The organism is Sporosarcina sp. So3-204, from assembly GCF_058068165.1.
This window is the reverse complement of sequence record NZ_CM176485.1, coordinates 1,268,774-1,326,444: the sequence shown is the minus strand read 5'-3', so window position 1 is coordinate 1,326,444 and position 57,671 is coordinate 1,268,774. Positions and strand designations below refer to the sequence as shown.

Below are 57,671 nucleotides of genomic sequence, written 5' to 3'. Positions count from 1 at the left end.
TAGCAGTTCTCATACAATCTTTGTCTGCAAAGTTAGGTATTGCATCAGGGAAAAACTTACCTGAAGTGGCTCGTGAAAAATTCCCGAAAAAAGTTTCTGTATTTTTGTGGATACAAAGTGAACTTGTCATTATTGCAACAGATCTAGCGGAATTCATCGGTGCAGCGCTTGGTCTATACTTACTTTTCAATATTCCCATGTTACCCGCTGCTCTTATTACAGCGGTTGGTTCCTTCGTCATTTTGGAATTACAGCGACGTGGATATCGGACATTTGAAGCCGTAATAGCAGGCATGGTCTTTATCGTAGTCTTTGCTTTTGCGTTTCAAACCTTTTTGGCCAAGCCGGATATGGGGCAAGTGTTGGGTGGTATGTTCACACCTAAATTTGATGGTGTTGACAGCATTCTTTTAGCCGCTGGAATCCTCGGTGCAACAGTTATGCCACACGCAATTTACTTGCACTCTTCCCTTACGCAAAATCGTATAGTCGGCAAAAATGAAGAAGAAAAAAGAAAAATTTTCAAATTTGAGTTTATAGATATTGTTATCGCTATGATTATTGCTGGTGCAATAAATATGAGTATGCTAATTATTGCAGCAGCTTTATTTTTTAAACAAGGTTTAGTTGTCGAAGATTTGGAAGTCGCTTTTCAACAACTTAGTCAATCCATTGGCCCGATGGCTGCAATTTCTTTCGGTCTTGGTTTATTAATCGCGGGTTTGGCAAGTTCGTCTGTTGGGACGATGTCGGGCGATGTAGTCATGCAAGGGTTTATTAAAAAACGAATTAATTTATACGTCCGGCGTGCTATTACAATGATTCCACCACTTGTGATCATTATTTTGGGAGTCAATCCAACCAATGCACTCGTTATGAGTCAAGTAGTCCTTTCATTTGGTATTGCTTTTGCACTCATTCCTCTTATTATGTTTACTGCGGATCCTAAAATCATGAAAAGTCTTGTGAACCGCAAAATAACGACTTTTGTTGCTTGGATAGTAGCGCTAATAGTTGTCTTTTTAAATTTATTCTTGCTTTACGCAACTTTTTTTTAATTATTTAATAATCAAATTACTAAGTATAAATCACTCTAAGTTCCACATAGTAAGGTTGATTAAAAAGTTTTATACAACTGGAAAGCGATGTGAATTTCTTGGAAATAAATGAAGGAGAAATAGCCAGTTTTTTTGATGAGGTAATTTTGGATTATAAAGAAGGCAGTAACAGAATGAGGGAACGCTTGCCGAAAGTCGCCAAAGGTTACTTCGATTTTACTGAAGCGAGTTTTGAGGAAGGTACTATTAGCCAAAAGCACAAACAACTTATTGCAATTGGTATTAGTATATATGCGCGCGATGAATTTTGTATTATGTATCACACCAAAGCCGCTACAGAGCTCGGTATGACTGAGGATGAGTTGTTGGAAACGATTGCTATCAGTTCCGCGCTAGGTGGGGGGTCTGCATTCTCACAAGGCATCACATTAGCTTTAGATTCATTTGATTATTATAAAGAATATAAGGAGGATGAATAATGGCTAACATAAAGCCAAAACCAAATGATTCTGCAGACAACGAACAAATATTGAAGAAAACGATTAGCAATATGGAAGCAGCCGAAGAAGCCATGCAATATGCTGAAGGAAAAGAACTTCTTACAATTAAAGAAAAGAATAAACGACGTGAAGGTAGTATTGAGGATTTACGCGATGAAATTAGAGAGGAAAACAAATCAAAAATTAACGGATATATTTAATAATAACTATTTAAGCAACGCCCTGATAATACTTCCCAATTCCTCGATTTTTAGTCTTCAACTCCGATAAACACAAAAGAAACACCAACCTATTTGGTTGGTGTTTCTTTCGTGATTAGAACATTTTAGTTGTCCAGTTTTCACCATTCCATATATCTGTCACGACATCTTCATAAAAGTCAGGTTCATGCGAGATAAGCAGAACGCTTCCCTTATATTCCTTCAAAGCACGTTTCAATTCCTCTTTCGCCTCATAATCTAGGTGATTTGTAGGTTCATCAAGGACGAGCAAATTCGACTCTTGATTAATTAATTTACATAAACGCACTTTCGCACGTTCTCCACCACTCAATACCTTAACCTTGCTTTCGATATGTTTCGTTGTCAAACCACATCTAGCAAGTGCTGCACGTACTTCATATTGCGTAAAATGAGGAAACTCTTCCCAAACCTCTTCAAGACATGTTAGATTGTTTTCGGCCTTTATTTCTTGCTCAAAATAACCAATTGAAAGATGATCGCCAAGTTCGACTGAGCCATTAATCGACTTAATTTCACCAAGAATACTTTTAAGAAGTGTTGTTTTTCCAATACCATTCGCACCTGATAGGGCAACTTTTTGTCCACGTTCCATCGTTAAATCAAGCTCTTTTGACAATGGTTCATCATATCCAATTACGAGTTCTTTCGTTTGAAATAAAAATCTAGAAGGAGTTCGCGCCAGTTTAAATGAAAATTGAGGCTTCGGCTTTTCCGAATCTAATTCAATGATGTCCATCTTATCCAACTTCTTCTGACGAGACGATGCCATTCTGCTAGTCGCTGCATTTGCCTTGTTACGTGCGACGAAGTCCTTAAGATGTGAAATTTCTTTCTGTTGCTTCTTATACGCCGCCTCTACTTGCTGCTTCTTCATTTCATGAACGCGTAAAAACTCATCATAATCGCCGGGATATCGTGTTACTTGCTGATTTTCCATATGGTAAATTAAATGAATAACACTATTTAAAAACGGTATGTCATGCGAAATCAAAATGAACGCATTATCATAGTTCTGTAAATAATTTCGAAGCCAATCGATATGTTCTACATCCAAATAGTTTGTAGGCTCGTCTAGAAGTAGGATTTCAGGCTTCTCTAGTAATAATTTTCCAAGCAATACTTTTGTACGTTGTCCGCCACTTAAATCATGAACGTCTTGATCTAGACCAAATTCAACTAGCCCGAGTCCATTCGCAACTTCTTCCACTTTAGAATCAATAATATAAAAGTTATTATTTGTCAATTCTTCTTGCATTTCACCAGTTTTTTCAAGAAGTTTCTCTAGTTCATCAGCGTCAACTTCACCCATTTTGGCAAAGAGCATATTCAATTCTTCTTCAACATCATACAGGTACTGGAAAGCAGTACGTAGCACTTCCCTAATACTCATTCCTTTTTTCAGAATTACATGCTGATCCAAATAGCCAATACGCATACGCTTCGCCCAAATCACTGTTCCTGCATCAGGCTCAAGTTTGCCAGTGATGATATTCATAAACGTAGACTTTCCCTCACCGTTCGCACCAATCAAACCAATATGCTCCCCCGCCAATAAGCGAAAAGAGACATCTTCGAAAATCGCACGATCGCCAAATCCGTGACTTAAATTTGTTACTGTCAATAAACTCATATATTTTACACCTGCTTCATAAAGTATCCTTCTTCTTATCGACGCTATCTTCAACCAAGACATGACGAATATTTTCTATTATATACGGACTTTGGCTATCGGGATAGGGTTAACAATCTTTTTCTCGAATTGTCGCTATAACCGCTTCAAATGTTGTGAAAATCGGTTTGGGGAAATATATATTCGCAACATCACTTTATATCCTAATAAATAGGACCCTACAAGATTTTATTGTAAAATGATAATTGTAATACAATATTCAATTTGTTATGTTGTCAGTAAGCAGCAATCTGTAGATAAACGAAAGTTAGAAGAGGTGATGTTATGAACTCAAGAATTTACTTAAATAACGAGAAACTCATTTCGGGAATTACCCTTAAAGAAAAAACGGAATTCGAAAATAATAATATGGCGCTTCACTCTTGTAAAAACACTGCGCATATAGTGGCAAACCGAAAAAAATTAGCTATTTCCTTAAAGTGTGAGCTGAATAATTTCGTTTGCGCAAATCAAACACATAGTTCAAATTTTTACTTAGTTACATCTGATGACATTGGGCGCGGTGCCGATAATATGGATACAGCTATTATTGATACTGACGCCTTATATACGTATGAGTCAAATTTGGTATTATGTAGCTTCACTGCCGATTGTGTACCCGTTATTTTTTATCATGAAGTGAAAGGTTTAATTGGAGTGATTCATTCAGGCTGGCAAGGTACAATCAAAGAAATTACGCCAAAACTTTTTGAACATTTAAGAAAGGTTGACCAATGTAATCCAAAAGACTTTCATATACAGATCGGTGCAGCATTAAGTCAAGAAAAGTTTGAGGTTGATGAAGATGTTTATATGAAATTTAAAAATCTTGGCTACGCGGATGAATTTATTTATTATAATAAACAAACTAACAAGTATCATATCGACAACCAAAAAACTGTTAAGAAGCAATGTGAGTTAGCGGGCATTCCTACTGAACAAATTACAATTGATCCGACCTGTACTTTTATTAGCCCAGAAGGTTTTTCTTATCGTGAGGACAAGAAAAGCGGAAGGCATCTGAGTTTTATTATGAAAAAGTAATTAAATATACAAAACTGGTGGCAGTCCAACATGCACAATTGCATGTTCGATTGCCACCAGTGATTTAGACTATAGAGAAAAATGTGCTAGTGTTCCAAATCTTTACGTACTTGTAAAACGGTTCTTAGCATGGATATAGGTCACCGCAAGCGCACTTACAAGAACAGTACCTTTAATAATATCAAATGCATAATATGGTAAATTTAATATTGTTAACCCGTTCAATAAAATACCAATTACAGCTGCCCCGAAAAATGTACCTATCGCATTTGGTTTTCCTGCACCTAAGACAGAATATCCAACAAATACTGCAGCGACAGCCTCCATTAATAAAGGTGCTCCAGCATCAATCTGTCCCGAACCTACACGTGCTGTAAATAATATTCCCGCCATCGAAGCAAAAATTCCGGAAACGACATATGCAGCGAACTTTACCTTTTTCACATTAACGCCTGACAACGTCGCCGCTTCAGCATTTCCGCCCGTCATATAAAGTACTCGTCCCCAACGTGTATGATTTAAAACTAGAAATGCTAGAAATACCATAACTAGCATAATCCATACTGGTACAGGTAGTCCGAGCATTTTTCCTTGCCCGATCCAAAGGAAAGCTTGAGATAATTCACCAGGTGCATTGCCACCTGATACTAGAGGCATATTATTATAAATAGAATACCCCTCTGTATAGGTCCGGTGTAATCCTGCCACAATATACATCGTACTTAATGTTGCTAATAAGTCTGGAATCCCGATGACAACAATTAGTAGCGTATTGAATACCCCTACTAAAACACCAACTAAAATCGGCAAAATGATTACAAGCCATAAAGGCATATCATACCAAACCATTAGTGAGGCTGTGATAACTGTTGATAATGACATCGTAGAACCAACAGACAAATCAAAACCATTCACAACAAGTGTAAATGTGACCCCCAATGCAAGTAATGTAACGATGGCAATTGAACGTAATATATCTGAGAAGTTATTATATGTGAAAAACGCATCATTAATCAAACTAAAGAAAATAATAATTAGGATCATTAATGCGATTGTTCCATATTTAAATAGAAGATGAATCCCTTTATCTTTCATACTATTCTTCCTTTCCACCACTAGCGTATAACATAATCTTTTCTTGTGTTGCTTCTTCATGTGAAAATTCTTTCACAATTTGACCATTATACATAACTAGAATTCGATCTGAAATACCCATTATTTCATGGATTTCACAAGAAAAGTAAAGACAACCATTGCCTTTATCTGAAATCTCTCGAATTAATTTAAATATATCAACTTTCGCACCGATATCTACACCTTTTGTCGGTTCATCAAATAAGTAAAGTCTAGAATTTAACGACATCCATTTTCCAATCGCTACTTTTTGCTGATTCCCACCACTTAAATGTACAAGCGGCATGTCCACACTTCCTGCTTTAATTCGCAAACGACTAATAATATCTAAAGAAAAATCTTTTTCTGCTCGTTTGTTCATAAAAAAGCGTGGTGAAAATTTACGTAGATTAGGAAAAGTCGCATTTGTTTGTAAGGATTCATGTACAAAAAGCCCTTCTTTTCTACGCTCTTCAGGAATTAGCGCCATTCCTGCCTTTATTGCATCGGATGGGTGTTTTGCTCTGACCATTTTGTTATCTAATTGAATACTTCCCGTTTTATAACGCGTATACCCAAATAATGTTTTTGCAAGCTCGGTCTTTCCAGCGCCAACTAATCCAACAACACCAACAATTTCACCTTCTGAGACTGTAAAAGATAGATTATGTAATTTATGACCATCTGAAAGATCCTTTACTTCTAATAAAGTTGGACCAATTGTTTTTTCGTGATAACCAAGTTCAAGACTAAATGTTTCACCTAACATCGCCTCGATAATCTCGTTTTCAGTAACTTCAGATGTAGTGAATGTTTTAATTGTTGTTCCTTCTCTCATGACCGTAATACGATCACTAATTTCAAACACTTCAGGCAGTCGATGTGAAATATAAATACAACTAACATTTTTATTTTTCAAGTCATTAATTACAGAAAATAGTCTGTCTGATTCCTGAACAGATAAAGGCGCAGTTGGTTCATCGAAGATAATAAGTTTAGCTGAATGCACAAGTGCACGAGCGATAAGAATCAATTGCTTTTCAGCAAGTGATAGTTTAAATGCAGGTTGTTGAACAGCAATATTGTCGACTTGCAATTGTTGTAAAGCAAGGCGAGCTTGTTCATGAAGCTTAGATGTTGAAACAAATAAGTTTCCGCCTTTTGCAAATGAATCAAGCATGATATTTTCTGCAACGGATAGTTCGGGAACAATAGCCGTATCTACTTCTTGGTATACACAATAGATGCCTAGTTCTTTAGCTTGCTTTGGCGATGGAAATTTTACTATTTCATTATCGATTAAAATTTCACCGTCATCCTGTTGATATGCACCTGAAAGTATTTTCATCAATGTGCTTTTCCCTGCACCATTTGCACCTAATAATGCGTGGATTTCCCCTCTTTCAAGATGAAATTCTGCATTTGCCAGTGCTGGAACTTTCCCGAAGTTCTTATTAATACCAATCATCGAGAGTAATGTGTTCACGATGGAACCTCCCTATTTAATAATGAAGCTGTCCTTTTATAAAGGACAGCCAATGTTAATTATTTCAAGCTTTCTTCTAATTCTTTCAAAGAAGATGCGTAACCTTGATCACTTACTCCCCAACCATCGACGTATTCATGAAGTTCGTTTGTCGTAACTGTTTTTTCTGGTAATTTTGAAGCATCTATAAAGACTGGATTTAGAACAACATGTTCTTCTGGCTGTTCACCATTAATTTTTTGGTATGCATAACGCACTTGAATACGACCAATATCAGCTGGATCAATAGCAGCTGAAGCCGCCCATGGGCTATTTTCTTTTTGAATCATTTGTAAATCTTCGTCGCTCATATCAATACTATATACTTTAATATCTGTACGCCCTGCTTGTTCAATCGCACGTACAGCACCCTTTGCAAATTCATCCCATGCAGCCCAAACAGCTGTAATTTCGCCTTCGTTAGGGTATTGCTTTAGAATTGCTTCCATTTGGGCTTGTGTATCTAATGCTGTATTAGCAGTTGCCGCACCAAATGTCGCTACTTCTTTAATGCCAGGATTATCTTCTAAAAACTTAGCATATACAACTTGTCTTCTTTCCATCGGTGCAAATCCAGCTACCCAAATTTTCACGATATTCCCTTCACCGTTTGTATCTTCTTTCAATTTTTCAAGCGTCATTTCAGCCATTAATTCATCGCCTTGTTCCAAGACAACTACACCATCTACTTCAACCCCTGCATCAAATGCAACGACAGGAATTCCTTTTTCTATTGCTTTTTCAACACCTTGGTTCAATGCTTCCTTCGTTCCGTGGTCAATTAGAATGGCATCCATTCCTTGATTAATTGCTGCATCTAAATTAGATGCCATTTTAGAAAGGTCACCTTCTGAAGTAAATACAGTTACTGTACCACCAAATTTAGCGGCTTGTTCCTTAACACCTTCAATATACTGCGCTGAAAATGTACCAAGATTCTGTTGCATAATTAATGCGATTTTCTTATTTGCTAATGGGTTATCTGACTTTTCAGCCGCGTCATTCTTTTTTTCTGGCTCTTTAGAAACTTCACCTTTAGGCTGGCATCCAGCTAATAAAATACCGATTACTAGTAGTGCACTTAATAGCCAACGTGTTTGTTTTTTCATGATTGATACTCTCCTTTTATTTGCCTATGAAGCGCTGAATATTTTCTATATAGTTTGGTTCTATAATACCTTTTTCCGTAATGATTGCTGTTATGTATTTTGCTGGCGTTACATCGAATGCCGGATTATACACTTTCGTATTTAAGGGCGCAATCTGTTGTCCCGCAATAACTGTTATTTCATCGGGATTACGTTCTTCAATTACAATACTCTCGCCGTTATGAATCGTTAAATCGAAAGTTGATGAAGGTGCTGCCACATAAAATGGAATGTCAAATGTATGCGCTAAAATGGCTAAATTCATAGTCCCGATTTTATTTGCCGTATCCCCATTTGCAGCTATTCGATCTGCTCCAACGATGATTGCTTCAATATCTTTGGTATGAATTGTATGGGCCGCCATCGAATCGGTTATAAGTGTGACGTCCACACCTGATTGTTGTAGTTCCCAAACTGTCAATCGTGCGCCTTGAAATACAGGCCGGGTTTCACACGCGTATACTTCAAAGTGTTTTCCACGTTCACTTCCTAAATGAAACGGAGCGAGGGCGGTTCCATATTTCGCTGTAGCAATTGAGCCTGCGTTACAAATTGTCATAACCCTTTTTTTATCTTCAAGTAATGTAAGCGCATATTCGCCAATATTCCTGCAGAACTCTTCATCCTCAGCATGTATAATAACCGCTTCATTTATTAGCATTACTTTCGCTTCTTCGACATTTTTCGCACTTAGGACAAGTTTCAACAACCGCTTCAATGCCCACATCAAGTTGACTGCAGTTGGACGAGAACCTGCTAAGTAATCAAAATCCTTTTTTAATTGAAGCTGGAATTCCTCTATATTGGATGTTTGATAAGACCTTCCTGCTATTGCAAGGCCATAGGCTCCAGTAATGCCAATTGCAGGTGCTCCACGCACTTTCAAAGTTACGATTGCGTCATAGACATCTTTTATCGTTTCAAGCGTTAGATTTTCAATTTCTAATGGTAATTTTTGTTGATTTAAAATGACAATTTGATCATTTGTCCATTTAATGGATGTTGGTATTGTCATTTTATTTCCTCCCGAACTAAAGCAAGTACTGCTGAAATAGTTGGTAACGTTGATCTATTCAAAATCAGTTTTTCACCTATTCGCAATGCTTTTTTCTTTAATGAAATTCGTTTCTCTTCATCCTTAATGCCTTCCAAATCTTTCACAAGTGCCAATCCTATTGTTCTGCGGATTAATTCACAACCAGCAAATCCAAGCGTGTCGCTAAATATCTTCTCTAGGATATTTTTTTTATACCCATCAATTTTTGCAAACGAATCAACTGAATCCTTGTCCCAAAGTTCTGAGAATGTAGAAGTAAAGACATTCCAAGTTTCGTCAATCTGCTGGAGAACTATTTCTTGTTGACTGCCTTCTCTCGTAATAACCTGAAACACTAAATTTGCAATGAATTGACCAATGTCGAATCCGATAGGTCCGTAAAATGCAAACTCAGGATCAAAAACCTTTGTTTCCGTTTCACTTACAAAAATACTTCCAGTATGCAAATCACCGTGTAATAAAGCTTCTGCTTCAGTTAAAAAAATTTTTTTCAGCTTGGCAACTTCTAATTTCAGCAATGTATTTGCCCAAATTAATTCGACATCTGATTTCAATAAATCTTCTATGTTATTTGTTTCTGCATTGAAAAATGGATCTGTAAAAACGAGGTCTTCTGATATTTTGCACAGTTCTGGATTGGAAAATTCCTTAACTAACTTCTTCTTTTCAAAAGGATGCAAGGCAAAATCCGATGTATAGAATAGTGTCTTAGCAAGATACTCACCAATATCTGATGCAAGCAACGGATAATTATTACCTGCAATTAATCCTTCTCTCGCAACCGTTAAATGTGATAGATCTTCCATAATCGTTATTGCTAATTCAGTGTCAATTTCGTATACTTTTGGCACTAAAGCAGGTACAAACTCTCCGTGTTTTTTCAAAGCATTCGCTTCAATTTCTGCACGTTTCAAAGTTAGCGGCCAGCTCTCTCCAACTACTTTTGCATAAGGCAATGCTTGTTTAATAATTAAAGACTTTTTTGTAATAACATCTGTTAATAGAAAGACATAATTTAAGTTTCCATCGCCAATTTCCTTACATATCAAATCGGCATGCTCGGAATAAAAGCGATTGTTTTTTGCGATTTCAATCGCTGACTCTTTAGTTAATTCAACATATTTCTCATATATAGCTGTTGTCACATCACTCATCCTTTCTTTATCCAAAATAAAAAGCCCTATCCATAATGGAAAGAGGCTAAAGAATAAGAAATTCCTTGCCTCTCATCTTTCAGAATCCATACGTTTACACGTCATCATCTGATGGAATTAGCACCGTGCCCTACAGGAATAAAATTCCCAGGCGCCAAAGTAAAAGCGCCCCGTTTCACAACGGTATTAAGGTCGGTTGCTGGGCGTCATCGGGCCAATTTCCCTATGCCAGCTCTTGATAAGAGTTATACAATTCAAAAAGTTATGCTATTTAAATAATATTCTAGCACTTAATTGCAAGTCATGTCAATTCTATTTTTTCAGTTTTTGATAATATTGACAAATCTCTTTATGAGTGAAATAATCAGACTACGATTTTAATTGAATAGCTAATCTTATTTAGAGTTGGTGGAGGGACAAGCCCAATGATACCCGGCAACCGAACCTTCAAAGGAAACGGTGCTAATTCTTGCAGCTAAATTGCTGAACAATGAGAAGTCGTTCTTGAAACCTCTTCTAAATTAGAAAAGGTTTTTTATTTCGTAAAGGAGCTGAAATAAAATGAGTGGTCTAACAGCAAGTTATCAACTATACGGAAAGCAAGGTTCAATTGATAAGAGAGCAGAAAGCATTGCACTTGGTTTAACAATTGGATCATGGACAGATCTGCCATTACTTCAACAAGAACAATTAAAAAAACATAAAGGTATTGTTGCTTCTGTCACCGAGTTCCCAGAAACACCTCATCCACATAAACCCGGGTTAATTAAAGCAGAAGTAAAAATCACATATCCTGCTGCAAACTTTTCAGCAGATTTACCAGCAATACTGACAACCGTATTTGGTAAACTATCATTAGATGGCGAAGTTAAACTATTGGATTTAGAATTTGATGATTCACTTTTGCAACACTTTCCTGGTCCACGTTTTGGTATAGATGGGATTCGAGGTAAACTTAATGTACATAACCGACCATTAATTATGAGTATATTTAAAGGAGTCATTGGTAGGGATCTAGATTACCTTACTGAACAACTTAGACAGCAAGCACTTGGTGGTGTGGACCTTGTCAAAGATGATGAAATTCTTTTTGATAACCCGTTAACCCCTTTTGAAAAAAGAATTTCAATTGGAAAAAAAGTGCTGCAAGAAGTTTTTGAAGAAACGGGACAACGTACATTATATGCAGTTAATTTAACCGGACGAACGTCAGACCTAAAAGATAAAGCAAGAAAAGCAAGAGAACTAGGTGCGGATGCATTGTTATTTAATGTTCATGCTTACGGACTTGATGCCATGCAGGAATTAGCGGAAGATAACGAGATTCAATTACCACTTATGGCGCATCCTGCTTTCAGTGGTGCGTTTACATCTTCTCCATTTTATGGTGTTTCGAGCTCCCTTGCTCTTGGTAAACTTTCACGTTATGCAGGTGCGGATCTTTCTCTATTTCCATCACCTTATGGTAGCGTCGCTTTGGAAAAATCAGTTGCATTGTCAATAGGTCATGAATTGACGAATGAAAGCATCGTTAAACAAGCATTTCCTGTCCCTTCAGCCGGAATTCACCCAGGACTTGTCCCCTTACTAATAGAAGATTTTGGCGTGGATTGCGTGATTAATGCCGGGGGCGGTGTCCACGGACATCCAGCGGGGGCGGCAAGTGGCGTACAAGCTTTCCAACAAGCAGTCCAAGCTGTATTAAATGGAACCACATTAACTGAAGCTGCAAATGAACATCCAGCGTTAAAAACAGCACTTGAATTATGGGGGTAAAAAAATGAAACAGCCAGTTATATTTTGTGATTTTGACGGTACAATAACTGACCAAGATAATATTATTGCGATTATGAAAAAGTTCGCACCACCTGAATGGCTGCCGATTAAAGATGATATTTTGGCGCAAGAGGTATCGATTAAAGAGGGTGTAGGTAAAATGTTCTCTCTACTTCCGGTCTCTGCCAAAGATGAAATCACTTCTTTTGTCATAGATCAAGCTAAAATTCGTAAAGGTTTTGCTGAGTTTGTTGAATACACAAACACTAAAAAAATTCCGCTTTATATCGTAAGTGGTGGAATCGATTTCTTTGTAAATCCTCTATTGAAACCATACGGTCCTTTTTCGGATGTCTATTGTAACGAGGCTGATTTTTCCGGTAAGAATATCAATATTAATTTTCCACTCAGTTGTGATGACCAATGTTCAAACGACTGCGGTTGCTGTAAACCTTCAATTATTCGAAACTTGATAAAAGAAGAGCAGATAAGTATTGTAATCGGCGATTCTATCACTGATCTTCAAGCCGCTAAATTAGCTGATATTGTCATAGCAAGAGATTTCTTAATTGAAAAATGTGAGGAATTGAATCTTTCATACGAACCATTTGAAAGCTTTCATGATGTTATTCAGATTTTAGATAAAAAGTTAGGTGTTAGTGAATGAGCGGTTACACAAAACAATGGAATGAACTTGCCGATATAAAAGATGAATTAGCCGCACGCGATTGGTTTATGGGGACCAGTGGAAACCTCGCTATTAGAGTATCCAATGATCCTCTTCATTTCTTAGTTACAGCGAGTGGTAAAGATAAAAGAAAAAGAACTGATGAAGACTTTTTACTCGTTGACCATTTAGGTGCTGCTGTAGAAGAGACGCATTTAAAACCTTCTGCTGAAACATTACTTCATTGTGAAATTTACGGGAAGACATCTGCTACATGTAGTTTGCATATCCATACCGTAGCAAACAATGTCATTTCTGAACTTTACGCAGATGAAGGCGGAATTGATTTTCAAGGGCAAGAACTCATTAAAGCTTTTGGTCTATGGGAAGAAGATGCAGTACTTCGTATACCAATCATTCCTAACCATGCTGATATACCGCGTCTGGCGCATGAATTCGAACCATTTGTACAAGCAGATAGTGGCGCAGTGCTCATTCGTAATCACGGCATAACAGTATGGGGAAAAAGTGGTTTTGAAGCAAAAAAATTACTAGAAGCCGCAGAGTTTTTATTCCAATATCAATTAGCAATTAACCAATTCAAATTAAAGGAGTCGATTCTGTAATGGCGACAATTACAATCCAAGGTACAAATGAGGTCATCAAAGGACAAGAAGAAGTAAGCCAGTTTTTAACTAATCAAGAAGTCATTTATGAACATTGGGATATTAATCAACTTCCTGAAAACCTTCGTGAAAAATTCGATTTGTCAGATGAAGAAAAAGAAGAGATTTTACAAGCATTTAAAACTGATATTGACGACATTTCAGAACGTCGCGGCTATCAAGCGTCAGATATTATCTCTTTATCCGATTCAAACCCAAAATTAGATGAACTTCTGAAAAACTTTGAAAGAAAACATCATCATACAGACGATGAAGTACGCTTTATCGTTAGTGGACATGGCGTTTTCATCATTAAAGGAAAAGATGACCGCTTTTTCGAAGTCCATCTAGATCCTGGTGATTTGATATCAGTACCTGAATATATTCTTCACTATTTTACTTTGGCAGAAGATCGTAAAGTAGTTGCTGTTCGTATTTTCGTAACTGTAGAAGGCTGGGTTCCAGTCTTCCAAGACGAAACAGCACAATAAATTTTAAGATAAAAAAATGGTGCCAGTCCAACATGTAATGTTGAGCTGACACCATTTTTTTGACTATTTTTTATGTTCCACAAAAAGTTTGATAAGGTGTAGTTGACTGAGGTAATGCAGCAAATTCAGCTTGATTGTCAGAATGTGCATATGGATTTGAAAGTGCAGCTAAGAGTCTATCCATTACATTAAAATCCCCATCTTCCACTGCAGCATCGAGTGCTTCTTCAACCCGATAATTACGCGGGATTAACGCCGGATTACTATTTTTCATCAATTGAGTTGATGTAATCTTGAACTCTTCTTGTCTTCCTAATCTTTCCAACCAACGCTCATGCCAATGGTTAAATTCAGTTGTTTCAAATAAAGTCATACTATCTAGTTTTCCGAAAGTTAATGCCAGAAATGTATTTGTATAATCTGCACTTTCTTCCTTCATCAAATTAAGTAAATCATTGATAAGAGCTATATCTTCATCTTCTTCATTTAATAAACCGAGTTTCGCTCTCATTCCCGCTAACCAATTCGCTTGAAAAATATCTGTGAAATTAATCAGCGCACCTTCAGCAATTTCAATTGCTTTTTCCTGATTCTCATCCAACAATGGCAATAATGCCTCAGCAAAGCGAGTAAGATTCCAACCGGCTATATTCGGTTGATTGCCATACGCATAACGGCTTTGTCTATCAATCGAACTGAATACAGTTGCTGGATCAAAAACATCCATGAAGGCGCAAGGTCCATAATCTATTGTTTCACCGCTAATCGTCATGTTGTCAGTATTCATCACACCATGAATAAATCCTACAAGTTGCCATTTAGCGATTAATTCCGCCTGACGTTTAATTACTTTTTGAAGAAGTGCGAGATATCGGTTTTCATTTAATTCAATTTCAGGAAAATGACGATTTATTGTGTAATCTGCTAGAACTTGTAAGTCCTCATAAGCCCCCCAATTGGAAACATATTGAAAAGTTCCAACCCGTATATGGCTATCCGCAATCCGCGTTAAAACCGCACCTTCTAATTCAGTTTCACGGTAAACAATCTCCCCAGTTGTAACCAACGCCAAACTGCGTGTCGTTGGAATACCTAGCCCGTGCATTGCTTCGCTAATGATGTATTCTCGTAACATAGGTCCAAGTCCAGCACGTCCATCACCACCACGAGAATACGGCGTTCTACCAGGACCTTTAAGTTGAATATCGAACTTCTCACCACTAGGCGTAAGTTGCTCCCCTAAAAGTACAGCCCGTCCGTCCCCTAACATCGTGAAATTCCCAAATTGATGCCCTGCATAAGCTTGTGCAAGTGGCGAAGAACCTTCTGGTAGCTTATTTCCAGCAAATATTTCCAATCCCTCTTCACTTTCTAAAGCTTCAATGTCCAATCCTAAAGATATTGCTAATTTATGATTCATAATAACCAACTTCGGTGAACTGACAGGAGTTGGTTTTGTGCTTGTGAAAAATGATTCCGGCAAGCGTGAATAACTGTTGTCTAAGTTCCAACCCATTTTATTACTCATTGCAATCACTACTCCCTAATTCTTCGATTTGTTATGTTATGTTCTTTTATATCACATTAAAAAAGGCCTGTGCAACATAGAGTATTAAATTCACTGTGGCACAGACACCTTTAATTTTCTAGTTTGTTGCTTGACAACAAAATAAATATTGCATATATTAGTTAATTTCCGCTACATATAGGGCTTCGGCAATTTCGAAGTCCCGCTTTGGCGGACGCTTTCTGCGGGCACGGCTACAGCCTCTTCCCTCGCTGCGCTCAGTCCAGGGTCTTCGGCTCGTGCTATTCCCGCTAGAGTCGCCGCCTTTCGCTCCAATTAACTGGATTAGCAATTAAATTAAATAACAAATCGATACTTTCCTCATAACTAAGGACGGATAATTAGTTAAAATAAGTAATTATGAAATTGATTCATATAATTCACTGAAGCTGAAAACTTTAAACGTGTCATCACTTGTAATACACCCCATAGACAATTCTTTCAATCATTAAATATATCACTCAAAAACTTTTCTCTGTTCTGCAAGAAGTATTTCGTTATTTGGAAATGATCTGTCTTCTCGTATTCTATCTCATTAATTAAACCATTATCAAAACTATAGATTGTAGCATCTGGATACCCTAGAAGAATTGGAGAGTGTGTAGCTATAATAAATTGGCTATCATCTGATAAAACTGATTCATTCAGAATTTTTAAAAATGAAAGTTGTCGTTGAGGTGAAAGTGCAGCCTCGGGTTCATCTAATAAATAAATAGCTTTTCCATTGAACCTGTTTACAAATAGTGATAGAAATGATTCTCCATGCGACTGTTTATGTAAGGAACGGCCACCGTATGCTTCATAGTTTCCCATATCATCAATATGGGATGCGAAATTATAAAAAGATTCTGCACGAAGAAAGAAGCCGTTCGTCACTTTTGGTAACCAAGACAACCTAATATATTCGCCTAACGCTGATTCAGCAGCATGTACATCATAAAAGTTATTTCTTCCTCCACCTGCTGTGTTAAATTCACATTTATCGGCTAGCGCTTCTAATAATGTGGATTTACCAGAACCATTTTCTCCAACAAAAAATGTAACTTTATTTTCTAAATTTAATTGGTTAAGACTCTTAATTGAAGGAATTGAAAATGGATACTCATTGAATGATTTAACTTTTTCATGAAGAAGTTCGATTCTTTTTAAAAACAAGTTATCTCCCCCTTTTCATTCTAAAACTCTTCCAACCCCGTCACATCCGCAAGCCAAGTTTCTAGTGTATTGGCATCAATAAAGTGAATATGTCCCCCTGTTCCTTCAAAAACTGGTAAATAAACGAGTTCATAGCGCGAGCTGACCATATCGTCTTCGTATTCCTTCGCCCAGTGTAATTTCATCTCAAATGCATTTTCATATATCTCCAACGCTTTATCACTATTAGCAGGAATTGATGCTACTAGGATTAAAAAATCTTCATAAGCGTATTCGGTTGCTTCGAATCCAACTAGTTCCCCTGTATACGCACTGACCATAATCGAGATATATTCTTCCATCACTTGGATATCGCCTTCAAATCGATCAAATGTAAATTGATGGGCATATGGTTGGAGTTCTTCACCTTTATCATCATAATCGAATATATCTGGATTATCATCGCGTCGTTTAAAAGAGTGATTAGCATTTGCGCATTGGCTATACAAAATACGCAAAGCTTCGTTATATGCTGACTCTACTGTCCGGCGATGCATTCCTTGTTCAACCGGTATCGTTACTAGTCGCATCAACCTTAATCCATTCATATCTGCCATGATTTTAACTGTATTGTCCGTTCCATAATCCATATCTATTAGTTCATGAATAGCAAGTTCTTCATGCTCTTCGAAATATTTATATGGGTATGAACTCCATACTTCAACAGTACCGTTATCGATAATTTTATTCATACTTTTAAGATTGATTAAAGAATAAAACGAAACAGGTTCTGCTTCAACTTCCGGAATGTCAGTATGTACATCTATTTCTATCCCCATATCTTCAAGTGATGTCTTCGTCCCTGTCATCTTCACATCAATACCAGCCGTCTGGATAAAGTCATACACAAGTACAAACGAATTATCTCCATTTGGGTAAGCTTCACCACCATGACGCACAATTTTAAGGTCAGGCACAATATCCGTCAAATATATTTCTTTCGCCTGTTCTTGCGATAAAACAATCTCGGGATACACGATTATAAATTCATCCATCTCATTCGTCATATCCATAATGATTCCAATTTTGTATATGTAAAAAATAATTCCAGAGTTCGGCATTGGAAACTTAAATTGGTCATCCCTTTGGACGTATTCGAACACATAAAATACATCTAAATCTACAATCGAATCTAAATGAAGGACTGAAGCCGATTCCGGAAAAAATTCTTCAATAAAACGTTCCGTTAAGTTACGAATCTCATCTTTCGTCATCGTTTCTCTTGTTTCGCCTTCCTCATCACAAAACTCTGCGAACATTTTCAAATGACCTTTATCCGATAAAACTAGTAAGCCTACAGCTTCATTAGGATCATCTAAAAATAGATCATATAGATTTTCTTCTTCCATAGACAGCTTCGTTGTAAGTTTTCCTCTAGTAACTCTTTGTAAAAATGGTTCTAACTTATTTAATAATTTATCCATTTTATTGCCCCTTTTATAACAAATGATTAGTAATCATTAAACACTAACTTTCTATTTATTTCGCTCAATTAAAGGCAAATAAAATTATCCTAACTTAACCAATAGCTTACATTAATTAAGCCGAAAAATCCAAGCACGTCTGTGCTTGGATTTTCAAAATTCGGTCATACTTTAAGTAAAATATTCAAACTTAGCATTCGGAAAAAACTTTTCCATATAAGCATATAAATACTTTTTTATTTCGTCCTCTTCATCCTTCGGGTAAATATATTTTCCGATTCCATACTTTCCCCATTTGTAACGTCTTTTTTCCTCGTCTAGATCTAATTTTGTTTTAGGATAATTCTTTTCAATCACTCTTTTAGCCGGTTTCGTAAAACGATGTTGAATGAATTCAAATGTGATATCATCCCGGACATCAAGAGGCAATTCTGCATCAAGCCGTTCGAACATATGGTGATAACCGTCCTCCCATCCCTCATGAAGGTAAATAGGAGCAACTATAAAGCCTAATGGGTAACCTGCTCTAGCTACTTTCCCTGCAGCCTCAATCCTTTTATCCAAAGGAGAAGTGCCTGGTTCAAAGTTTTTAATAACGTAATCTGCATTCACACTGAATCTAAATCTTGTTTTACCATTATGTTTAGCATCAAGTAAATGATCCACAAAATGGAATTTAGTCACAAAACGTAGTTTACCTAGTTCAGTTTGACCGAAATGTTCAATTGCTCTTTTTAATGAATGTGTTAAATGATCAATGCCTACAATATCAGATGTACACGCTGCTTCAAATCGGGTTATTTCAGGTGCTCTTTCTGCAATATAACCGTCAGCCGCTTCTAAAATTTCCTCCACGTTCACGTAAGTCCGAATATATGGTTTACTACCCATAGTTGTTTGTAAATAACAATAATGACAATGTCCCATACATCCTGTGGCAAGAGGAATTGCATACTCAGCTGAAGGTTTGGACGTATCAAATTTTAATGTTTTCCGAATACCTACAACTAATGTCGATTTTGCAATACGATATTTTTGTGCGTCCGTGTCTCCCGGTAGATCTCGAACTTGGTTATGAGACGTTGTGTAACGGATTTCTATTCCCATATTCTCAAACTTCTCTTTAAGTTCTTTTCCAAGCGGATATTCTAACGCATTAGGCTCAAAATAAACAAGCTGAGGTTTGAAAGGTTTAATCATAATTCATCCTTTCTAAAATGATTAACTTTCTTATTAGCTTGTCTTAATACGAAAGAATTATGTCTAATGAATTTTTATTAGATAAATAATTTTGTTTCCCCATATAAAAAACACACCCGCAAATGCGAATGTGCTCTATATATTATTTAGAGAGATCTATTTTTTTATTTAATGTATAAATGATTATTCCACCAATTGTCATAGATAACAATTCGCCAATTCCAACTGTAAGCCAAGTTGCCCAAAATGGTAGTTCTAGCATGATTGTTAATTGGCCAGCAATGGAGAACATCGAAACAGCAAAAATCAATGCTGTAATAATCATTTTCAAAATATCATTTTTAATATTCTTTGTGACAGAACGGCATAATATCAATGCAAGGAATGTTGCTGCACCACCGATTGGTACATCGAGTACCCAAGTTGGTGACATGAAATTTGCTAGGACTACGCCTATTGTCACTGCTACGACGTATCGTTTGTTATATAATGCCAGATAGTTAAACATTTCCGATAAACGTAATTGAACCGCTCCGAAACTAATGACTGAAAGCATTACCGTTACAGTCACATATAGTGCTGCCACGAGCGCTGTTTTCGTGAGTTCACTCACCGCAGTACGTGGTGAATCCTTCAAAATAGTTGTACTCATTATTATATTCTCCTTTGTAAAATAGCATCAAGCTATTTTAGTAATAACTACGACCAAAGGAAGAAAGAGCCTATCGCTCAATCTGAAGTGCCGTAGTGCAAGCAGAATTTACTCGCTCATCTATTATATCAGAAGAATATACAAATAAACAATATTATTTCGCAATCCATCCGCCGTCAATCGGCATAACTGCTCCGTGTATATAATCAGCTGCCTTACTTGCCAAAAAAAGTGTTAACTTAGCCACTTCATCAGGCTGTGCCCAACGACCAGCTGGCGTTTCTTCCGCAACCCACTTTGCCATTTCACCATCACCATCAAAATCAGCTTTATTCATCGGTGTTTGAATCGCACCAGGCGCAATCGCATTTGCACGAATGCCCTCACGACAATAATCTATATCTAATTGCTTCGTGTAACCAACAATCGCATGTTTTGATGCTGTATAAGCCGCACCACCACCGCCTGCAACAAGTCCTGCTACTGATGCCATATTCACAATGACACCTGATTTCCGGCTCAACATATAAGGCAAAATCGAGTTTGTGACAAAATATGTACCTTTTACATTAGTATCCATGATTTTATCCCAAAGTGCCTCATCTGTATCAAGTGTTTTTGCGTAGCCATCTAAAACACCAGCAGTATTGAGTAATATATCAATTTCCCCAAACGTAGCAACGGCTTTTTCAGTTGATCGCAAAACATCTGCCATTATACAAACACTGCCAACTGTATAGGCAAAACGCGAAGGATACTTTTGTTGTATATTTAATAAACCTTTTTCATCCATATCAAATGCAAATACATTTGCACCATTTTCCAGAAATGCGATTGCTTGCGCTTCACCTATTCCTGATGCAGCTCCTGTTACAAATACTGTTTTATCTATATACTCTTCAAACTTCATACCTATCTCCTTCCACAAAAAAAGCCCATGATTTCTCATAAGCTTCAAAGTCCCGACAAAATTCATATCGGATTCATTATTCGACGATAGCCCAATCCTCTGCCAATAAATCACAAACAGATGGTGTAAACATTGTGTAACCTTCACCTATTACATTAATTAAGAAAAAAGGATTCAACTTTTCACCGTCATGCTCAGTTAAGCCAACAATTTTTACATATAACTCTGCACCGCCCCAACCAGTACGAATTACTTTCTCTCCAGCTTTTAAACGTGGTAATACTTCTTCAAAAGTCATTAATATCCATCCTTTATATGCAATTTAGCATGCATTTTTATTTAAAGAGTTTTACTAACCCAAAAAATCCCATCAACTAAAAGAATTCTCACGCATTGTAGATTAATTCATTTTAATACTTACCAAGTAAATCATCGGTTCTTGTTATTTTAACACCGCTAAGCCCAAATTCTCAACTGTATCGCATTCCAACGGATTGGTTGACCTAGAATACTTGAATCGATTGGTTCGATCTACGTAAACCACCTGGATGATACGAATATCCCCTGATATTTAATTAATGGACACAAAAAGAACCTTCAATTAATATCAGATATAAGATACCATCTATCATTTAAATGATAGACTGGTATTAACTTGGTATGATTTCAAAAAATAATTGGTGCAAGAGTTTATTTTCATACGTTCTTTTGCATTCAAATTTGAGGGGTAACTATATGACAACACTTTTAATAAAAAATGCTAGACTTGAAACTGGATTTATTTATGAAAATAATCGCGTTGTCCAAACGGAAACAGACTTTTTTGATGTATTAATTCGTGATGGGGAAATTATTGAGATTGAAAAAAATATTACACGTAAGGATTGTGAAGTATTACAGGCAAATAAGAATTTATTAATGCCTTCTTTTAGAGAAATGCATATCCATGTGGACAAAACATATTTTAGTGGTCCTTGGAAAGCGTGCAAACCTATTACAAACGGAATTCTAACAAGACTTGAAGAAGAACAAACATTATTACCAGCTCAACTACCCTTTGCACAGCAGCGTGCGGAAAACATGATTGAATGGTTAATTACACAGGGACACACGCATATTCGTTCACACTGTAATGTTGATCCTCAAATTGGTACAAAACATATTGAAATTACAAAAGAAGCATTCAACAAATTTAAGGATCAAGTTACATATGACATCGTAGCTTTCCCTCAGCACGGCTTATTACGTTCAAAAGTGGAGCCATTAGTTCGAGAAGCATTGAAGATGGGCGCGTCACTAGTTGGTGGCGTTGACCCCTCTACAATTGACCGGGATATTGACCGCTCCTTAAATTTAACAATGGACATTGCAGTAGAGTCAGGAAAAGGAATAGATATTCATATCCATAATCCGAATTCTTTAGGTGTTTTCGAGTTTTATAAATTGGCTCAGCTAACAAAAAAAGCAAATAAGGTAGGTCAAGTGACAATTAGTCACGCTTTTGCGTTAGGTGATTTATACGACAAAGAATTGGAGGACATTGTGGCTGCTCTTGCAGAAGTTGAAATCGATGTCACAACTACAGTACCAATTACTCACCCGACAATTCCAATTCCTTACTTACATGAAAATGGTGTGTTAGTTTCCTTAGGTCATGATAGTTTGACAGATCACTGGTCCCCTTTTGGAACAGGCGACACTATTGAAAAACTAAGTATATTAGCTGAAAGGTTTAAGTTTATTGATGAGTACTCGTTAAACCGCTGCTGGAAATATGCATCTGGTGGAATTACGCCTCTCCGTGATACCGGCGAAAGAGTATGGCCAAAAAAGGGAGATCTTGCAAACTTTATTCTTCTTGATGCAGAATGCTCGGCTCAAGCAGTTGCTAGAAGACGTCCTATTACGCATGTAATTTCAAAAGGAAACATTGTTCATAAAAATGAAGATGCCTTAGCAATGGAGGTTACGAAATGAGTAAAATAAAATGGCTTTCCAATGTAAAGTTAGAAAGCGGTGAAAAGCAATTAGTTAATGGAACAGTTGAAACGCTAACTTCTTTATTCCACATTAAAATTGAAAATGGAAAAATTGTTGAGCAATTAGATGGTAATAAAAGTATTCCGGCCGGGCATGAAATTATTGATATGAAACAAAAATTAGCTCTTCCACCATTTAAAGAAATGCATAATCATTTAGACAAAACCTATATGACATTAGATTGGAAAGCATGTACACCCGTTTCAAATTTAAAAGAACGATTAGCTTTTGAAGCTGCAGAGTCAACAACCCTTGTATATACAGTAGAGCAAAGAGCTAAGAAAATGATTAAGACACTACTCGGAAATGGTGCTACACATATCAGAACGCATGTTAATATAGATCCTTACATCGGTTTGAAGAATTTAGAAGGTGTACAGGCAGCGCTGGAATCGTTTAAGGGACAGGTGACTGCAGACATTGTTGCATTTCCGCAACATGGTCTATTACGTGAATCAGTTCCATCTTTAATGCGTGAAGCAATGAGAAGTGGCGCTACCATGGTCGGTGGATTAGATCCTGCTGGAATCGATAATGCCATTGAAAAATCATTGTATGAAATCATGGATATCGCGATTGAATTTGATGCAGATGTAGATATTCATCTACATGACGGGGGACACGTTGGTTACTATACGACAGATAAATGGGTTGATATAGTAGAGGAAGCAAACTATAAAAATCGTACAGCCTTGAGTCACTCTTTCTGTTTAGGTGATATTCCAATATCACTGCAAGAAAATATTGCAAGCCGCCTTGCTAAAGAGGGAGTAGCCATTATGTCCACTATACCTATTGGTCTTGGGCGAGTTATTCCACCAATAGATTTGTTAGATACTCATGGCGTGGAAATCAACTTTGGCTGCGATGGCTTTTATGATTCATGGAGCCCATATGGTACAGGAGATGTATTAGAAAAAGCCACTCGTTTTTGTGAACTAACTCGGAAAATAGATGAAAAATCGTTAAGAAATTCACTTAAATGGGTAACTGGTGGAATCGTTGCTTTAAATGAAAATGGGCATAAGATTTGGCCAGATATAAAGGATGATGCAAGTTTTGTGTTTTTTGATGCCACATCATCAGCAGAAGTCGTTGCTAGAAAGCCGAATAACCGCCTAGTAATGGTAAAAGGCGGATTAATATAGTATTTGAGGAACCGATTGTAATCCTCTTTAACTGTAAATAATGTAAAAGAACCTTAAATCCCAAAATGGATTTAAGGTTCTTTTATTTTACTTCTAATTCAAAAAAGTTAATGTGTCACTTGCTCTTTATCCTTCAGACCTAACGCATTCGCTGTTGATGTATGAATTTCATGCAGAAGTTCAGGGTGATCAACTAGTGAAATGCCATATGAAGGTATCATTTCTTTAATTTTCGGTTCCCAGTCTTTCAAATGTTCCGGGAAACATCTTTCAAACACTTCAAGCATTACGTGAACAGCTGTTGAAGCACCAGGAGATGCTCCTAATAATGCCGCAATTGAGCCATCCGCAGAACTAATTACTTCAGTACCAAATTGAAGCGTACCTTTACCACCAGCTTTTGTATCTTTGATTACTTGTACACGTTGTCCCGCTACAACTAAATCCCAATCCTCAAGTTTTGCATCCGGGATAAATTCTTTTAACTCTTCCAAACGCTTCTCTTTGGACAACATTACTTGTTCGACGAGGTATTTTGTCAATGACATTTCTTTAGCTCCTGCCGCCAACATCGTCAAGACGTTATTCGGTTTAACAGAGCTAACCAAATCGAACATAGAACCAGTTTTTAAAAACTTAGGTGAAAAACCGGCAAATGGTCCAAATAACAATGACCTTTTATTTTCAATGAATCTAGTGTCGAGATGCGGAACAGACATTGGTGGAGCGCCAACCTTAGCTTTACCATAGACTTTTGCATTATGTTGCGCGATAACGTCCGGATTATTACACACCATAAATATACCGCTTACAGGGAACCCACCAATATGCTTCCCTTCAGGAATACCGGATTTCTGGAGTAAATGTAAACTACCACCCCCGCCTCCAATAAAGACGAATTTTGCAGTATGACGTTCAACATTCCCGTTTCCGTCTTTTACTTTTAACTTCCAAGAATTATCGTTAGTACGTTTAATACTTTCAACGCAATGGTTATATTTGATATCAACATTTTTACTCTCTAGGTGATCAAACAAAACACGCGTTAATGCACCAAAGTTAACATCAGTTCCCGTATCAATTTTAGTTGCCGCTATAACTTCATCCGCTGGACGGTTTTTCATAATAAGCGGTATCCATTCCTTTAGTTTACTAGGATCTTCGGAAAATTCCATTCCTTGAAATAAAGGATTAACTGACATTGCTTCAAAGCGATTCTTTAAAAACTTAACATCTGTTTCACCTTGTACCATACTCACATGTGGTAATGGCATAATAAAGTTTTCTGGATTGCTGATTAACTTATTGTTAACAAGATAAGACCAAAACTGCATTGAAAGCTGAAATTGTTCATTCACATTGATTGCTTTACTTATATCCATAGATCCGTCTGGTTTTTCAGAAGTATAATTAAGCTCGCACAATGCTGCATGTCCCGTTCCTGCATTATTCCATTCGTTTGAGCTTTCCTCTCCAGCACTTTCAAGCTTTTCAAACACAGTAATTTCCCACTCCGGTACTAATTCTTTCAAAAGCGTCCCTAAAGTCGCACTCATGATTCCGGCACCGATTAAGATGACGTCTGTTTTAGTTTCTCCGTTGCTCATACTTACCATCCTCTTACTTAAAATTTGCAGAAAGGATGCAGGCTTTCCTGCTTTGTCTTCACAATTAGCCAAGGCACGACTAAGTCACACACCTTTTCCGTTTCAATTATATACACCTATTATTGTACTACAAATAAGTCATGATTAGTATATATTAGATTAATCATTATTTATCCAAATTGTTTAAAAAATCAATGAAAAAAGAGAATTATATGAATATATTAAGTAATACTGATCAATTTGTAAATTTAATCGTCATTTTTTGTATATAAAAAGATATTTCTATTAATAGTAAAGAGGAAGATACCGTTGGGTATCTTCCTCTTTACTAAATAGATTTTTCAAATATTTTCTATCAATGATTAACTATTTCTTTCAATCGGCATTGAACAGCATCTAAAAGAACCACCAGATTTTATAATTTCAGAAAAGTCGATTTCAATTACTTCAAAAGAATGTTTTCGCATTTGTGCATTAACCTGTTTATTTTGAGGTAAACTTATTACTTTTTTATCGCCAATAGAGAGGACATTAGTACCCATTGTGAATTGCTCTTCTATAGAAACTTCGATTAACATATACTTCTTTGAAAGTCTTTGAACGATTTCAGGTGAAAATGCTTGCGGAAATATAAGCGCTATTTCTGATGATATTAAATTAAAGACACAATCTAAGTGTAAATACTTCTCATTAAATGGTAGTCTAATTACGTTATGTTTAGGTAGTTTATTCACTAACTTCTGTACTGCTTTTTCAGATGTACGACTGCTGATACCGACATAAACAGTCTCACCAGCTATAATAACATCTCCGCCTTCTACACGGTCATTCGTTTTTTGGAATGAAATATCTTCTTCTCGAAGCCACTTTTCTAACTCTTTCTCTTCACCTTTTCTAATTTCATTCGCCATTTCAGCAACAAATATTTCATTTCCAACAGTAAAGCCAATATCCCGTGTAAATACTTGTTCGGGAAAATCTTTGGATGCAGGAAGCTTAATAACATCTATATTATGTTCTTTTAATGTTTGTTCAAAATGTTCATGTTGTTTCATTGCAAGTTCTACGTTAATATTATCTTCTTCATATTTTTTCTGCACTTCATTGATCACTTCATCAATAGCCATATGTGAAGGTTCACAAATCAATACACGCTGCAATTTATCATATTCACTATCACAACTAGTACTTGGCATTTCTTTTGTTGGGGTACTCATTACTCATCCTCCATAAATTTAGTTACCGTAATTTTATTCCCTCATAATAATTATCTAAACATAAGAAACAGGATTGCTGGTAATTTAGTAGTTTGTTTATTACGCTTATAGGGTAACTGTTAATAAATATTTAGAATTTTTGTGTAAAATAATGGGAGGCTTATAGTTGATTAACGTTCATAACGCTTTATTGAAAAAGGAAGACTTTTCACACCGCAAAGAGTTACCTGACTGGCTTATAAAAGAATATAATACTTTTCATAAAATAGTTACTGATAAAACGTTTCCTTGTTATTTCGGCATGGGGGGTGAGCTTGGTGGTGAGTTGCGCTATGCATATGTGACCAAAGATGATTGGACGAATTTACCGAAGGCGCTGGAATCTTTTTTAACACTTTTTGATAATCCAAAACATAAACGTCATGGGTTATTCGTTTTTGTAGAGCCGTTTGAAGTAGAGGGTTCATTAGAAGACTATGAAGAACAGTTTTGGAAGGTTTTGCAATATTTACATGATGTTGATGACGTGGAATGGCCATCTGAAACCCCTAGGGATCCTGATCATTATTTATGGGATTTTCACTTTAAAGGAGAACCAATTTTTGCGTTTGGAAATGCACCCGCCTATAAACAAAGAAAAACGCGTGACTTAGGTAATTCTTTGGTTATCGGATTTCAGCCACGGAAAATCTTCAAACGACTAACTGGGACTGAAAAAGGTGGTATTATGTCGCGCGAAAAAGTTCGCGAGCGTGTTGAAGTTTGGGATCAGTTACCTAAGCATCCAGACATTAGTCATTTCGGAGATCCAGAACATAACGAATGGAAACAATTCTTTATCGGTGACGATAGTGAGCCCATTACTAGTAAATGCCCATTTTCCCATAAAGGTGATAAGTAATTATTAACATTAGCCGGTTAGCAAATTTAATTGATAAAAAATGAATACCCAACAAACTATAACAAGTAGTTTGTTGGGTATTGTTTTGATTATAAACCTAATGAGAATAAAATAACTGCTAATGCAGCGCCGATAAGTGGGACGACGACTGACAATGCACCAAATGCTGGATACGCATCTTTATGCGTTTCACCTGCGATAGAGCGGATGGTCGTAACAACATATCCTCCTTGCGGTAACGAATCCAGTGAACCTGAAGAAATCGAAACAGTACGGTGTAACGCTTCTGGATCAACACCTAAATCTAAGTAATGAGGTGCTAACAGTGGTAATGCAATTGCTTGACCGCCGGATGAAGAACCAGTTAGTCCTGCAATGACAGCAACCGCTAACGCCCCACCAATTAGTGGGCTACCCGGAATATCAGTCATTACACCAACCGCTGCTTCAAAAGCAGGTGTGGCTTTAACGACGCCACCAAATCCAACAACTGCTGCTGTATTGGCAATCGCAACAACGGCTCCAAGTGCGCCGTCTCCAACTGCTTTTCCAAAGTCTTTAAAATTCTTCATATTAAGTAAATAAGTAGCTGCGATTCCACCTGTTAAAGCGATAATTAACGCAGATGTACCAAGTATTTGATGGAAGAAAAATGATATTCCGAGTACTACAACCAATGGAATGGCACTTAGGAATGGATTAGGAAGATTTTGTCTTTCCTCTGTTGAAGGATCTGACTCCCTCGCAACAAACTTCTCACCGTTCTTCATTGCTTTTGAAATCATTCGTTTCAACCACCAGTAACCAAATAAAAACATAAACATTGCAACGAAAATACTGACTTCCCAACCCGCATAAGGAGTTGTTCCTAGAAATTCAATTGGAATCCAGTTTTGAATTTCAGGTGAACCAGCGGATGTCATTGTAAATGTTGTTGAACCAAATGCAAGTGCAGCCGGTATAAACCTTCTAGGCAAATCTGCTTGTCTAAATAAGCTCAATGCCATTGGATATACTGAAAATGCGACTACAAACAAACTAACACCGCCATAAGTTAAAACAGCACACGCAATAACGACTGCTAAAGCTGCTCGTTTCATACCTATTTTACCAACAATCCATTTCGAAATGCTGTCAGCTGCACCACTATCTTCAATAACTTTACCGAAAATCGCACCTGTTAAAAACATTAAATACCAAGATGCAATAAAGCCAGTAAAACCTGTCATATAATTAGTCAAAAAGTTTACTGCGCCTTCCTCAGCTAGTTGCGGAAATAGCGGTATCCCATTTAAAACTGTGACAAACAAAGCTGTAAGGGGTGCAGCAATTAGAAGATTCATACCCTTCATCGTCAAAAATATTAATAATGCAAGTCCACCGAAAAGGCCGATCATCCCTAACATTCTTACACTCCCCCTTTCCTCTTTTAAATAATTTAATTTTTACCATATCTTTCAACTCTAAGCTGGGCTTGACGTGCATGTCCTTCAAAGTTTTCCAACAAACATAGACGAGCTGCATATTCGCCGATATACGCGCTAGCTTCAGGCGTAACTTTTTGATATGTAACAGTTTTTATAAATTTACCTACCCATAGTCCTCCTGTATAGCGAGCTGCTCCCTTTGTTGGCAACGTGTGGTTTGTACCAATCACTTTATCGCCGTAAGCAACATTCGTTTCTGGTCCTAAAAATAGACATCCATAATTCGTCATGTTCTCAAGAAAGTAATTTGGGTCTTCAGTTAATATTTCTACATGTTCAAATGCAAGGCGATCAGCTTCTACTCTAGCCTCTTCAATCGAATCAACTAATAAAATCTGTCCATAATCTTCCCATGAAACACTTGCAACGTCTGCAGTTGGTAAAGTTTTCAATTGATGAGCAATTTCTTCGATTGTTTCATATGCTAATTTTTCAGATGTTGTAATAAGTGCTCCAGGAGATGTTGGACCATGTTCACCTTGTCCAAGAAGATCTGTCGCAATCATTTCGGCATCCGCCGTATGATCTGCAACGACTAAAGTTTCTGTTGGACCAGCGAAAAGATCAATTCCTACACGACCATATAGTTGGCGTTTAGCTTCAGCAACAAAAGCATTACCAGGTCCAACTATCATATCTACAGATTCAATTGTTTCAGTTCCAATCGCCATTGCAGCCATTGCTTGAATGCCGCCTAGTAAATATATTTCATCTGCTCCAGCTAAGTACATTGCAGCAATTGTTGCATTAGGTATTTCACCATTAATTGGTGGCGTACATGCAATAACCCGCTTAACACCAGCAACTTTTGCAGTCATTACGCTCATATGTGCAGAAGCAACCATTGGATAACGACCGCCCGGTATATAACAACCTACACTATTTACTGGAATATTTTTATGTCCTAAAATTACACCTGGAATGTTTTCAACTTCTACATCGTGCATTGAATCTAATTGCGCCTCAGCAAATTCACGAATATTTTTTTGAGCAAATTCAATGTCTGCAATTACACTTGCTGGTACTTGCTCGACAATTTCTTTAATTTGGCTTTCACTTAAACGAAAAGATTCTGGAGTCCACTTATCAAATTTCTCTGATAGTTCGCGAACCGCCTTATCACCGTGAAGTTCAACATCTTTCAATGCGGATGCTACAATTTCAGAAACTTTAGAATCATTAGCACTAACTTCTTCTTGTGATTTTCCTGCTTTTATTACTTTAACCATAACTAATCCCTCCAAATTTTTAATTTATAATATTGGCTTCTAAAGATAGACTTCCCTACAAAAACCTCTCTATTCAAGAAAAGTTCCAGGTTTTGCATACGTATGCATTAGACTATATATAAAACATATTCTTATTATTCGTTAAAGTCAAGTTTTTTTATGTTGTTTTTCTTTCAATAAATGAGCCATCAACTTCAACATTCTGAGCCAAATCTGTATAGTTCTTAATTTCTTTCATTAAATAATTAACGCTCATTTCTATCATTAACTCGATAGGCTGCTCCCATGTCGTCAAATCATATGCCGGCCAAGAAGCCATGTCTATATTGTCAAATCCAATAACTTTCGTATCTTCTGGAATGTTAATGGAATTCTTTCGAAGCGCATCAATCGCACCTAATGCCATAATATCATTCGCAATAAAAAATGCTGAGGGTAAACTACCTTCTTTTAAAATATTTAATACCGTATTATATCCACCTTCATATGTAAAATCCGAACTATATTTACGATAAGTAACAGGATGCTGATCTAGAACTTCAAAAAAACCTTGCTCTCGTTCAATACTTGTAGAAGTATTTTCATTTCCGCTTATTAAAATCATGTCTGCTGCACCTTTCGAAATGAGGAAATTTGCGATATACCGACTGGCACTCAAATTATTACAACATACTGAATAGCATTTATCGGTGTTTAGCTTTCTATTGAAGAAAACTAAAGGAATTTTATTTTGTTTAAAATCTTTTACAACTGATAAGCACATCGTAGCATCTGTTATAACGACACCAGCTACGTTATAATTTAATAGCGTCAAAACATCTTCTTTTTCTATCTCATCATTATTCGTATAAACAAATAATATGCTATATCCATACATCTTAAATGCTGAACTAAATCTTTTCAATACTTGCGCATAAAAAGGATTTTGGACCCCTTTCATCACAATACCAATAATTTTTGTCTTATTTGTTATTAAACTCCTTGCAAACTCGTTCGGATAGTATCCAAGCTCTTCTGCGGCAGCTAATACTTTCTTTTTTGTTTTTTCTGTAACCGCAGCGCCCTCAAAATAAACTCTTGATACGGAAGATTGTGATACACCTGCAAGCTTTGCTACATCCGTCGCAGTTATCGTTTTCCTCATTATTTCTCATTCCTTTTCCTTAATAGATTTTAAGTTTTAAATATTATTACATTCACTTTGTATATAGAGTTATATAATATAAGTTCTAGACTTCGGATACATATACTGTACTATCCAAAAGATAACAGTAACTTCATCTGTTTCTATTTTCAGAAATAACTTTCTTTTTAAAAGATGAAATAACATCTTGCGTTATCCATGAATAAATATTAAGATAAAATGTATAAAAATACATTTTATTTTTATATAATATACACGCGAAGGAGTAAATTAAATGCAGAAAAACTTATCACAAAATCAAAATCAACTTGAAAGTCCGACTAAGAAAACACTCAACATCAACGCATTTGTCTTACTCTTTTTTGTAATTGTCATTTCCGTAATTTTGACATACATTGTACCTGCTGGCGAATTTGATCGAGTAGAAAAAAATGGACGTACACTGGTTGTTCCTGATACTTATACAGTGACGGAGTCTTCTCCAGTTGGTTTCTTTCATATCTTTACTAGTATTCACAGAGGAATGATAGACGGGTCCGGAATAATATTCTTTATATTAATAATTGGTGGTTCTTTTGGTATTTTAAAAGCAACTGGTGCCCTAGATGCATTAATCATAACCTTAACGAGAAAATTAGCACACAGAGAGTTGCTTCTCATTCCAATTCTAATGTTGTTTTTCGCAGTTGGTGGTACATTAATGGGGATGGCAGAAGAAACTATTGTGTACATTGCGATTATTACACCTTTAGCCATTGCATTAAAATTTGATGCTATTGTAGGTTTTGCCATCGTTTCACTCGGAGCAAATATTGGTTTTATGAGTGCAGTTTTAAATCCATTTAATATCGGAGTTGCTCAAAGTATAGCCGAACTGCCTACATTTTCAGGCATTGGTCTCAGACTTATTCTCCTTGTTACATTATACACCGCTGGATTCCTTTACGTTTACCGCTATGCAAAAAAAGTGAAATCCAATCCTGAATTAAGGTTTTTAGGGAACTTTGAGGATGGTAATCAAGAAGTGCTTCATTCTAATGTTACATTAACAACGCGCCACAAATTGATTCTCACTATTTTCTTACTTAACTTTGTCGTATTAATTTTTGGTGTCATTAAATTTGACTGGTATATTACAGAAATTGCAGGTTTATTCTTGTTGTTTGGCGTTATTGCCGGAGTTATCGGTAAATTAAATGCAAACAATATTGCAGACAACTTTATCGATGGCGCTAAGGAACTTATCGGTGGTGCTTTAATTGTTGGTTTTGCACAGGCAATTCTAGTTGTTATTCAAGATGGTAAATTAATTGATACTGTTTTACATTTCGCATCTACTATTTTAACGCAGCTTTCACCTATGTTGAATGCAATAGGTATGTTCTTTGTTCAGCTTTTCCTAAACTTTTTAATTCCATCAGGAAGTGGCCAAGCGGCACTCACTATGCCAATATTGGCTCCTTTATCTGATCTTGTCGGCGTTACAAGACAGACTGCAGTACTAGCATTTCAACTGGGAGACGGCATTTCAAATTCTATTTTCCCAACAGCAGGTATACTACTTGCAGGACTAGCAGTAGCAGGCATTCCATTTACAAAGTGGGTAAAATGGGTTTTCCCTTTCATCTTAATTGAAATTGGTATTGCTATTATTTTCTTAATCATTGCACAAATGATTCAGTACGGACCTTTCTAATAAAAATTCTTGGAGGATTATTATGTTGCAAACAAAACTTATAGATACAGACTTAATAGAATGGGCAATTGAACAACGCAGATATTTCCATATGAATCCTGAGTTATCTGGACAAGAGTTCCAAACAGCTGCTTATGTTAAAGAAAAGTTAACCGAATTTGGAATTCCTATTCAAAAAGGTTATTCAGAACCAAATATTATTGCTTATTTTAAAGGGACAGAAGGAACAAAGACCGTTGCGCTTAGAGCAGATATGGATGCCCTTCCACTTCAAGAAGAAGGAGACAAATCTTATATTTCAAAAGTACCCGGAGTCATGCACGGTTGCGGTCACGACGGTCATACAGCAACTTTACTTGCCGTAGCTAAATGGATGAGCACTAATCCCCACTTAGTAAAAAATAACATTGTCTTTATCTTTCAAAGTTCAGAAGAAGCATCACCTAGTGGCGCTAAACAACTTGTAGCTGAAGGAATATTAGATGGAATTGATGCAATATATGGTATCCATTATATTTCGACTATACCTTTAGGTAAAATTGGATTTGCAACAGGCCCAGCAATGGCATCCTGTGATGATTTCGATATAGTTATAGAGGGCCAAGGCGGTCATGGCGGCAATCCTCATGAAACTGTGGATCCAATCTATATCGCTTCCCATCTAATACAATCATTCCAATCTATCATTAGTAGAAACTTAAATCCTCTACATGCTGGTGTAATTTCATTTGGAGGAATTCAGGGCGGAAATTCATACAACGTCATACCTGATAAAATACATCTAAAAGGTACGATTAGGGCATTAACATTTGAAGGTGCAGAATTAATGCATAAAAAAACGGCTCAGTTAACTGAATCCGTTTGCTCAAGTTTTGGAGGGAAAGGACATTTCAAATTAATTGAAGGTACTCCCCCGCTATATAATCATCCTGAAGCATGTGATTATGCGAAAAAAATTGTCAGAAACACATTTGGTGATGATGTATTTATCGACTTGGAACCAGTTCTAGGAGCTGAAGATTACTCCTACTATTTAAAAGAAAAGTTAGGTGCATTCGTTAACGTTGGCATGCAAAGTGAAAAAAGCCAATATCCTCACCACCACCCGAAGTTTGATATTGACGAAGAAGCAATTCCAGCTGGCATTGAACTTATGATTCAGTTGGCTTTAAATGCATAAATAATCTTAAAACGATTCATCCACACAGACTGTTAGTAGTGTGAGATGAATTGTTTTTTATTTTGATTAATAAACAATTTCAACTTAAGCTTATTCCTTTAACTATGAATCATTAAATGTTAAACTGCCATATGTAAAAAAGATTAAAGTGATGAATGCGAGTATTGTATATTAGCAAATACATCACTCTTTTGTCACTTATTATAGGAGGAATTTCTTATGAAACGTGTAGAAGGAAAAGTAGCACTCATTACGGGTGGAGCATCTGGAATTGGGCTATCAGCAGCAACTTTATTGGCAAAAGATGGTGCAAAAGTTGTGATTGCAGACTTTAATATTGAAGGTGCGAAATCGCTTGCGGAATCGCTAGTAAAAGAAGGTTATGAAGCAGCAGCAGTCTTTCTTGATGCGGGTGATGCGAAGTCAATCGAAGCAGCGGTCGCATTCACTGTTGAGCAATTTGGGTCACTCACAATCTTATTTAATAATGTCGGTTTGACTAATCTTCAAAAAGATTTAGATGTTGTCAATATAGATTTAGATGAATGGGATCGTTTAGTTAATGTGAACTTGAAATCTGTTTTACTTGGTAGTCGGTTTGCTATTCCTCATATGCAAAAAGCAGGTGGCGGTTCAATTATTAACACTGCTTCAATGGCTGCGTTTGCTAGTGACCAAACACGTACGGCTTATGGTGCTACAAAAGCGGGTGTTGTCAATATGACTCAAAATATCGCAACTCAATTCGGTAAAGATAAAATTCGTTGTAATGCAATCGCACCAGGTCTTATTTTAACACCTGCTGCTCAGAATAATATGCCACCAGAATTACTAGATATTTATACTAAATTTAATGCACTTCCTTACCACGGTGAAGCAGATGATATCGGTCACGCAGTCGTATTTTTAGCTTCTGATGAATCAAAGTTCATGACTGGCCAAACGCTCAAAATTGAAGGTGGGCATTACTTAGCCAACCCAACAATTGCAGATACAAATACTTGGGTAGCTAATCAATAAAGTGGAAATTAGTTTCTATATCTATTTTAGGCATTAACATTTTTGTTTTTGAATTAATGTATAAAATGGCTTAGTTAACTATATCTATTTACACAAATGTATGATGTCTCAATAGAAATCGAGAAAATTTCAGCATTGATTAAGCAGCTATCCCCTTTGGTATGGAACTCATGATTCAGTTGGCTTTGAATATATAAATTAACTAATAGTGAAGCATCCTACACTAATTTAAAGTAGTATAGGATGCTTCGCCTTTTTTATTGGAAAATGTTATGATTTGATTTTGATAGAAGTTTTGAAAAATCACCAGAATGTGAGGTTCATAATGATAACAAACTCAAAAGAATTGAAATCCCAACTGAATCAATTAATTAGTGACCCAGACTTATTAAAATTACAGCAATCCTTTGAAAAAGAAAATCTATTCCAATTATTAGGATTTGGGCACCGTGAAACAATGCACAGCGCATTTATTAGCTGGCTGATATCGCCAATTTCTTCGTTAAATTTAGGCATATTTCCATTAAAGCGTTTCCTTTACTATATTTGTGAGGAAAATATCTCAAATTTGAAAACAAAAATTGATTTTGATTTGATTGAGTCAGATTCTCTCGATCTAGAAAGTATGGAAGTTTTTACAGAGTATTCATCCTCTGCCGTTGATCCTACAACTAATACTAAACTTAATGCCAGATTTGATCTTTACTTAACGAATGAAGTAGTACGTATTATTATAGAAAATAAAGTGCTATCACGTGAAAACAAAGACCAAACAAAGACATACACAAAAATTTTAGATAACTTAGATGACGCATATAAGTACGACCTCAAGGTGTTTTTATCACCTGATGCCACGGTAAGCCCAAAATGTCCTGAATTTATTCAAATTGATTATCAAGAATTATATGATTTTGTCATTTTGCCTTGCTTAAATCATCCCCAAATATCAATTGCGAATAAAAGTATTTTAGAACAATATGTACATAACTTAAGCATGGTATTTAAAGGAGTGAACAAGCCAATGGCTAAAGTAAATGATGAATTATGTATCACCATTTATAATAAATATAAAGAAGTATTAGATGAAATTTTTGATGCAGTGAAAAACGAAACTCCTGAAAAACGAATAGTCAAAACCTCTTCTACAGTTCGCACATCTAAGTTACCATGGGATGAGATTTACAGCCGTTTAAATGAGGATGAGAAGTTTTTAGAATCTACTTATGGAGGCACTATTACAAAGGCGGAAATCGATCTAACGAGCGGTCATATTATCTTCCAAGACAAAGAATTTAGTAGTCTTTCAAGTGCTGCGATTGCTGCAGTTAATTCAATCAAAGGCCCCAACTATACTGACCGATATAACGGGTTTGATTTTTGGAGCATCGTTTATCCTAATGGACAAAAGAAAAAACTAACTGAAGTACGCGCTGATATCTCATTAGCAATCGCTTCAGACATTGAAGATTAATTGCAGATAAAGTGCCTTTGTAACATTTGTTTTATTACCAAATGTTACAAAGGCACTCTTCTATTAATCTAGTATGTCACTTGAATGTGACGTGCAAATCACATCACCTCGATATAAGACTTAGAGCCCTTTTTTGAACAACAACCACAAAATAACAAAAATAATAAACGCGACACCTTCGAGCGATAAGATATACCATGGATAAGGTCCGAGGTAATCAAGCAAACTGCCATTAAGAGGCTTTTCATTTAAGAACATATAGTTACCATCAAATAACCAATTTGCAGCAACAACTACCGGTAATATCAAATTTAAAACAATCATCGTTTTAATGACTCCTTTAAAAGTTGGCCTATACCCTTTCACGAAGGTGAAATAAAGTGCTGTTATTATAATTCCCGTATGTGTATAAAAGAAATGAAAGTATCTAAAGTGTGGAAAACCAACATCCAAGGCAGGTGTTGCAATCGCTTGAAGCGCACCTCCAATTCCTGCAAAAAAAACAAAATCAATTAGATGCCTATTCCCCGTCCATAATAGAACAATTGTAACCATCAAACTTATGCTACATAATTCCAAAGGCAACGAATAGCTCAGGTCCCATCTACCAGTCTTTACAATCCAAATATAATAAAAGAGGTCAATAATTAATAATGAAATAGCAAAAAGACGCTCGTATTTTATCGAAATTGGCCCTCTTTTTTTCAAAATAAATAATAACAATATTAATAGACATAAAATGATGACTGCCCCTATATGCGCATTCGAAAAAATTATAAATGCAGGTTCTTTGTTATTTGTCATCTACATCATTCCATTTCATTAGTTTTGATGGTCAATACAATTTATGATTGTTTAGCACCTAATATATTTCCCAACTTTTATTTTCACTAATTCCTCTGTTAGTAGTTTGGGTGCTTCAATTATAATATTAAGCTTTCCGTTGTAATTTACTTTACACACATATCTTATGTCTTGTAAATTAATAAAAAAATCGCTACTTCCTTGCTGATATTGATGAATTTGGATGTAAAACTCGAAACGAGATTATTCATTTTCATTTGTTACGGTATCGACTATCTTTCGGAATGTATTTCCAACTTTTTCTGTAATCGAGTCTTCCACCCCGCTTGATCTTAACACGCGTTCTATCTTTTAAGTGTAAAATGCCGGGATATTCCCTTTTTTTTAACTCCACATCTGTCATACAATTGATTTCATTATATACGTTAACAAGTGTTTGCGTGTCTTCCTTTTCACCATCTACTTCTTTTTTAATCTCCCAAAATAGCTTTATTATCATCAGCTGTCATAATCTCTTAACATTTTAGCATATTCTTTTTACCCGTACGGAATTTAAAATCAATTCTTTGTGCGAGTAACAGGCTCTTAAACAACTTTTCATTTAATTAAGAACATAGTTTCTACCAAATATGTTAAACATGCACAAGTCATATAATAACTTTCGTTGAATGAAACTTTTAATCTGTATATCTAAAATTTTTTTATTAGTACATATTAATTAAGACGGACTTTTCCTTATTTAAAAAAATTTGACCAAAAATTATTTGTTTGGTAGAATCTGAGACTAGTATTCAAAATATTTTAAATTCGAGAGGGGTAATCTATTGAAAGAGCGATTGTTCGAAAAGCTTGAAAATGCTTACGAAGAAATGGTCAATATTCGTCGTCACCTTCACATGCACCCAGAAGTATCGTTTAAGGAATTTAAAACCGCAAAATATATTTATGATTTCTATACTGGCCTAGGGGTAGAAGTACGTCAAGGAGTGGGTGGAAACGGTGTTGTTGCACGTGTTAAGGGTGGAAAACCCGGTAAAACAGTTGCACTTCGAGCCGATTTTGATGCACTACCGATTCAAGACGAAAAAGACGTACCCTATAAATCAACTATTCCAGGCGTCATGCATGCCTGTGGTCACGATGGACATACTGCGACACTACTTCAGGTAGCTAAAGCAATTTATGAATTAAGAGAAGACCTTGCTGGCGAGTATGTTTTCATTCACCAACATGCTGAGGAGCTTGCCCCAAGTGGTGCATTTTCGATGATTGAGGCTGGTTGCCTTGAGGGTGTTGACGTTATTTTCGGAACACATTTATGGTCTATGACACCATCTGGAACAATCGAATATTTGGTTGGCCCTATGATGGCGGCATCTGACCGTTTTGAAATTACAATCCAAGGAGCCGGAGGTCATGGTGCAGCTCCCCACGAAACGAAAGATGCAATTGTTGCTGGAGCGCAACTTATTTTAAATTTACAACAAATCGTTTCCCGACGCGTAAACCCAATTGAATCTGCAGTACTCTCCATTGGTTCGTTTGTTGCAGAAAATGCTCCTAACGTCATTGCTGATTCTGTGAAATTAGCTGGCACCGTGCGATCGTTCAATCCAGATGTTCGTGATTTTATGGAGAGTGAAATTCAGCGTGTCGTTGACGGAACCGCATTAGCAAATAACTGTACAATACATTATGAATATATACGCGGTAATCCAGCTGTCGTCAATCACGAAAACCAAACAGCTTTTTTGAAAAATGTAGCTGAAAGTATTATTGACGCAGAATCTGTTGTCAAAGCCATACCGCAAATGGGTGGAGAAGATTTCTCTTTTTACCTAGAAAACGTACCTGGTACATTTTTCTTTACAGGTGCGGCACCAGATAATCCATTTCCACATCATCATCCGAAATTCGATATTGATGAAACCGCGATGCTATTAGCTGCAAAAACACTTGGCTTAGCTGCCATCGATTATCATAAACACAAACTTTAGACCTAACCATCTAAGTAGAGTTAGGCCTTAGTTTTTTTGATATTAATTAAACTTTTCATAATCAATTATAAATTATACTGTTGGAAAAGATTGGCATAGCAAGACTTCCCGGCACTTAATTGTTTATTGAACAACATTTATGAAAGTATTTTTTACCAAATTAAACAAAAATAAACACTGAGTATTGTTTAAAATGAATAGTGACTTTCACATTTTATTTGTCTACACTTGTAACACAGGAATATTCAGAAGATTTTAATTGAACGGAATTTATTAAAATTTACAAAAGAAAGGCTTTTAGAACGATTGAATAGCTATTGTTAGGTACAATGATTACTTTTAGCTTAAAGGAGAAAAAGCACTATGTAAATTATAACTTTGATGGAGAAGAGGAATCTATGTGAAAAAGGCAAAGAAGAGTTTTGAATTACCTCATATTTACGCAATTTTATTCATATTTAGTGCGCTTGCTGCAATAGCTACATACTTTGTCCCTGCTGGTGAATACACAAGAGTACCTGGACCAGAAGGCAGAACAACGATTGACGCAGATTCTTATACATTAATTGAACAAACTCCTGTAGGTATCGGTGATTTTTTAACAGTCATTCCTAGAGGATTAATAAGTGCTGGTGAAGTTGTCTTTTTCACATTTATTATTGGTGGTATGTTTGTAGTTTTACGCAGAACAGGTATTATCGAAATTGCTGTTGACAAATTGGCTAGAAAATTTGCTGGAAACAATATAATACTAATCCCTACATTAACTGTAGTATTCGCAATAATAGCAACACTTATTGGTACCCCTGAATTATCACTTGTTTATATCCCAGTTATTTTGCCGTTAATGATCGCCTTAGGTTTTGACTCTATCGTTGCTGCCGCCATTGCATTAATCGGAACTGTTGTTGGATTCACAGCAGGCGTGTTAAACCCTATTAATACAGGATTAGCACAGAAGATATCTGGAATTCCTGTATTTTCAGGTATGGGTTATCGGGCGATTATTTTCGTTGTTTCAGTCTCAGCCGGTATATTTTTTATTATGCGCTATGCGAAAAAGATTAAAAAAGATCCAACACAAAGTTTTGTATATGAAGATGATGTAGAGAAAAGAAAACTTTACCTTGGTAATAATAAAAAATCAGAGATAGTTAAGATGTCAAACAGACAAACTTATGCTTCTTACGCAATACTCTTATTCTTTGGTATATTAGTATACGGGGTTCTTAATCTTGGTTGGTTTATGGTCGAGATGGCTGGACTATTTATCTTTATGGGAATTATTGTCGGTTTTATTGCAGGTCTAAATACAAAAGAAATATGTGAAGGATTTACGCAAGGCTTTCGCGATGTACTTATGGGTGCCATCATTGTCGGTTTAGCTAGATCAGTCGCTGTCGTACTAGAGGATGGACATATTTTGGATACGCTTGTCCATAGTTTAGGTTCAGTTGTTGGTGGATTTCCCGCAGTACTAAGTGCTGTTGGCATGTATGTCGCACAATTACTTATCAATTTTGTAATTCCATCTGGGAGTGGTCAGGCGTTAGTAACAATGCCGATAATGGCTCCATTAGCAGATATTATTGGTGTTACTAGACAAACCGCAGTACTAGCATTCCAGTTAGGTGACGGATTTGCACATATTCTTTATCCAACTTCAGGTTACTTTATGGCTGCTTTAGCAATTGCAGGAGTCGCTTGGCAAAAATGGGTTAAATTTTTCTTACCACTATTTTTCGTTTGGTCAGGTATAGCAGTTGTCTCATTAATAGTTGCACAAATGATTAATTGGTCCTGAGAACAATACACTTTAACATAAGATTATAATTAAAAACATTATCGGCTTACATTTTATTAAAATGTAAGCCGATAATCATTATTAGAACACTATTATATAGTTAATCTTTCGTACAATTACCCCATTACAAACCCACCATCAACATATATCGTCTACCCAGTTACAAACTTAGCCCAATGCGAGGCTAAAAATAACACTGGCCCGCGACATCGTCTGGCATCGCAAGTCGACCTAAAGGCGTTTGTGAGATAATTAAGTCCTTCACATCTTCCTTCGTATACTTACTCGCATCTGTCGGATAAACTAAGCCCGGCGCTACACAATTTTCCATCAGCTCACTCAAATCCTTTGAATGAAAATAAAAAAACCGCCCCCCTAGACTGCCATAGCGATATGAGACACACATAAAACACCTTCATTAGGCTGCTTCTACACCATATTCTTTTGGTGTAAGGTAGCCTAATTTTTCTTGGATACGCTCTTCGTTATAATAATTTAAATAGGTAATTACTCGCTCAATTACGTCCTGATTATGTAATGAATTAAATTTAACATATTGAAATTCCTCAGACTTCAAGTTCGAATGAAATGATTCAATCACCGCATTGTCCCAACAGTTTCCTCTACGTGACATACTACTGACGAGGTCGTTATCTTTAATACAAGCTTGATACGCATACGATGTGTAAACACTTCCTTGATCTGAATGCACAATTACACCCTCCGGGTGATTTCGTACAGCCAGTGCCTCCTTTAGCGTGTCAATTACAAGTGGTGTCTCCTGGTGATTGTATAATTTGTAAGCCACAATTTCATTATTAAATAAATCCATAATGGTCGAAAGGTATTTTGTAGTATTGCCATACTGAATATATGTAATATCCGTTACCCATTTCTTGTTTGGTTCACTAGCCGTAAAGTTACGTTTAAGAATATTAGGAGCAATCACAATGCTTTCTCCTTGGGATTTCCACTTCCGTTTCGGCTTGATTCGACACTGCAAGTGATGCTTTTGCATGATGTCCTGAACTGTATTCCGATTTAATTCTATTTTATATTTTTTCTTTAGCAAAGCCTTTATTTTTCTGTGGCCATTCCGATACTTAGTAATTTTACACAGCTCTATAATGGATTCCTCTTCTACCGAAAGTGGCTGATTGACTCCTTGAATACGCCATCTATAATAGTTTGCCCTTGGTACTTCTAATGCTGTCAATATAGCTGTAATCGTATACTTCTTTTTAAGTTTTTCAACAGTTTGTAGAACTATTTCTTTTTCAACCCTCTTTCGATCTCCATGTACTTTTTTAGTATTTCGTTCTCCATTTTCAAGTGAGATAATTGACGTTCTCGTTTATCGTCTTCACTCGCTAACACTGGACCATGACCGTATGCATACTGTTTACCAATTGGTTGATCAAATCGATAAATTTCATTCCTACGGTACCATGTCATCCAAGTCTTAATCTGTGAAACATTTTTGATTCCGTGCTTCTCCATAATTTCCTTGTTTGTCAATTCACCACTTAATTTATCTTTTACAACAGCCCATTTAACTTCACTTGAATATACGTTTTTGCCCATGCAAAAACACCTCCGATGTAAGTACTTTTTACAAGTGTACCACGCCGAAGGTGTTTTATATTGTCTCACTAATTCAGGTTAGCCCACCCTGATTAATATCAGGAAGCGGACTCTAATTGTTTGCGTTTTAAAAAACAGGATAACACACTTCCCTACGCTTGTATGATCCAGATCTGGTTCAAAGGGTCCGCATATAAATATGCGTCTCAATCTTTTAAAGACACCCCTAGTTCCGTTAAAATATTTAATTTATATTCAAATTTATGCTTAACACATATCAGTGCACTAAACAAAATTCTTAAGATTGAAAAGTACTGAATACTAATTTTTTTTGTTATTTATTTTTAAATAGCTTAACCACTTCATTCACAATGATTGGCAATAGACTTAGTAAAGCAATCGTCAGCCAATTTAGTGCGTCAAGTGATTGAACACTGAAAACTTCTGCAATGGGACTGATTGAAACGATAATTACTTGTAATACAATGCCTAATAATATCGAATAAATTAAAAACTTATTTTTAAATAGACCTGCTTTAAAAATTGATTGATTCATCGATTTAAAGTTAAGTGAATGAGCAAGTTGCGAGAAACTCAGTGCGATAAATGCCATCGTCTGTCCGTGGATAAGCGCATTTTCTGGAATCGTTCCTGAAAACATCGATAGAAAACTGCCCGTATACACCCCGGATGAATAGATCCCAATCATAAACGCAGTAAGCGTAATCGCACCGATTAGTATGCCATTAAAAATGATAAACGCAATGGAACCTTTGAAAAAATTTTCACTTCTATGTCTTGGCTTTTCTTTCATTACATCAGACTCTTCTGGATTTACACCGATTGAAAGTGCCGGGAATGTGTCTGTAACAAGATTTATCCAAAGTATATGAATTGGGCGTAACAACATTGGCCAGCCTAATAAAATTGCAGTAAATAAGGCAATAATTTCTCCTAAATTACAGGACAACAAGAAAATAATAGAATTTTTAATATTGCGGTAAATCGTACGCCCTTCTCCAACCGCTTTCACAATCGAAGAGAAATTATCATCTGTCAATACCATATCTGCCGCGCCTTTTGCTACGTCTGTCCCTGTTATACCCATCGCAACACCAACATCAGCAGCTTTCAGTGATGGTGCATCGTTAACACCGTCTCCCGTCATTGATACAGTGTTTTCTCCTGCTTTAAGCGCTTGTATAATTCTCACTTTATGCTCCGGTGATACACGTGCATATACATTTAGATGGTCACCTTTTTCAATTAACTCGGCATCTGTCAGTATATCAAGTTTTTTCCCTTCAATAACTTGTGATTCCTCAGTAGCAATGCCAAGTTCCTTTGCGATTGCAAAAGCAGTATCTTGATGGTCTCCAGTTATCATGACCGTACGAATACCTGCTTTTTTCGTTATTTTAATCGCTTCTTTTGCTTCCTCGCGCGGAGGATCAATCATTCCAACTAATCCAAGAAAAGTGAGTCCTTCTTCAGCTTGGGCATTCTCAGTCCCACTCATATTGTCCTCTACTTTATAGGCGGAGCCTAACACACGTAACGCTTCAATGGACATTGAATGCGCCGCTTCTAAAATTGAATTTCGAACGTTTTCATCAAGTACTTTCAGACCATCTACCGTTTCATAATGTGTACACTTTGGTAAAATCCCATCAATCGCACCCTTAGTATGGGTATAAATCTTATTCGGATACTGATGAACAGTTGACATGAGTTTCCGATTCGAATCGAAAGGGATTTCCGAAAGCCTTGGGTAATCAGTATCCAATTGTTCTTTCCTTAATCCACTAAAATCTGATGCAGCCAAAAGTGCGATTTCCGTTGGGTCACCCGTTTCACCATCATCCGAATAAGTAGCGTCATTACATAAAACAATATTTTCAAGCAATAAATTTTCAACACGGTCTTTCGAGTTCACTTCTTTTAAATTTAGCAAAGTACCGTTCACGAAAATTTTCTTGACAGTCATCCGATTTTGCGTCAATGTACCCGTCTTATCTGAACAAATGACATTGACAGAGCCTAGCGCTTCTACTGCAGGTAGCTTTCGAATGATGACATTTTGCTTAATCATGCGCTGTACACCTATTGCAAGTACAATCGATACAATAGCCGGCATTCCTTCAGGGATTGCAGCTACTGCAAGGCTAACTGCCAACATGAACATCTCTAAATAATCTCGTCCTTGCAATACACCAATAAGAAAAATAGTGACGCTAATCGCAACAGCAATCATACCAAGGTATTTTCCTAATTGCGCCAGATTTTTTTGAAGAGGCGTTCCGCTATCTACTTCACGGTCTAGCATAGCGGCCACTTTCCCTATTTCCGTTTGCATCCCTGTGGCAATAACAATACCTGTAGCACGTCCTGAAGTCGCTAAAGTAGACATAAATGCCATATTCTTTCGATCCCCAATCGGCAAGGAATCTTCACCTGAAAAACTTGAATCTTTATCAACAGGAACTGATTCCCCCGTAAGTGCCGCCTCCTCCACTTTTAAATTCATTGTTTCAATGAGGCGTAAATCACAAGGTACATATCTTCCCGCATCCAACAAAACAATATCACCTACGACTACTTCCTCGGATGGGATTTCTTTTTGCACGCCGTTCCTACGAACTAGCGCTTTTGGAACAGCCATATTTTTTAAAGCTTTAAGCGCATCCTCAGCTTTGGATTCTTGAACAAGTCCAACTACTGCATTAATTAAAACAACAAACCCAATAATGAAGGCATCCGCCATTTCTCCAACAATACCGGAAATAACAGCCGCTATAATTAGTACGTAGATTAGGACATTATTAATTTGCGCAAATAGACGTAACAGAAAAGAACGTTTTTTTGTTCCTGCAAGTTTATTACTTCCGTATTCTTGCAACCTTCTACGTGCTTCATCATCACTTAATCCAATAACCGAGTTTGTATCAACAGCCATCTCTTAATCCCCTTTTTAATACTTTACATACTATTCATTGTAAATAAAAATGGGAAATTACGGTAGTTTTAACACTTATCAAGTTGTTTATCACAGAATATGAAAATCCTATTAAAAAAAACTGCACCATGATAGATAACCTTTTCAGTAGCACAAAATCCAAATAAATTGACGAAATAGACCGCTAATTCACATAAAGAAAAGTAGTTTTCATTTTAACAGTTCAATTTGCGAACAATTTGAATGACTTACAATAATTATTGTAAGGTGAATTTTTCTTGTTAAAATTAATGTTATTTAGATGGGTAATTTAATAGAGGTTATGTAAGCGTAAAATAATAAGTTTAAAAAGTACCTGTTCACGAAACTTTCATGAATGTTAAACATTCACGTTTTTTCTCACACAGATACTCTTTTTTCAGTTACCAAATTACTATCTAGTCCTCTAACTCAAATCACTAATTCTTTTATAAATATATATCTGAGAATTCATATTTTATTAACTCATCTCTATCCATTTTTTTATTATGTTCCTTGTTAATATTTATATTATCCATTTTTTTAACAGGAAGTTCTATAGTAAATGTACTACCTTTACCTAGAGTACTTTCTACACTTAGACTACCTCCATGAAGTTCAGCCATAGACCTAGCTAAAGGTAAACCAAGTCCCGTGCCTTCAGCTATACGATTAAAATCTCTATTCAATTGCATGAATTTTTTAAAAATGACATCTATACTCTTTTTATCAATGCCTATACCTTTATCTGTTACAGAAATTATTACAGTATTATTATTTTTTTTCGCTAGTTTAATTAATATAACTTCACCTGTAATAGAGAATTTTATAGCATTCGAAATAAGGTTAAGTAAGATTTTATCAAATTTATCAACATCCAATGCAATGATCAGTTCTTCAAAAGCTGGGTCAAATATTATTTTTATGCCTTTAGACTTTGTGTATTCTGAAACTGATTGAACAATATCATCTATAATTTCCACAATATTGTAATTAGCTAAGTTTAATTCATAAAGTCCAGATTCTATTTTAGAAATATCTAATATATTATTTATGAGTTTGATGAGCCTATAACAATTTCCTATTGTCGCTTTATTAATATTAAAAATATCATCTCTAAAATCATCAAGAGAATCTTTTTCCAAATATAAATTTAATATTTGGGCTCCACTAAATATTACACTTAATGGGGTCTTTAGTTCATGAGATGTGTTAATGAATATTTCTTCTTGAGCTTTAAGGAGTTTCTCCATCCTTTTGTTAGCTATTTCTTCATCAGATATATCTATTCCTAATGCAATTATCTTTTCTACCTCATTATTTTGATTAAATATAGGTTGAAAAATTGTTTTTGTATGTTCTGTTTGTCCATTTGACATAAACTCAAGTTTATGTCTATATGAGGTTTTATTTTCAATAGATTTATTAATATCTTTAATTAATTCCTCCACATCTTCGGCTCTATAGAAATTAAAAAAACTTTTCCCAATCAAATCTAGCTCTGTATTTATATGCGATATTTCTTCTTTGATGATTTGAAATGCATATTCATTAATGTAGCTTACTTTATAGTCTTCGGGAGTGATTATTGCATAGTAAATTGCAAGACCTTCTATAATCTCTTGCAAGGCTGTATATTCTTCAATTTTATAACCACTATCTATATTTTTATAAATAAGAATACCACCATCTAAATTTCCTAGTTCATCATAAATAGGCGTACCATCGCATTTGTAATAAATCATTGGTAGTTCACTTGTTCCAATCATAGTATGATTAGTAAGATTTTCACCTCTTAATACCCTTTGGGTAGGAATGTCTTCAAATGGTAATTTATTTCCGGCTATATCATAAGTATCAAAAGCATTATGCGCCATTTGACTAGTTACTGATTTTATATCTGAGATATATTCCGGGATATATTGGGATAGTGCTTGCCTACCCACTTTATTTATATATGTATATCTTCCATCCTTATCAATAATATTTATAACATCCGACATATTTTCTACTATTAGTTCCATTTCACTTCTTTGTTTCTTAATAAATTTTCTTTCACGAACCCTCTCTGTGACATTGTAAAAAGAAGAAACTAAATACTTGTTATTTCTATCTCCACTTACCATTTTTACATTGATATCCCAATAAGACGCTACTCCATCAGTTCCTATGGATTCTACTTCAAATTCATGAAAAGAAATATCTTGTTTAAATAAATCTATAATATTATTTGTAAATGAAGGACGCTTACCTACTGGCTTATCAGAAATAATATCCATTAAAGATAATGTATTGATATAGTTTTCATCATGTTTTAGGAGAATACAACCTGGATAGCTAAATATAGCTATGGATCCATTTTTATTTGTATCATTACTACCAAAGTTATCTAATGTAAATTTTAACGCTGGATCTTCCTTCTCCTCAAAGTAATAGACTTTATCGTCTGTATTATTAACAATGTCAACGCTAATATTAACTTCTAATGGTAAGTTTTTACTATTAAAAATATATGCATAATATGGTTCTTTAATATCCTGGATAGATACTTGATGTTCAGATTTTAATAATATACCTAAATAAGTAATAGACTTTCCTATTAAATCACTATCTTTATATCCAGTTAATTGTAGGAATCCCTCGCTTATCCTATAAATTATATTTTCATTAGTATATATATGTGGGTTTTCAGCTAATCTCTCTAAGTCTTTTTTCATAATCTATCACCTCAATGTTTTATATTTTAATTTTATTTCTAAAAAAATTAATAATCGTATCTTTCTCTTTTACCTATTAATCTTAGATGGTTAATAGTTAAACTTCATTTTATTTCTCTTCCTTTTTTATTATATATTTTATCTTCTTGAATCATGGCCCTTTTTTTGACTAGCCTGACTCATTCCTCTGCTTTTAATATAGCAGAGTTAGCTTATATATCCTTTAACTTTCTACAATTGAATTTCGATTTCTTCGACACACATTGAGTTTAAGCTAATGCAAATAGCACCGCATCATTATCGGTGCTATCTGTCACTTAAATCGTGGCGAAACTGCCGCCTGAAATCTTGTCAATTCTCGCGTTATTAGATTACTACCAATCAACCATTAATTTGTTTAACAAATTATTTCATTAAACCAAGTAAACCTGGCCAAGCATGACCTAAAATAAGGTTACCTTCCGTGTGTAATGGCTTTTCAATGATTCTACAGTATCGCTAGCAATAATCTGAAACTGTAATCCTGAGTTCATCTTCCGTTCACCTAACAACTTTATACTTAGGTTATCAAGTTAAACGGAGGCGGAAAAATGAATATCGCATGGAAAGAAATTAAAAAAAGTAAAGCAAAATATATAATATTAGGTTCAATCATATTTCTCGTTAGTTTTCTAACTTTCATCATTTCTGGTTTATCAAATGGATTGTCCCAGGACAATGCAGCCTTAATTAAAGACCTACCAAATGGGCAATTTTATTTAAATGAAGATGCCAAAGAAACTTACAACCTTTCAAGAATTGATGAAAGTATGCAAGATAAAGTACTTAAAGGTCAAGAAGATGCAGCCGCACTATCTATTCAAATGGGTTTTGTGAATGATGCAGATGATAAGCAACATAGTATTGCCTTTGTCACTTCTACTGAATCAAAGTTATTTAAAAATGTCGATCAAGGTGAGATTATACTCGATCGTTCATTAGAAAAAGAAGGCATTAAAGTCGGGGACACACTTACTAATAATCAATTTAGCGGTGAGTTTAAAGTGAAAGGCTTTGTAGATCAAGCAAAATATAGCCATGCACCGGTTGCCTTTATCAATATGGATAATTACAAAGAAATTTATCGAGTGAATGATATGCAAATTGTTTTTGTTCCTGGACAAAGTGATGCACAAAGTTTCGCTGGATTACAAGCATTTACGAACAAAAAGTTTCTAAATACAATTCCAAGTTATAGTGCAGAACAAATGTCACTTAATATGATTGTTTGGTTCTTAGTCGTCATAAGCGGAATGTTATTTGCAATCTTCTTCTATATGATGAACGTCCAAAAAATTGGTTTATACGGTATATTAAAAGCCATAGGTGTGAAAACAAGTACATTGTTTGGAATGATGTGGTCACAAATGTTGTTTATTACAGTAATTGCCCTTGCCTTATCAGTAGGATTGAGTCAGGCTTTCACACTGATTGCACCTGAAGGCATGCCATTTAGTTTAACTACTGGCACGACAATTCAATTATCAATCGTATTCCTGGTCATTGGATTTATCGGGGCGACACTTTCAGGTATTCAAATTAAGAAAGTCGAACCACTACAAGCTATACAACAAGGAGAGGTTTAATATGACTATCTTTACAATAGAAGAAGTGAAAAAATCATTTACAAATGGTGAAGTGGAAGAAGAAATATTAAAAGGGATTAACCTTTCATTAAAAGAAGGCGAAATTACAGCACTGGTTGGCGCATCAGGTTCTGGTAAAAGTACGATTCTTACGATTGCCGCTGGTCTACAACGCGCATCGGGAGGACATATCTTGTTTGATGGAAAAGATATGACAGAGATGAATCAGGAACAAATCAGAAAAGTAAGAGCAAGTGAATTTGGTTTTGTTTTTCAGTCTGCACATCTCGTACCATTTCTATCAGTAGAAGATCAGCTTCTACTGATGTTAAATGTCGCTGAATCAAAAATGAGCAAACGTGAACAAAAAGCTGAAGTGAAAAAAATACTAGAATTAGTTGATATGTTGCATCGAAAAGACGCATTTCCTGCTTCTTTATCAGGTGGCGAAAAACAGCGGGTCGCCATAGCACGCGCGATTATTCACAAACCCAAAATATTATTTGCAGACGAACCTACAGCAAGTCTTGACTCAAAACGTTCAAAAGACGTAATGGTACTAATCCGCGAATTAACTAAAACGTTAAATATTACAACATTGATGGTCACTCACGACGAAGATATGCTGTCTTATGCAGATCATGTTATTACGATGAAAGATGGATTAGTTCTTTAAGGTACACAATCCAACTTGTAAATTAATACGAAGAAAGGGCGTCCCATTATACTTTGGGACACCCTTTTTATTTACACTAGTCTTATTACTTTCTTTTATTTGCATTTTCCCAAGTTGTTTCAAGCCACTTATCAAACTCTGCGCCTTTTTCGCCTTGGTATGTATTATACAAATCGAGTCGCATATTTTTCAATTTCTCTTCGAACTGTTCATACGTATGATCCCTTGGCAAACTTTTCTTGATTCTAACTAATACTTTACTAGCATCTTTCAGCAAGTCACCCTTTTTCTGTGAAGGTAATTGAACGTCTTCACCAAAAGCGACTAGTTTACCATAGGCAGCTTCTTGAATTTTATAAACAGGATCATTTATCATTTTATGTTTTAGCATATCTATGACGCGGTCATGTTTCCAAGAACCTAACTCCTGTATTGCAGCTAATCTTTCTTCCCAATCAGACATACGATTAACCGACTTTTTTAACTCTGCATAATTTGGTGGTAATTCTTCTTTAAAATTATTACTCAATTGAACCAATCTCCTTTTAATTTCATTATTTATTATACCATTATTGTTTGGTCTATATACTTTTCAGATACATTTATACGTATCATTTTTGTGTCTTTATTTAAACCTGCAGCTGCCTTAAAAATGGCTCGATTTGCAAAGATGATAATTTGGCCAAACGCTTAACATGATTCCCTGTTTTTTTGCAAACGAATTTCACCAATTCACCCCATTATCTCAATCATTTCTCTTTGCATTTCTTTAAATCCTTCATCTATACGCATCTACTACAATTATAGCTTCTTTTTCTGTCAATCAATAGCATACAAAACCACTTATTTCATACATATTATCATACTAGGAACAGTTGCACATTTTTGGTTTTGAAAACGCAAGGAAATGAGGATAGCTCAACCTCAATTCCTTGCGTTTTTTATGCTTAGTTTTTTTCTGCCCACTTCAATTTCAATGCGACAATTACAATTATCGTAATTAAAACCAATTGTGGTATGATTGTTTCCCATGTTGGATAAAAGCCTATATTACTAATTATAGGTAAACTAAAAATTTGTGATGTGGTTATATGACCTGTAATTTGCAATGCATGAATGCTTACACCTAATATTTTAAATGCTAAAAAGTAAATCAAAACAGTAGCAATTTTAAAAATAGGTCCGACAGGTATTTTAGAACTAAACCGGATAAACAAAAATGCAAACACAATTAATATTGCCAGCGCGATTCCTATGCCTGAAAGCAAATCTCCGGTTGTCATTGAAGGTGCCATTCCCAAATAGAAAATAATCGTTTCTGCACCTTCTCGAAATATTGATAAAAAGCTAATAAATGCCATTGATACAATACTTCCAGTCGAAATGGCGGTTCCCATATGTTTTTTAATGTATTGATTCCATGCAGACATATTCGATTTTTGGTGTAACCACATACCTACACCTATCATCATAACGACCGCCACAATACCAGTAACACCTTCTATTAATTCTCGATTTGCCCCGGCTGTTGCTGCGGAAAACGTCAGCGTAATTACTACTGCTGCTAGAATACTCATGATCAAGCCAACAAATGCGCCCAACCAAATCCATTTTTGCTTTTCAGGTGCATTCGCTTTTCTTAAAAAGGCTATAAGAACCGTAACAATTAACAGCGCTTCTAATCCTTCACGGAGCATAATAAGCGCTGCATCCCATACTGAGTAACTCGTTTTTTTCTGTAATAATTCAATGGATTGCCGTAAGGATTTAAGCGTAGTTTGTTGTTCATCAATATTTACATCCTTTGATGAAAGCTTCCCTGCAATAACTGGGATTTCACTTTCTAATGTCGTATATAAACTACCATTGCGCGTACGCACTTCACCTTCTACAGAAGGCCACACAGTTATGAATTCCTGCAGTATAGAGATAGCATCATTCGGTTTACCAGCTTCAATCTTTACGTCAGCTTTTTTTAACAAATCTACCAATGTTTGCAGTGTATAGCCTTCATCTTTAATTTGAAGTTGTTCTCCAGAAAGAAATGCTTCTACTACTTCCCCGAGCGTATCACTAACCGTTCGCATCTTATCAAAATCTTTTTCATCCTGAGAAAGCTCAATTCGTAAAAAGCCCATTTGCGTTTCTATTTTCCCGTAAAAGGCAATGCTTTGCTCGCGTACGATAAGTTCATTTTTTGTCCAAGCTGACAATGTCTTCTTATACTTCAAATTAGCTTCAGCTGCATCTTTCAAGTCAATAGCTTCTTTTAACTCTACTATGGTCGGTTGAAAAGCATTCTTAAACTTTTCACGCTCAGCTTCTTCATCGACTGGATTTTGTTGCTTTTCCAGTGTAACTAAAGCATGTGACATTTCTGTTAATGCATCTAGCATCGGTTGCTTATCTTGTTTTACTACCACCCGATCTAGCCGCTCTAGCATTTTTGCTACATTTTCAGCTTCGGGACTATCCGTCTCTTCGACAAGCTTCCAATCTTCATTCAGCTGAACCATCAATTGCTCGACAGAATTCCAATCGTCAGCCTTCGTTTTCATCATTGCATCCCCGACTGAAATGAAAAGTTCACTATACCCCTCTTCGGCTTGCACGAAACTTATAGGAGAGAAAAGAACTAGTAAGAAACCTAAGATTATGATTAATTTTTTCAACGTTTTCTCTCCTCATTAACTGAACAATGCTGCTCCTAGGTAACTCCCTTTTTCTACTCCTGGGAAACAAGCAAACAGCGCACTGCCACGATGCGTAATGTATTCATTTAATTTATCTTGTAGACCAAAACTATTTTGTATATTAATAAATTGCTTCGGATTCTTTTGGAATGAAATGAAAAGTAATCCCGAGTCAAACGCACCAGTTTTTGGATTCACACCATCTGAATATGAAAATGAACGACGCAATATCCGGTCTTTCACCTTAAGTGCCAAGTGAACATGTGAATTTACCGGAATGACTAATTCATCTTTCTCTTTACGATCAATTGCCATGTCCTCGAACTCATCCTTTTTCCCAAGAGGAGCGCCTGAATCACGATGCCGTCCAAATGTAGCTTCCTGTTCTCTTAAAGCCGTTCTGTCCCATGTTTCCAAGTGCATCTGAATGCGCCTAACAGTTAAATAAGTTCCGCCAGTTAACCAACTCTGTGATTCACCTGGTTGCACCCACACAATATCATTCATTTCACTTACCTGATCAACATTTATGTTTCCTGTTCCGTCTTTAAAGGCGAATAAGTTTCTAGGTGTCAGCTTTTTCTTATTTTTCTCTTCAAATGAATTAAAACCAACTTGTGACCAACGCATTGTCACTTTTCCGCGGCCAGTTCGCACTAAATTACGTATCGCATGAAAAGCAACTTGTGGATCATCTGCACAAGCTTGAATACAAATATCACCACCGACATAATTTTCATCCAATTGATCTTTCGGAAAATGTGGTAAATCAATTAATTCCTTAGGCTGCATATGTTTTAAACCAAGCTCTGTTTTGTCGAATAGACTTGGCCCAACCCCGAAAGTTAACGTTAGATTTGAAGAGTTAAGTCCTACCGTTTCCCCCGTATCCATTGCAGGAAGAAGTGTATTAGGACTATTAGGTTCAATCAATTCGCCCGCCATTAAAGCAGCACTTTGCTTGGTCCATACTTTAAACAATTCTTGTAGTTCCATTTTTGATTTCGCAGTACAGTTTAGCGACATAAAATATCCGTGTTCATGGCCTTGTGTTGCAATGCCAGACTGATGTTTGCCATTAAATTTATTACTACTCTCAGATTTCTTTTCTTCAACAAGAGGATTCGCACCGAATGCTGTTAAAACGCCTCCAAAGCCCGAAGCGCCTATAACAGCACCAGCCGTACCAATTCCTGTCATCTTCAACATATCCCTGCGTGACATTTTTTTATTAAATATCGACTTTTTTTCCTCGCGACTCATTCAAATCACTCCACTACGATACCCATTCGGCTTAGTGGTTCGGCCAAATGGTCTACCGCTTCAGATAAGTCTTTCGTATCCTCTGATGTTAACGCTTCATAAGATACATATCCGCCATTCCCATCTTCCTTCTCTGCCAATAAACCATTTAAAGCGGCGAAGTTTTCCTCAAGTGTTTTCACAAGTGCAGCGTCTTTCTGCTGTAAATTAGTTTTAAATATCTCAAAAATCTTCTCTGCACCTTCTACATTTGCTTTAAAATCGTATAAGTCAGTATGTGAATAAATTTCTTCTTCACCAGTTATCTTCGATGTTGATACTTCATTCAATAAATCGACTGCGCCAGTAATCATCAAGTCTGGTGTAACTTCAACCGTCTCAACTTTTGCACGAAGTTCTTTCACATCTTTCAATAATTGATCCGCTACTTCTTCATAGCCAGCAGTCGTATTTTCTTCCCACAGACCATATTCAATTTTATGATAGCCTGACCATGCATCTGCCTGACCTTCTTCCTCCATATCTGCTAAACGTGCATCAATGCGAGGATCTAAGTCTCCGAAACTTTCAGCGATTGGTTCTGAACGTTCGAAATACATACGTGCAGGTGCATACAATTCTTTCGCTTTTTCAAGATCGCCAGCTTTAACAGCTTCAACAAAGGCTTCCGTTTCTATTACGAATTGGTCTAGCTGCTCTTGTGCAAATTCTTTATAAGTAGCAACCTCAGCATCCAATTGACTTGTTTGTTCAGTAGGTTGACTATTTTTATCTTCTGAAGGCTTTTCTATCTCATTATTGCCACATGCAACTAGTAAACCACTTGATAACAAAAGTAATCCTGATATTTTAAGTATTTTATTCATTCGTTAATCCCCTATCATTATGATGTTTCTTAATTAGTAATGATAATCATTCTCAGGAGATGTGTCAATATATTTCTACTGAAATTATCATGAAATATAATCCATTGACTTCCCTAATTTAGTAGTCTACAAAATTAAAAAGCTTAGATGTATTTGCAAAATTAAAAAGCAAATACATCCAAGCTTATTTTGAATCACATATACTTAAAGCCAAAAAGTTGGATATTCCCTGTTACTACGCAAGTTATTAATAATAAGTGCAAGTAAAACGATAATTACTGATCCAATAATTACTGGCGTAAATAAATAGCTCCAACCATAAGCACCAAGTATCACAACAAGTGGATCTGCTCCTGCTGGTGGATGTGTCGTTTTTGTTACCATCATTAAAGCGGTTGCTAGACCGACAGCTAATGCAATTGCAGCAGGTGAATCACCAATTGTATGATAAATTGCTAAACCAACAAAAGTCGAGACAAAATGTCCACCAATAATATTACGCGGTTGAGATAATGGCGCATTCCAAGCCCCAAATGCCAATACACAACTTGCACCAAATGGCGCCATAAGCCAAAGAGAACCTGATAAATTCGTTAAAATTACTAATAAAAAAATTGCGATAAAACTGCCTATTAGACCTGTTAAAACGTCAGGAATATTTACTTTTAAAGGACTTCTCCCTTTTCCCTTCATTTTCGAAAAATATCTTTCATAAAACAAAGGATCTGTTCCACGCTTTTCCTCTTCGACTCGCTCCAGTATAATCCCCCCTCATTTACGTTAACACTGATTATAACATACTAACCTACTAATATACCTATATACGGTTAGTTCATTCAAAGTTAAATAAAGGCCAACTTATAAAAATAAGTGGCCGTCATTCTTCTTCAATTTTTCTTAGCTGAAAGCTCGCTACTTTTTGTCTATTTCCACATATTTTCATCGAGCACCATTTACGTCTTCCCTGCTCATCAATGAACAAAAGAATACAATCTTTGTTTGCACATCTTTTAATTGACATAAGATTTCCTTCGATTAGTTTTAGTACATCATAGGCAATGATCGAATCAAGAGCATCCTCTGCATGACCAATCGGATATGAGCTTATTTTATGATTTATGATTTTATAAACAAATGGTGCTTTTTCAATTTTCGCCTCTAAAAAATCAATAAATTTACTAGTTACAGTATGCCCGTCTGCTATAGACTCAAAATTTGTTCTAATAACTTCACGTATTTTCAATAGAGAGGATGAACTATATTCAATACGTTGCTCTATGGAAGATATCAGCTTTTTTTCAATTACAGGAGTTCGATCACTCATCAATTTTAGCCAGTCAACAACATCCTTTTCGTTTAACAGTAAGTTAATACGTTGACCACGTCTAACAATTTCCGTATTGACCAAATCTAAAGAGATATTACCTGTAATTAACGGAAAAGTTTTTGTTTCAGACACTTTTAAAAACACC

48 protein-coding genes, 1 pseudogene and 3 riboswitches (1 of these 52 cut by a window edge) are annotated in these 57,671 nt (G+C 36.0%); of the genes and pseudogenes, 19 read left to right on the top strand and 30 right to left on the bottom strand.

The window, feature by feature from the left end; all coding sequences use genetic code 11:
- The 3 genes from AC3RV6_RS06345 to AC3RV6_RS06335 form a co-directional block, all read left to right on the top strand.
- Window positions 1–1,058, top strand: the 3' portion of a protein-coding gene (locus AC3RV6_RS06345; RefSeq protein ID WP_489748609.1) for an Nramp family divalent metal transporter. It extends 214 nt beyond the left edge of the window; 1,058 of the gene's 1,272 nt are visible here — the last part of the coding sequence; its start codon lies beyond the left edge, outside the window; the stop codon is at window positions 1,056–1,058.
- A 98-nt stretch (window positions 1,059–1,156) separates the two neighbouring features.
- Entirely contained in the window at window positions 1,157–1,537 is a 381-nt protein-coding gene (locus tag AC3RV6_RS06340; RefSeq protein ID WP_489748608.1) for a carboxymuconolactone decarboxylase family protein, read from the top strand.
- Complete coding sequence (locus tag AC3RV6_RS06335) at window positions 1,537–1,758, top strand: small, acid-soluble spore protein tlp (protein WP_489748607.1); 222 nt, start codon at window positions 1,537–1,539, stop codon at window positions 1,756–1,758. The genes AC3RV6_RS06340 and AC3RV6_RS06335 overlap by 1 nt, the downstream gene beginning before the upstream one ends.
- A 115-nt stretch (window positions 1,759–1,873) precedes the next feature.
- Here AC3RV6_RS06335 and AC3RV6_RS06330 read toward each other — a convergent pair whose 3' ends face one another.
- Window positions 1,874–3,430, bottom strand: a complete 1,557-nt coding sequence (locus tag AC3RV6_RS06330; protein WP_489748606.1) for an ABC-F family ATP-binding cassette domain-containing protein — start codon at window positions 3,428–3,430, stop codon at window positions 1,874–1,876.
- 324 nt (window positions 3,431–3,754) lie between these two features.
- Here AC3RV6_RS06330 and pgeF point away from each other — a divergent pair, with 324 nt between their 5' ends.
- Window positions 3,755–4,513, top strand: coding sequence for a peptidoglycan editing factor PgeF (gene pgeF, locus AC3RV6_RS06325; RefSeq protein ID WP_489748605.1), 759 nt, complete (start codon window positions 3,755–3,757; stop codon window positions 4,511–4,513).
- A gap of 102 nt (window positions 4,514–4,615) precedes the next feature.
- Here pgeF and AC3RV6_RS06320 read toward each other — a convergent pair whose 3' ends face one another.
- From AC3RV6_RS06320 to mtnK, 5 genes are read right to left on the bottom strand one after another with little or no spacing between them, the layout of a single operon-like run.
- Window positions 4,616–5,608, bottom strand: coding sequence for an ABC transporter permease (locus AC3RV6_RS06320; protein WP_489748604.1), 993 nt, complete (start codon window positions 5,606–5,608; stop codon window positions 4,616–4,618).
- 1 nt (window position 5,609) lies between these two features.
- Window positions 5,610–7,115, bottom strand: coding sequence for a sugar ABC transporter ATP-binding protein (locus AC3RV6_RS06315; protein ID WP_489749198.1), 1,506 nt, complete (start codon window positions 7,113–7,115; stop codon window positions 5,610–5,612).
- A gap of 56 nt (window positions 7,116–7,171) precedes the next feature.
- Window positions 7,172–8,260, bottom strand: coding sequence for a sugar ABC transporter substrate-binding protein (locus tag AC3RV6_RS06310; RefSeq protein ID WP_489748603.1), 1,089 nt, complete (start codon window positions 8,258–8,260; stop codon window positions 7,172–7,174).
- 16 nt (window positions 8,261–8,276) lie between these two features.
- Window positions 8,277–9,314, bottom strand: coding sequence for an S-methyl-5-thioribose-1-phosphate isomerase (mtnA, locus tag AC3RV6_RS06305; protein WP_489748602.1), 1,038 nt, complete (start codon window positions 9,312–9,314; stop codon window positions 8,277–8,279).
- Complete coding sequence (mtnK, locus tag AC3RV6_RS06300; RefSeq protein WP_489749197.1) at window positions 9,311–10,510, bottom strand: S-methyl-5-thioribose kinase; 1,200 nt, start codon at window positions 10,508–10,510, stop codon at window positions 9,311–9,313. Before mtnK ends, mtnA begins: the two co-directional genes overlap by 4 nt.
- Before the next feature lie 69 nt (window positions 10,511–10,579).
- A riboswitch (SAM riboswitch) is annotated at window positions 10,580–10,755 on the bottom strand.
- Window positions 10,756–10,902: 147 nt separating this feature from the next.
- A riboswitch (SAM riboswitch) is annotated at window positions 10,903–11,007 on the top strand.
- Between the two features lie 64 nt (window positions 11,008–11,071).
- Here mtnK and mtnW point away from each other — a divergent pair.
- Genes mtnW through AC3RV6_RS06280 form a run of 4 tightly spaced genes read left to right on the top strand, consistent with a single transcriptional unit; the run spans window position 11,072 to window position 14,109 of the window.
- Window positions 11,072–12,286 carry a 2,3-diketo-5-methylthiopentyl-1-phosphate enolase gene (gene mtnW, locus AC3RV6_RS06295; RefSeq protein WP_489748601.1) on the top strand — a complete coding sequence of 405 codons (1,215 nt, stop codon included), beginning with the start codon at window positions 11,072–11,074 and terminating at the stop codon, window positions 12,284–12,286.
- Between the two features lie 4 nt (window positions 12,287–12,290).
- Window positions 12,291–12,953: a 2-hydroxy-3-keto-5-methylthiopentenyl-1-phosphate phosphatase gene (locus AC3RV6_RS06290; RefSeq protein ID WP_489748600.1), complete on the top strand. Its 663-nt coding sequence runs from the start codon at window positions 12,291–12,293 to the stop codon at window positions 12,951–12,953.
- The gene (locus AC3RV6_RS06285) at window positions 12,950–13,579 is read left to right on the top strand and encodes a methylthioribulose 1-phosphate dehydratase (protein ID WP_489748599.1); all 630 of its coding nucleotides are present in this window, start codon (window positions 12,950–12,952) and stop codon (window positions 13,577–13,579) included. Before AC3RV6_RS06290 ends, AC3RV6_RS06285 begins: the two co-directional genes overlap by 4 nt.
- The gene (locus AC3RV6_RS06280; RefSeq protein WP_489748598.1) at window positions 13,579–14,109 is read left to right on the top strand and encodes a cupin domain-containing protein; all 531 of its coding nucleotides are present in this window, start codon (window positions 13,579–13,581) and stop codon (window positions 14,107–14,109) included. Before AC3RV6_RS06285 ends, AC3RV6_RS06280 begins: the two co-directional genes overlap by 1 nt.
- A 70-nt stretch (window positions 14,110–14,179) precedes the next feature.
- On the opposite strand, the gene AC3RV6_RS06275 is transcribed toward AC3RV6_RS06280, so the two are convergent.
- The 7 genes from AC3RV6_RS06275 to AC3RV6_RS06245 all read right to left on the bottom strand — a co-directional run bounded on the left by AC3RV6_RS06275 (window position 14,180) and on the right by AC3RV6_RS06245 (window position 21,354).
- Window positions 14,180–15,637: a protein adenylyltransferase SelO gene (locus AC3RV6_RS06275; RefSeq protein WP_489748597.1), complete on the bottom strand. Its 1,458-nt coding sequence runs from the start codon at window positions 15,635–15,637 to the stop codon at window positions 14,180–14,182.
- A gap of 480 nt (window positions 15,638–16,117) precedes the next feature.
- A complete protein-coding gene (locus AC3RV6_RS06270; protein ID WP_489748596.1) occupies window positions 16,118–16,831 on the bottom strand; it encodes an AAA family ATPase in 714 nt (237 codons plus the stop codon).
- A 20-nt stretch (window positions 16,832–16,851) separates the two neighbouring features.
- The gene (locus tag AC3RV6_RS06265; RefSeq protein ID WP_489748595.1) at window positions 16,852–18,294 is read right to left on the bottom strand and encodes a hypothetical protein; all 1,443 of its coding nucleotides are present in this window, start codon (window positions 18,292–18,294) and stop codon (window positions 16,852–16,854) included.
- Between the two features lie 171 nt (window positions 18,295–18,465).
- Complete coding sequence (gene splB, locus AC3RV6_RS06260; RefSeq protein WP_489748594.1) at window positions 18,466–19,494, bottom strand: spore photoproduct lyase; 1,029 nt, start codon at window positions 19,492–19,494, stop codon at window positions 18,466–18,468.
- Between the two features lie 142 nt (window positions 19,495–19,636).
- Complete coding sequence (locus AC3RV6_RS06255; protein WP_489748593.1) at window positions 19,637–20,146, bottom strand: QueT transporter family protein; 510 nt, start codon at window positions 20,144–20,146, stop codon at window positions 19,637–19,639.
- A gap of 154 nt (window positions 20,147–20,300) precedes the next feature.
- A complete protein-coding gene (locus AC3RV6_RS06250) occupies window positions 20,301–21,056 on the bottom strand; it encodes a 3-oxoacyl-ACP reductase (RefSeq protein ID WP_489748592.1) in 756 nt (251 codons plus the stop codon).
- A gap of 76 nt (window positions 21,057–21,132) precedes the next feature.
- Entirely contained in the window at window positions 21,133–21,354 is a 222-nt protein-coding gene (locus AC3RV6_RS06245) for a DUF2829 domain-containing protein (RefSeq protein ID WP_489748591.1), read from the bottom strand.
- A gap of 437 nt (window positions 21,355–21,791) precedes the next feature.
- Between AC3RV6_RS06245 and AC3RV6_RS06240 the strand changes: the two genes are divergently transcribed.
- Both AC3RV6_RS06240 and AC3RV6_RS06235 read left to right on the top strand, forming a co-directional pair.
- The gene (locus AC3RV6_RS06240) at window positions 21,792–23,033 is read left to right on the top strand and encodes an amidohydrolase family protein (RefSeq protein WP_489748590.1); all 1,242 of its coding nucleotides are present in this window, start codon (window positions 21,792–21,794) and stop codon (window positions 23,031–23,033) included.
- Entirely contained in the window at window positions 23,030–24,244 is a 1,215-nt protein-coding gene (locus tag AC3RV6_RS06235) for an amidohydrolase (RefSeq protein WP_489748589.1), read from the top strand. Before AC3RV6_RS06240 ends, AC3RV6_RS06235 begins: the two co-directional genes overlap by 4 nt.
- A gap of 107 nt (window positions 24,245–24,351) precedes the next feature.
- Here the strand turns inward: AC3RV6_RS06235 and AC3RV6_RS06230 are convergent, their stop codons facing one another.
- Both AC3RV6_RS06230 and AC3RV6_RS06225 read right to left on the bottom strand, forming a co-directional pair.
- Window positions 24,352–25,860 carry a malate:quinone oxidoreductase gene (locus tag AC3RV6_RS06230; protein WP_489748588.1) on the bottom strand — a complete coding sequence of 503 codons (1,509 nt, stop codon included), beginning with the start codon at window positions 25,858–25,860 and terminating at the stop codon, window positions 24,352–24,354.
- Between the two features lie 353 nt (window positions 25,861–26,213).
- Window positions 26,214–27,068 (bottom strand): dimethylarginine dimethylaminohydrolase family protein, encoded by an 855-nt coding sequence (locus tag AC3RV6_RS06225; RefSeq protein WP_489748587.1) that lies wholly within the window; start codon window positions 27,066–27,068, stop codon window positions 26,214–26,216.
- Between the two features lie 166 nt (window positions 27,069–27,234).
- On the opposite strand from AC3RV6_RS06225, the gene AC3RV6_RS06220 reads away from it, so the two are divergent.
- Window positions 27,235–27,969, top strand: coding sequence for a YqcI/YcgG family protein (locus AC3RV6_RS06220; RefSeq protein WP_489748586.1), 735 nt, complete (start codon window positions 27,235–27,237; stop codon window positions 27,967–27,969).
- 89 nt (window positions 27,970–28,058) lie between these two features.
- Here AC3RV6_RS06220 and AC3RV6_RS06215 read toward each other — a convergent pair whose 3' ends face one another.
- The 3 genes from AC3RV6_RS06215 to AC3RV6_RS06205 form a co-directional block, all read right to left on the bottom strand.
- On the bottom strand, window positions 28,059–29,375 hold the full coding sequence (locus AC3RV6_RS06215) for a GntP family permease (RefSeq protein WP_489748585.1): 1,317 nt from the start codon (window positions 29,373–29,375) through the stop codon (window positions 28,059–28,061).
- A 32-nt stretch (window positions 29,376–29,407) separates the two neighbouring features.
- Complete coding sequence (gene hisD, locus AC3RV6_RS06210) at window positions 29,408–30,685, bottom strand: histidinol dehydrogenase (RefSeq protein WP_489748584.1); 1,278 nt, start codon at window positions 30,683–30,685, stop codon at window positions 29,408–29,410.
- 157 nt (window positions 30,686–30,842) lie between these two features.
- On the bottom strand, window positions 30,843–31,829 hold the full coding sequence (locus AC3RV6_RS06205) for a LacI family DNA-binding transcriptional regulator (protein ID WP_489748583.1): 987 nt from the start codon (window positions 31,827–31,829) through the stop codon (window positions 30,843–30,845).
- Window positions 31,830–32,103: 274 nt separating this feature from the next.
- Here AC3RV6_RS06205 and AC3RV6_RS06200 point away from each other — a divergent pair, with 274 nt between their 5' ends.
- The 4 genes from AC3RV6_RS06200 to AC3RV6_RS06185 all read left to right on the top strand — a co-directional run bounded on the left by AC3RV6_RS06200 (window position 32,104) and on the right by AC3RV6_RS06185 (window position 37,196).
- The gene (locus tag AC3RV6_RS06200) at window positions 32,104–33,525 is read left to right on the top strand and encodes a YfcC family protein (protein WP_489748582.1); all 1,422 of its coding nucleotides are present in this window, start codon (window positions 32,104–32,106) and stop codon (window positions 33,523–33,525) included.
- 22 nt (window positions 33,526–33,547) lie between these two features.
- A complete protein-coding gene (locus AC3RV6_RS06195) occupies window positions 33,548–34,705 on the top strand; it encodes a M20 metallopeptidase family protein (protein ID WP_489748581.1) in 1,158 nt (385 codons plus the stop codon).
- 219 nt (window positions 34,706–34,924) lie between these two features.
- Entirely contained in the window at window positions 34,925–35,725 is an 801-nt protein-coding gene (locus tag AC3RV6_RS06190; RefSeq protein WP_489748580.1) for an SDR family NAD(P)-dependent oxidoreductase, read from the top strand.
- 325 nt (window positions 35,726–36,050) lie between these two features.
- On the top strand, window positions 36,051–37,196 hold the full coding sequence (locus tag AC3RV6_RS06185; protein ID WP_489748579.1) for a PD-(D/E)XK nuclease family protein: 1,146 nt from the start codon (window positions 36,051–36,053) through the stop codon (window positions 37,194–37,196).
- A gap of 120 nt (window positions 37,197–37,316) precedes the next feature.
- On the opposite strand, the gene AC3RV6_RS06180 is transcribed toward AC3RV6_RS06185, so the two are convergent.
- On the bottom strand, window positions 37,317–38,000 hold the full coding sequence (locus tag AC3RV6_RS06180) for a YwaF family protein (RefSeq protein ID WP_489748578.1): 684 nt from the start codon (window positions 37,998–38,000) through the stop codon (window positions 37,317–37,319).
- Between the two features lie 253 nt (window positions 38,001–38,253).
- Window positions 38,254–38,499 carry a hypothetical protein gene (locus AC3RV6_RS06175; protein WP_489748577.1) on the bottom strand — a complete coding sequence of 82 codons (246 nt, stop codon included), beginning with the start codon at window positions 38,497–38,499 and terminating at the stop codon, window positions 38,254–38,256.
- 325 nt (window positions 38,500–38,824) lie between these two features.
- Here AC3RV6_RS06175 and AC3RV6_RS06170 point away from each other — a divergent pair, with 325 nt between their 5' ends.
- On the top strand, window positions 38,825–39,997 hold the full coding sequence (locus AC3RV6_RS06170; RefSeq protein WP_489748576.1) for a M20 family metallopeptidase: 1,173 nt from the start codon (window positions 38,825–38,827) through the stop codon (window positions 39,995–39,997).
- A 400-nt stretch (window positions 39,998–40,397) separates the two neighbouring features.
- Entirely contained in the window at window positions 40,398–41,801 is a 1,404-nt protein-coding gene (locus AC3RV6_RS06165) for a YfcC family protein (RefSeq protein WP_489748575.1), read from the top strand.
- Between the two features lie 152 nt (window positions 41,802–41,953).
- On the opposite strand, the pseudogene AC3RV6_RS06160 reads toward AC3RV6_RS06165, so the two are convergent.
- From AC3RV6_RS06160 to AC3RV6_RS06145, 4 genes and pseudogenes are all read right to left on the bottom strand, one after another.
- Window positions 41,954–42,126: pseudogene (locus AC3RV6_RS06160) on the bottom strand (SDR family oxidoreductase); the annotation flags it as partial.
- Window positions 42,127–42,219: 93 nt separating this feature from the next.
- Window positions 42,220–43,385, bottom strand: a protein-coding gene (locus tag AC3RV6_RS06155; protein ID WP_489747707.1) for an IS3 family transposase whose coding sequence is annotated in 2 segments (ribosomal slippage) — window positions 42,220–43,109 and window positions 43,109–43,385 — 1,167 coding nt in all. Because the reading frame shifts where the segments join, the coding sequence is not laid out codon by codon here.
- A gap of 132 nt (window positions 43,386–43,517) precedes the next feature.
- Window positions 43,518–43,623, bottom strand: a riboswitch (TPP riboswitch).
- 96 nt (window positions 43,624–43,719) lie between these two features.
- Entirely contained in the window at window positions 43,720–46,341 is a 2,622-nt protein-coding gene (locus AC3RV6_RS06150) for a cation-translocating P-type ATPase (protein ID WP_489748574.1), read from the bottom strand.
- A 467-nt stretch (window positions 46,342–46,808) separates the two neighbouring features.
- Complete coding sequence (locus AC3RV6_RS06145) at window positions 46,809–49,076, bottom strand: PAS domain-containing sensor histidine kinase (protein WP_489748573.1); 2,268 nt, start codon at window positions 49,074–49,076, stop codon at window positions 46,809–46,811.
- Window positions 49,077–49,666: 590 nt separating this feature from the next.
- Here AC3RV6_RS06145 and AC3RV6_RS06140 point away from each other — a divergent pair.
- Together AC3RV6_RS06140 and AC3RV6_RS06135 are read left to right on the top strand one after the other, a co-directional pair.
- Window positions 49,667–50,701 carry an ABC transporter permease gene (locus AC3RV6_RS06140; protein ID WP_489748572.1) on the top strand — a complete coding sequence of 345 codons (1,035 nt, stop codon included), beginning with the start codon at window positions 49,667–49,669 and terminating at the stop codon, window positions 50,699–50,701.
- 1 nt (window position 50,702) lies between these two features.
- Window positions 50,703–51,377 (top strand): ABC transporter ATP-binding protein, encoded by a 675-nt coding sequence (locus tag AC3RV6_RS06135; protein ID WP_489748571.1) that lies wholly within the window; start codon window positions 50,703–50,705, stop codon window positions 51,375–51,377.
- An 85-nt stretch (window positions 51,378–51,462) separates the two neighbouring features.
- Here AC3RV6_RS06135 and AC3RV6_RS06130 read toward each other — a convergent pair whose 3' ends face one another.
- The 6 genes from AC3RV6_RS06130 to AC3RV6_RS06105 all read right to left on the bottom strand — a co-directional run bounded on the left by AC3RV6_RS06130 (window position 51,463) and on the right by AC3RV6_RS06105 (window position 57,658).
- The gene (locus AC3RV6_RS06130; protein ID WP_489748570.1) at window positions 51,463–51,906 is read right to left on the bottom strand and encodes a HEAT repeat domain-containing protein; all 444 of its coding nucleotides are present in this window, start codon (window positions 51,904–51,906) and stop codon (window positions 51,463–51,465) included.
- Between the two features lie 418 nt (window positions 51,907–52,324).
- Window positions 52,325–54,049 carry an FTR1 family iron permease gene (locus AC3RV6_RS06125; RefSeq protein WP_489748569.1) on the bottom strand — a complete coding sequence of 575 codons (1,725 nt, stop codon included), beginning with the start codon at window positions 54,047–54,049 and terminating at the stop codon, window positions 52,325–52,327.
- Window positions 54,050–54,064: 15 nt separating this feature from the next.
- Window positions 54,065–55,333 carry an iron uptake transporter deferrochelatase/peroxidase subunit gene (gene efeB / locus AC3RV6_RS06120; RefSeq protein WP_489748568.1) on the bottom strand — a complete coding sequence of 423 codons (1,269 nt, stop codon included), beginning with the start codon at window positions 55,331–55,333 and terminating at the stop codon, window positions 54,065–54,067.
- Window positions 55,334–55,338: 5 nt separating this feature from the next.
- A complete protein-coding gene (gene efeO, locus AC3RV6_RS06115) occupies window positions 55,339–56,199 on the bottom strand; it encodes an iron uptake system protein EfeO (protein WP_489748567.1) in 861 nt (286 codons plus the stop codon).
- Window positions 56,200–56,403: 204 nt separating this feature from the next.
- A complete protein-coding gene (locus AC3RV6_RS06110) occupies window positions 56,404–56,892 on the bottom strand; it encodes an HPP family protein (RefSeq protein ID WP_489748566.1) in 489 nt (162 codons plus the stop codon).
- Window positions 56,893–57,076: 184 nt separating this feature from the next.
- Complete coding sequence (locus AC3RV6_RS06105) at window positions 57,077–57,658, bottom strand: CGNR zinc finger domain-containing protein (RefSeq protein ID WP_489748565.1); 582 nt, start codon at window positions 57,656–57,658, stop codon at window positions 57,077–57,079.
- Window positions 57,659–57,671 lie beyond the last annotated feature (13 nt).

Excerpts from the sequence above, each read along its gene's own strand:
- AC3RV6_RS06335 (WP_489748607.1), top strand. The coding sequence starts at position 1,537 with ATGGCTAACATAAAGCCAAAACCAAATGATTCTGCAGACAACGAACAA.
- AC3RV6_RS06330 (WP_489748606.1), bottom strand. The coding sequence starts at position 3,430 with ATGAGTTTATTGACAGTAACAAATTTAAGTCACGGATTTGGCGATCGT.
- pgeF (WP_489748605.1), top strand. The coding sequence starts at position 3,755 with ATGAACTCAAGAATTTACTTAAATAACGAGAAACTCATTTCGGGAATT.
- AC3RV6_RS06320 (WP_489748604.1), bottom strand. The coding sequence starts at position 5,608 with ATGAAAGATAAAGGGATTCATCTTCTATTTAAATATGGAACAATCGCA.
- AC3RV6_RS06310 (WP_489748603.1), bottom strand. The coding sequence starts at position 8,260 with ATGAAAAAACAAACACGTTGGCTATTAAGTGCACTACTAGTAATCGGT.
- mtnA (WP_489748602.1), bottom strand. The coding sequence starts at position 9,314 with ATGACAATACCAACATCCATTAAATGGACAAATGATCAAATTGTCATT.
- mtnK (WP_489749197.1), bottom strand. The coding sequence starts at position 10,510 with ATGAGTGATGTGACAACAGCTATATATGAGAAATATGTTGAATTAACT.
- mtnW (WP_489748601.1), top strand. The coding sequence starts at position 11,072 with ATGAGTGGTCTAACAGCAAGTTATCAACTATACGGAAAGCAAGGTTCA.
- AC3RV6_RS06290 (WP_489748600.1), top strand. The coding sequence starts at position 12,291 with ATGAAACAGCCAGTTATATTTTGTGATTTTGACGGTACAATAACTGAC.
- AC3RV6_RS06285 (WP_489748599.1), top strand. The coding sequence starts at position 12,950 with ATGAGCGGTTACACAAAACAATGGAATGAACTTGCCGATATAAAAGAT.
- AC3RV6_RS06280 (WP_489748598.1), top strand. The coding sequence starts at position 13,579 with ATGGCGACAATTACAATCCAAGGTACAAATGAGGTCATCAAAGGACAA.
- AC3RV6_RS06275 (WP_489748597.1), bottom strand. The coding sequence starts at position 15,637 with ATGAGTAATAAAATGGGTTGGAACTTAGACAACAGTTATTCACGCTTG.
- AC3RV6_RS06265 (WP_489748595.1), bottom strand. The coding sequence starts at position 18,294 with ATGGATAAATTATTAAATAAGTTAGAACCATTTTTACAAAGAGTTACT.
- splB (WP_489748594.1), bottom strand. The coding sequence starts at position 19,494 with ATGATTAAACCTTTCAAACCTCAGCTTGTTTATTTTGAGCCTAATGCG.
- AC3RV6_RS06255 (WP_489748593.1), bottom strand. The coding sequence starts at position 20,146 with ATGAGTACAACTATTTTGAAGGATTCACCACGTACTGCGGTGAGTGAA.
- AC3RV6_RS06250 (WP_489748592.1), bottom strand. The coding sequence starts at position 21,056 with ATGAAGTTTGAAGAGTATATAGATAAAACAGTATTTGTAACAGGAGCT.
- AC3RV6_RS06245 (WP_489748591.1), bottom strand. The coding sequence starts at position 21,354 with ATGACTTTTGAAGAAGTATTACCACGTTTAAAAGCTGGAGAGAAAGTA.
- AC3RV6_RS06240 (WP_489748590.1), top strand. The coding sequence starts at position 21,792 with ATGACAACACTTTTAATAAAAAATGCTAGACTTGAAACTGGATTTATT.
- AC3RV6_RS06235 (WP_489748589.1), top strand. The coding sequence starts at position 23,030 with ATGAGTAAAATAAAATGGCTTTCCAATGTAAAGTTAGAAAGCGGTGAA.
- AC3RV6_RS06230 (WP_489748588.1), bottom strand. The coding sequence starts at position 25,860 with ATGGTAAGTATGAGCAACGGAGAAACTAAAACAGACGTCATCTTAATC.
- AC3RV6_RS06225 (WP_489748587.1), bottom strand. The coding sequence starts at position 27,068 with ATGAGTACCCCAACAAAAGAAATGCCAAGTACTAGTTGTGATAGTGAA.
- AC3RV6_RS06215 (WP_489748585.1), bottom strand. The coding sequence starts at position 29,375 with ATGTTAGGGATGATCGGCCTTTTCGGTGGACTTGCATTATTAATATTT.
- hisD (WP_489748584.1), bottom strand. The coding sequence starts at position 30,685 with ATGGTTAAAGTAATAAAAGCAGGAAAATCACAAGAAGAAGTTAGTGCT.
- AC3RV6_RS06205 (WP_489748583.1), bottom strand. The coding sequence starts at position 31,829 with ATGAGGAAAACGATAACTGCGACGGATGTAGCAAAGCTTGCAGGTGTA.
- AC3RV6_RS06200 (WP_489748582.1), top strand. The coding sequence starts at position 32,104 with ATGCAGAAAAACTTATCACAAAATCAAAATCAACTTGAAAGTCCGACT.
- AC3RV6_RS06195 (WP_489748581.1), top strand. The coding sequence starts at position 33,548 with ATGTTGCAAACAAAACTTATAGATACAGACTTAATAGAATGGGCAATT.
- AC3RV6_RS06190 (WP_489748580.1), top strand. The coding sequence starts at position 34,925 with ATGAAACGTGTAGAAGGAAAAGTAGCACTCATTACGGGTGGAGCATCT.
- AC3RV6_RS06185 (WP_489748579.1), top strand. The coding sequence starts at position 36,051 with ATGATAACAAACTCAAAAGAATTGAAATCCCAACTGAATCAATTAATT.
- AC3RV6_RS06180 (WP_489748578.1), bottom strand. The coding sequence starts at position 38,000 with ATGACAAATAACAAAGAACCTGCATTTATAATTTTTTCGAATGCGCAT.
- AC3RV6_RS06175 (WP_489748577.1), bottom strand. The coding sequence starts at position 38,499 with ATGATAATAAAGCTATTTTGGGAGATTAAAAAAGAAGTAGATGGTGAA.
- AC3RV6_RS06150 (WP_489748574.1), bottom strand. The coding sequence starts at position 46,341 with ATGGCTGTTGATACAAACTCGGTTATTGGATTAAGTGATGATGAAGCA.
- AC3RV6_RS06145 (WP_489748573.1), bottom strand. The coding sequence starts at position 49,076 with ATGAAAAAAGACTTAGAGAGATTAGCTGAAAACCCACATATATATACT.
- AC3RV6_RS06140 (WP_489748572.1), top strand. The coding sequence starts at position 49,667 with ATGAATATCGCATGGAAAGAAATTAAAAAAAGTAAAGCAAAATATATA.
- AC3RV6_RS06135 (WP_489748571.1), top strand. The coding sequence starts at position 50,703 with ATGACTATCTTTACAATAGAAGAAGTGAAAAAATCATTTACAAATGGT.
- efeB (WP_489748568.1), bottom strand. The coding sequence starts at position 55,333 with ATGAGTCGCGAGGAAAAAAAGTCGATATTTAATAAAAAAATGTCACGC.
- efeO (WP_489748567.1), bottom strand. The coding sequence starts at position 56,199 with ATGAATAAAATACTTAAAATATCAGGATTACTTTTGTTATCAAGTGGT.
- AC3RV6_RS06110 (WP_489748566.1), bottom strand. The coding sequence starts at position 56,892 with ATGAAGGGAAAAGGGAGAAGTCCTTTAAAAGTAAATATTCCTGACGTT.